37 protein-coding genes and 1 pseudogene are annotated in these 54,704 nt (G+C 44.2%); 18 read left to right on the forward strand and 20 right to left on the reverse strand.

From position 1 onward, the window contains the following. Positions 1 to 146 precede the first annotated feature (146 nt). Positions 147 to 452 (forward strand): hypothetical protein, encoded by a 306-nt coding sequence (locus QL982_RS05790; RefSeq protein ID WP_290190214.1) that lies wholly within the window; start codon positions 147 to 149, stop codon positions 450 to 452. A gap of 45 nt (positions 453 to 497) precedes the next feature. Here QL982_RS05790 and QL982_RS05795 read toward each other — a convergent pair whose 3' ends face one another. Next, complete coding sequence (locus QL982_RS05795; RefSeq protein WP_290162193.1) at positions 498 to 1,355, reverse strand: IclR family transcriptional regulator C-terminal domain-containing protein; 858 nt, start codon at positions 1,353 to 1,355, stop codon at positions 498 to 500. Positions 1,356 to 1,516: 161 nt separating this feature from the next. On the opposite strand from QL982_RS05795, the gene maiA reads away from it, so the two are divergent. Further along, positions 1,517 to 2,161 carry a maleylacetoacetate isomerase gene (maiA, locus tag QL982_RS05800; RefSeq protein WP_290162266.1) on the forward strand — a complete coding sequence of 215 codons (645 nt, stop codon included), beginning with the start codon at positions 1,517 to 1,519 and terminating at the stop codon, positions 2,159 to 2,161. A gap of 207 nt (positions 2,162 to 2,368) precedes the next feature. Here the strand turns inward: maiA and QL982_RS05805 are convergent, their stop codons facing one another. The 3 genes from QL982_RS05805 to QL982_RS05815 form a co-directional block, all read right to left on the reverse strand. Beyond that, complete coding sequence (locus QL982_RS05805; protein WP_290190215.1) at positions 2,369 to 7,129, reverse strand: YadA-like family protein; 4,761 nt, start codon at positions 7,127 to 7,129, stop codon at positions 2,369 to 2,371. A 337-nt stretch (positions 7,130 to 7,466) separates the two neighbouring features. After that, positions 7,467 to 9,158 carry an ATP-binding protein gene (locus QL982_RS05810; protein WP_290162197.1) on the reverse strand — a complete coding sequence of 564 codons (1,692 nt, stop codon included), beginning with the start codon at positions 9,156 to 9,158 and terminating at the stop codon, positions 7,467 to 7,469. Beyond that, the gene (locus tag QL982_RS05815; protein WP_290162199.1) at positions 9,158 to 9,844 is read right to left on the reverse strand and encodes a response regulator transcription factor; all 687 of its coding nucleotides are present in this window, start codon (positions 9,842 to 9,844) and stop codon (positions 9,158 to 9,160) included. The genes QL982_RS05810 and QL982_RS05815 overlap by 1 nt, the downstream gene beginning before the upstream one ends. 225 nt (positions 9,845 to 10,069) lie before the next feature. Here QL982_RS05815 and QL982_RS05820 point away from each other — a divergent pair, with 225 nt between their 5' ends. After that, complete coding sequence (locus QL982_RS05820) at positions 10,070 to 10,582, forward strand: Spy/CpxP family protein refolding chaperone (RefSeq protein WP_290162200.1); 513 nt, start codon at positions 10,070 to 10,072, stop codon at positions 10,580 to 10,582. Positions 10,583 to 10,729: 147 nt separating this feature from the next. On the opposite strand, the gene QL982_RS05825 is transcribed toward QL982_RS05820, so the two are convergent. Further along, a complete protein-coding gene (locus QL982_RS05825) occupies positions 10,730 to 12,310 on the reverse strand; it encodes a hypothetical protein (protein ID WP_290162201.1) in 1,581 nt (526 codons plus the stop codon). Between the two features lie 55 nt (positions 12,311 to 12,365). Beyond that, the gene (locus QL982_RS05830; RefSeq protein WP_290162203.1) at positions 12,366 to 14,351 is read right to left on the reverse strand and encodes a hypothetical protein; all 1,986 of its coding nucleotides are present in this window, start codon (positions 14,349 to 14,351) and stop codon (positions 12,366 to 12,368) included. 454 nt (positions 14,352 to 14,805) lie between these two features. On the opposite strand from QL982_RS05830, the gene ggt reads away from it, so the two are divergent. Beyond that, positions 14,806 to 16,755 carry a gamma-glutamyltransferase gene (gene ggt, locus QL982_RS05835; RefSeq protein ID WP_290162204.1) on the forward strand — a complete coding sequence of 650 codons (1,950 nt, stop codon included), beginning with the start codon at positions 14,806 to 14,808 and terminating at the stop codon, positions 16,753 to 16,755. 9 nt (positions 16,756 to 16,764) lie between these two features. On the opposite strand, the gene QL982_RS05840 is transcribed toward ggt, so the two are convergent. Then, positions 16,765 to 17,568 carry a helix-turn-helix domain-containing protein gene (locus tag QL982_RS05840; protein WP_290162207.1) on the reverse strand — a complete coding sequence of 268 codons (804 nt, stop codon included), beginning with the start codon at positions 17,566 to 17,568 and terminating at the stop codon, positions 16,765 to 16,767. Positions 17,569 to 17,899: 331 nt separating this feature from the next. Here QL982_RS05840 and QL982_RS05845 point away from each other — a divergent pair, with 331 nt between their 5' ends. From QL982_RS05845 to QL982_RS14535, 6 genes and pseudogenes are all read left to right on the forward strand, one after another. Then, positions 17,900 to 18,922, forward strand: a complete 1,023-nt coding sequence (locus tag QL982_RS05845; RefSeq protein WP_290162209.1) for a proline racemase family protein — start codon at positions 17,900 to 17,902, stop codon at positions 18,920 to 18,922. A 240-nt stretch (positions 18,923 to 19,162) separates the two neighbouring features. Continuing rightward, the gene (locus QL982_RS05850) at positions 19,163 to 20,410 is read left to right on the forward strand and encodes an FAD-dependent oxidoreductase (RefSeq protein WP_290162212.1); all 1,248 of its coding nucleotides are present in this window, start codon (positions 19,163 to 19,165) and stop codon (positions 20,408 to 20,410) included. Positions 20,411 to 20,514: 104 nt separating this feature from the next. Continuing rightward, positions 20,515 to 21,396, forward strand: a complete 882-nt coding sequence (gene dapA, locus QL982_RS05855; RefSeq protein ID WP_290162214.1) for a 4-hydroxy-tetrahydrodipicolinate synthase — start codon at positions 20,515 to 20,517, stop codon at positions 21,394 to 21,396. A gap of 264 nt (positions 21,397 to 21,660) precedes the next feature. Further along, a complete protein-coding gene (locus tag QL982_RS05860; RefSeq protein ID WP_290162216.1) occupies positions 21,661 to 23,157 on the forward strand; it encodes an aldehyde dehydrogenase in 1,497 nt (498 codons plus the stop codon). 119 nt (positions 23,158 to 23,276) lie between these two features. Next, positions 23,277 to 24,725: an alanine/glycine:cation symporter family protein gene (locus QL982_RS05865; protein ID WP_290162218.1), complete on the forward strand. Its 1,449-nt coding sequence runs from the start codon at positions 23,277 to 23,279 to the stop codon at positions 24,723 to 24,725. Between the two features lie 257 nt (positions 24,726 to 24,982). After that, positions 24,983 to 25,174, forward strand: a pseudogene (locus tag QL982_RS14535) (IS1 family transposase); the annotation flags it as partial. A 186-nt stretch (positions 25,175 to 25,360) separates the two neighbouring features. Here QL982_RS14535 and QL982_RS05870 read toward each other — a convergent pair. The 3 genes from QL982_RS05870 to lpxB all read right to left on the reverse strand — a co-directional run bounded on the left by QL982_RS05870 (position 25,361) and on the right by lpxB (position 29,103). Then, positions 25,361 to 26,584, reverse strand: a complete 1,224-nt coding sequence (locus tag QL982_RS05870; RefSeq protein WP_290162220.1) for a CAP domain-containing protein — start codon at positions 26,582 to 26,584, stop codon at positions 25,361 to 25,363. A gap of 298 nt (positions 26,585 to 26,882) precedes the next feature. Continuing rightward, the gene (locus tag QL982_RS05875) at positions 26,883 to 27,764 is read right to left on the reverse strand and encodes a ribonuclease HII (protein ID WP_290162223.1); all 882 of its coding nucleotides are present in this window, start codon (positions 27,762 to 27,764) and stop codon (positions 26,883 to 26,885) included. A gap of 22 nt (positions 27,765 to 27,786) precedes the next feature. After that, entirely contained in the window at positions 27,787 to 29,103 is a 1,317-nt protein-coding gene (gene lpxB, locus QL982_RS05880) for a lipid-A-disaccharide synthase (RefSeq protein ID WP_290190216.1), read from the reverse strand. Positions 29,104 to 29,535: 432 nt separating this feature from the next. Here lpxB and QL982_RS05885 point away from each other — a divergent pair, with 432 nt between their 5' ends. Then, a complete protein-coding gene (locus QL982_RS05885; protein ID WP_290162225.1) occupies positions 29,536 to 30,618 on the forward strand; it encodes a 3-deoxy-7-phosphoheptulonate synthase in 1,083 nt (360 codons plus the stop codon). A 117-nt stretch (positions 30,619 to 30,735) separates the two neighbouring features. Here QL982_RS05885 and pepN read toward each other — a convergent pair whose 3' ends face one another. Then, positions 30,736 to 33,336, reverse strand: coding sequence for an aminopeptidase N (gene pepN / locus QL982_RS05890; RefSeq protein ID WP_290162269.1), 2,601 nt, complete (start codon positions 33,334 to 33,336; stop codon positions 30,736 to 30,738). A 394-nt stretch (positions 33,337 to 33,730) separates the two neighbouring features. Here pepN and QL982_RS05895 point away from each other — a divergent pair, with 394 nt between their 5' ends. From QL982_RS05895 to QL982_RS05905, 3 genes are all read left to right on the forward strand, one after another. Beyond that, the gene (locus QL982_RS05895; protein ID WP_290162228.1) at positions 33,731 to 34,369 is read left to right on the forward strand and encodes a DUF6231 family protein; all 639 of its coding nucleotides are present in this window, start codon (positions 33,731 to 33,733) and stop codon (positions 34,367 to 34,369) included. Positions 34,370 to 34,523: 154 nt separating this feature from the next. Next, positions 34,524 to 35,042, forward strand: a complete 519-nt coding sequence (gene pal / locus QL982_RS05900; RefSeq protein WP_290162230.1) for a peptidoglycan-associated lipoprotein Pal — start codon at positions 34,524 to 34,526, stop codon at positions 35,040 to 35,042. A 207-nt stretch (positions 35,043 to 35,249) separates the two neighbouring features. Further along, positions 35,250 to 36,065 carry a 4'-phosphopantetheinyl transferase superfamily protein gene (locus tag QL982_RS05905; protein WP_290162232.1) on the forward strand — a complete coding sequence of 272 codons (816 nt, stop codon included), beginning with the start codon at positions 35,250 to 35,252 and terminating at the stop codon, positions 36,063 to 36,065. A gap of 122 nt (positions 36,066 to 36,187) precedes the next feature. Here the strand turns inward: QL982_RS05905 and QL982_RS05910 are convergent, their stop codons facing one another. Next, the gene (locus QL982_RS05910; RefSeq protein WP_290190217.1) at positions 36,188 to 37,012 is read right to left on the reverse strand and encodes a hypothetical protein; all 825 of its coding nucleotides are present in this window, start codon (positions 37,010 to 37,012) and stop codon (positions 36,188 to 36,190) included. A gap of 604 nt (positions 37,013 to 37,616) precedes the next feature. On the opposite strand from QL982_RS05910, the gene QL982_RS05915 reads away from it, so the two are divergent. Next, a complete protein-coding gene (locus tag QL982_RS05915) occupies positions 37,617 to 38,375 on the forward strand; it encodes an IclR family transcriptional regulator (RefSeq protein WP_290162237.1) in 759 nt (252 codons plus the stop codon). Between the two features lie 266 nt (positions 38,376 to 38,641). Here QL982_RS05915 and mmsB read toward each other — a convergent pair whose 3' ends face one another. From mmsB to QL982_RS05955, 8 genes are all read right to left on the reverse strand, one after another. Beyond that, positions 38,642 to 39,577 carry a 3-hydroxyisobutyrate dehydrogenase gene (gene mmsB / locus QL982_RS05920; protein ID WP_290162239.1) on the reverse strand — a complete coding sequence of 312 codons (936 nt, stop codon included), beginning with the start codon at positions 39,575 to 39,577 and terminating at the stop codon, positions 38,642 to 38,644. Positions 39,578 to 39,708: 131 nt separating this feature from the next. Further along, a complete protein-coding gene (locus QL982_RS05925) occupies positions 39,709 to 40,974 on the reverse strand; it encodes an enoyl-CoA hydratase/isomerase family protein (RefSeq protein ID WP_290162241.1) in 1,266 nt (421 codons plus the stop codon). A 60-nt stretch (positions 40,975 to 41,034) separates the two neighbouring features. Further along, the gene (locus QL982_RS05930; protein WP_290162243.1) at positions 41,035 to 41,817 is read right to left on the reverse strand and encodes an enoyl-CoA hydratase; all 783 of its coding nucleotides are present in this window, start codon (positions 41,815 to 41,817) and stop codon (positions 41,035 to 41,037) included. 32 nt (positions 41,818 to 41,849) lie between these two features. Further along, positions 41,850 to 43,010, reverse strand: a complete 1,161-nt coding sequence (locus QL982_RS05935; RefSeq protein WP_290162245.1) for an acyl-CoA dehydrogenase family protein — start codon at positions 43,008 to 43,010, stop codon at positions 41,850 to 41,852. Between the two features lie 219 nt (positions 43,011 to 43,229). Continuing rightward, positions 43,230 to 44,714, reverse strand: coding sequence for a CoA-acylating methylmalonate-semialdehyde dehydrogenase (locus QL982_RS05940; RefSeq protein WP_290162248.1), 1,485 nt, complete (start codon positions 44,712 to 44,714; stop codon positions 43,230 to 43,232). A gap of 343 nt (positions 44,715 to 45,057) precedes the next feature. Beyond that, positions 45,058 to 47,079 (reverse strand): propionate--CoA ligase, encoded by a 2,022-nt coding sequence (locus tag QL982_RS05945; protein ID WP_290162250.1) that lies wholly within the window; start codon positions 47,077 to 47,079, stop codon positions 45,058 to 45,060. A 284-nt stretch (positions 47,080 to 47,363) separates the two neighbouring features. After that, positions 47,364 to 49,031, reverse strand: a complete 1,668-nt coding sequence (locus QL982_RS05950) for a fatty acid--CoA ligase (RefSeq protein WP_290162252.1) — start codon at positions 49,029 to 49,031, stop codon at positions 47,364 to 47,366. 220 nt (positions 49,032 to 49,251) lie between these two features. After that, positions 49,252 to 50,406, reverse strand: a complete 1,155-nt coding sequence (locus tag QL982_RS05955) for an MFS transporter (protein ID WP_290162271.1) — start codon at positions 50,404 to 50,406, stop codon at positions 49,252 to 49,254. Positions 50,407 to 51,118: 712 nt separating this feature from the next. Between QL982_RS05955 and QL982_RS05960 the strand changes: the two genes are divergently transcribed. The 3 genes from QL982_RS05960 to QL982_RS05970 all read left to right on the forward strand — a co-directional run bounded on the left by QL982_RS05960 (position 51,119) and on the right by QL982_RS05970 (position 54,664). Then, positions 51,119 to 51,865: a hypothetical protein gene (locus QL982_RS05960; protein WP_290190218.1), complete on the forward strand. Its 747-nt coding sequence runs from the start codon at positions 51,119 to 51,121 to the stop codon at positions 51,863 to 51,865. A gap of 476 nt (positions 51,866 to 52,341) precedes the next feature. Continuing rightward, the gene (locus tag QL982_RS05965) at positions 52,342 to 53,172 is read left to right on the forward strand and encodes a carbonic anhydrase family protein (RefSeq protein ID WP_290165875.1); all 831 of its coding nucleotides are present in this window, start codon (positions 52,342 to 52,344) and stop codon (positions 53,170 to 53,172) included. 400 nt (positions 53,173 to 53,572) lie between these two features. After that, on the forward strand, positions 53,573 to 54,664 hold the full coding sequence (locus QL982_RS05970; protein WP_290190219.1) for a glycosyl hydrolase family 28-related protein: 1,092 nt from the start codon (positions 53,573 to 53,575) through the stop codon (positions 54,662 to 54,664). The last annotated feature ends 40 nt before the right edge of the window (positions 54,665 to 54,704 follow it).

Here is a 54,704-nt window from a genome sequence, read left to right on the forward strand (position 1 = left end):
AACACCGTTAGAAAAAGAGAAGCGCTACTTTAATAAAAACCTCTTATCAGGTGTCCTAAATTAGTTGACCACTACAGTTTCGCCTTGACGAGTTAATCAATACGCACACCAACATTCCTTTTTATAACTCCACCTTTGTGATTAGCATGAACAAGGATAAATATAACAGCTTGCCTGATGACCTCAAAAAAGTAATCGATGACAATTCTGGTGCAGATCTGGCAGCGCATATCTCTAAAGTATTTGATGTCAGCAATGCCAAAGCGATGGACGCCGCCAAAGCAAAAGGCGATATTATGATTGATATTCCTGATCCACTCAATGACCCAGATTGGAGAGGCCCATTAATGGAAGGCTCTCAGCATTACCTTGATGAAGTGAATGCAACTGGCCTAGACGCTGACAACGTATACGAAAAAGCAAAAGCGGCCAGTAGCGCCTGTATGGTTTAGAAGATGAATTGAAGGCACGCCCTAGCTTATAGCACCACATACTGGCTAGGCAATTTGATAACGCTGTGCTATCGCTAATATTTGTTCGACCACATTATGTTGCTCACTCATAGGCAATTGCTCTGTTGTTCCAATGATAGTGATAGCATATTCTAGCGGTAAATCTTCACTATCAGTTTTGTCACTACTCGTGGATGGTTTAGTAGCACTACTGGCAAGCGGTGGCAATATGACAGGAATCGTAATGGCGTTAATACCCATGAGCATATCACCCGTCACTGTCGCATAGCCTTGAGTACGAATGTTGGCTTGTAACTGGGTAAAGTGCTGCCACTTCTCGGTCATATCTACGGCGGTATTACTCGTATGCCATTCAGCTGTGACCAATGGCTGAATGACGGCTTCAGGTTGATAACTGGCAAATAACTGCCCTGTGGCCGATGTCGTCAGAGGCATACGTGAGCCAATGCGAGTAATGATGCTAATCGGACTGTCTGGCTCAACGGACTGAATAATAATAGGGCCTTCACTAAACCATTTGGCAATTTGCACACCGCAATTTAAAGTGTTTTTGATTTCATTAGCCACTTGCGTGAGACGTGCCAAAAGATTGTTTTGGTTGAGTTCCGTATGTCCTAGTGATGCCAATGCATTGACTCTATCGCCAAGCCCATAGCGCCCATCATCGAGCTTACGCGCGTAGTTTTTTCGGATAAGGCTGACCAAGTAACGATGGGATTTTGCTGGATGCATTTGCATGGTTTCAGCGATATCCTTTAGCATCATAGGCTCATTGCGGTCGATCAGCACATCTAGAATCGACAGCCCAATCTCAAGCGACTGGACGCCACTTTGGTTTTTACTGGTGATAGAGCTGTCTATAAGGGTTTTGTCTGCTGGCATGATTTGCTCGATTCTGGTGTGCTTGATTATTTTTTAATGATGGTTTGCTTGATAGTGGTTTGTTCAATAATGGCTTGCTCAATCAAATATCAATGAGATACAGATCTTACTCCATAATATTTATTCTTAAAAAATACATCCCCATAAGGACATGAATAATGATGACACTTTATGGCTACTTTCGTAGTAGCACGTCTTACCGCACTCGTATCGCGATGAACCTAAAAGGCTTGGATTACGATGATATCACGATCAATCTGGCTCAGGATGAACAGCTAGCATCTGCTTTTAAAGCGATTAATCCGCAAGGACTGGTGCCTGTCCTAAAGACTGACGATTTACTATTATATCAAAGTCCAGCTATCTTGGAGTGGTTAGAAGAGGTCTACCCTGAACAGCCATTATTGCCTAATAATGCTGCTGGGCGTATGCATGTACGTGCGTTAAGCGCTATGGTTGGTTGCGATATCCACCCCCTTAATAACCGCCGCATCTTACAGTACCTGCGCAATGAGCTGTCGGTAGACGAGGAAGATGTGATTGCATGGTGCAATCGCTGGATTAGCGAAGGATTTGCCGCTTTAGAAACACGTTTGGCAGCGGATAGTCATCGCGGACAATTCTGCTATGGTGACAGCCCTACTTTTGCAGATTGCTATTTGATTCCGCAGGTTTCTTCTGCTCGCCGTTTTAAAGTAGATTTGAGTGCTTATCCCAATATCGTCGCTATTGATACTCATTGCCGTACGCTAAAAGCCTTTGCAGAGGCGGATCCTATGGTTCAGCCTGATGCCCCAAAACATTGATACGTATTTCAATACAAGTTTTTGATACAGGTTTTTGAACAGCCCGCCACTTATGTTCTTAGGGCGTGTCTTCATTTCAAAAATGGTGATAGAAATGAGATAAATTGCCGTCAAAAGTTAAACATCCATTATCAAGCCATAAAAAAGCAAGATATCAAATATCTTGCTTTTTTATGGTTTATTCACACACATAATGGAGAGACCTTTTTAATCAAAATGGAAGCCTGCACCAATTGCACCGCCTACGTTGCCTTGAGTATCTGCCGTACCGTTCACTTTGATGACCCAGCGACCGTTGTTAGACAATTTGGAGAAGCCGATAGCCACAGCGCTTTCTCCATTGTACGTACTGACCCCGCCGCCGATCAGTGACTTACCTACGATGTATGCCTGAGGCAGTGCAGACATTGCCATTGCAGCGGATATACCTGCATTGGCGTTTTCTTCGACTTCACCAATCTTATAGCCAAGATCGCTCATATTTCTATTCAGTCTATTATCAAGCGCACTAAGCTGACTGTAGTTGACGGCATCGGTCGCTTCGACACCATCGGCGACCCCAGTGATACGTTGGTTACCAGCATATAACCCTTGAGTTGTCATACTCGGCCCATCTTGCAAGCTGATACCATTGCTATTGATCACCGTTGTTCCTACTGTGACACTATCGACGTTGATATTGCCGTTCAGATCAAACTTAATGCGACTGTCCTCGGCAGTGGTGGTTATGTTGTTGCCACCCGTGAAGCTTAGGACACTATCTTCGCCAATGGGCTTGTTGATATTGGCACCACTGTCTGCACCAAAGTTGAGACCAGCATCCAGTTTGTTCGTGTTAGTCGTGATATCGGCCGTATTGGTTGTGATATTACGGGTATTGGTCGCAATGTTTGTGGTGTTGGTGGCCACATTGCTGGTATTAGTAGCGATGTTCGTGGTATTGATTTGCACAGTCTCGTTGATTTCAATCGTGCCTTGTCTGATAGAACCAATCGCACCATCAACACTACCCTCACCTGTCCCACCGATATTACTATTGGTAAAGGTGCCGTCTACAGGATTATAGACAGTATCACCACCGATAATGCTGCTGATACCACTGCCTTGTGCATAAAGCTGGTTGCCATTGATAGCGTCTTGACTATCAGCTGTCACCTCACCATTTTGGACATTGGTGATTTTCTTATCAGCGGCATCAATACCACTTTTCGTCACGCTTGGACCACCTACAATGGTCAACCCATTGTCATTCATGGTGGTATCACCAGTGGTGACACTATTCAAGCCTAGGTTGTCGCTTAGCTCAAACGAGACATCATTGCTGCTGACTTTTTTAGAGACAGTGAGGTTGCTGTTTTTGCTATTGAAGTCAACCGCGTCACTAGGCTCTACTGTGCTTGCGGTAGCACTGTTGCCTTGTGCACTGATGTCCCAGCCTCTGTTGGCAATGGCTGTAATGCCATTTAGTTGTCTGACATTAACGGCATCATCTAATGCACTGCCATTCCCTACATTGGTGATTCGATTACCACCATTATCCAGACCGTTGCTGCTCAATCTGACCGTTCTACCCAAGCCATTATCCACGAAGGTAAAGCCTGTATTATTCATGATGCTATTGCCTATTTGCATACTGCCAGCATCCCCGAGGTCTAACTGATTGTTAAGTTTGACCTGAACGCCCGTCGCAGAAGCAACAGTCGTCAGATTGCGATCACCTGTGACATTGACCGTATCACCTAATGCAAGTTGCTGATCATTGTCGCTATTGCCATCACCTATCTTGATACCTTTGGCAATTTCGTCATTGGTCATGGTGAGCTGTGCAAAGTTGACAGCATCACTTGGCGCAAGCCCGTCAGCTACCTTAATAATTCTATTGTTACCATTATCAAGACCTTCGTTACTCAGCGTGATAGTCTGATTAGGACCATCCGTGATGGTGATGCCCGCGTTATTAAGCACCGTACTCTTCGTTCTCACACTACCATTTCGACCAAGCATCACATCTTCAGCCAATCTAATGTTTAGGTTGCCCTCATCATCAGCAATGACACCGATATTATTCTCAGTTAACTCTGTCGCGCCGCCTTGGAGCGTCAACGTTTGGCCTAGCTTGCGATTGACGATGACTGCGGTATCGTCTCCGGTAAAGTTCAGACCCAAGTCAACGGTACTGTTGGTTGCATCCAACTGACCGACATTGACGGCGTCCATAGCGTCTTCACCATTCCCTACATTGGTGATTCGATTACCACCATTATTGAGGCCATTGCTACTCAATCTGACGGTACTGCCATCAAGGAAGCTAACGCCAGCTGTGTTTAGCAATGTATCGCCTGTAGTAACGTTAGTGAAAACAACTTCATCTGCTGTTGCTACTTTAATACCACCGTTTTCGGCGGTTAAGACAATATTATCACCTGTTAGGAAATTGGCGGTATTGTCAGTTTTATTGAGTGTTTTGACATCAGTACTATCTATTTGAGTAATGACATTCTGTATAGCGCTATCTGCCACATTTGATACATCTTCTAATTGACCAAAATTCACTGCATCAAGAGTAGTTGTGCCTGCCTCGACGTTTGTGATTTTCTTATTGGCAGCATCAATACCACCACTCTTAGTGATACTTGGACCACCAATAATATTGACACCATTACTAGATATAAGAGTCGTAGATAAAGGTGAGGATACTGCAATACCTAAACCACTAACGGTAGTATTAAGCAGTGTATTGCCTGTTTTAAGGCCCAGTTTATTAACGGTCGTAACAGGTCCCAGTCCAAAGGGTGAGCTACTACCCATTTTTACGCTACCATAATGACCTAGATCAAGGTTGTCATTGAGTTCAACTTCGATTTTGCCATTATTTACTCGTGTGTCGATGTTGTTATTAGAGCCAACCACCTCGACTGCTTGTCCCAATGGCTTAGATACAGTGTTACCATCAGCAGCTTTTAATGCAAATCCCAAGTCAGAAACGCCAGTAATCGCCTTGTTCAAATCGCCAATATTTGCAGCATTGGATTCTGTTGTGCCACCACTTGCCACACCTTTGATCTGTTGATGATTTGCATTGATGCCCGTTGCCGTGAATTTTGGACCGCCTGCAATAGTGAGCCCATTGGCATTCAGCAAACTAGCACCTGTCGAGACGCTATCTAAACCTGTGACGTCTTTTGCCAGTTTAAGCGTCAAAGTGTCAGATCCATCAGCAACCACACCGATATTGTTGTTATTAGACAGCTTTGCACTATCTGTCTCGCCACCTTTTACAATGAGCTGTTCACCGATTTTACGATTGATAGGAGTACCAGTATCCCCGCCAAAATCCATACCTTTATCAAGTGTGCTATTGATACCATTTTGCAGCCCCGTTAGCTGAGCCACATTGACAGCGTCACTATTATTTGTACCTGCAGCAACGTTGACAATCTGACGATTGCCACCCTCTGATCCAGTACCAACTGATACAGCGCCGAGTGTCACACTTCTTGTTGCCATAATTGCATTTTCATCGATTAACAAAGTCCCTATTGGCACAAACCCAGTGGCTCCGCCTGCGACATTAGCAATAGATTTGGATCCCAGTGCCACGCCATTTTGGGTAGCAGATTGAGCACCTGCCCCAAGTGCTAACGCGCCTTTTTCGGTAGCAGAAGACGCCACACCGAACGCAGATGAAGCGGTTTCAGAAGCACTAGCATGCGTACCCATCGCCGTCGCAAGATGACCCTCTGTACGAGCTTTGACTCCAATTGCTATGGAGGCCGCACCGCCCGATTCGGTATGTCCGGTGTATGGATCGTTTAGATCTAATAAATTTCGACCAGCATACTCATTAAACGCGGTATTCACTGTCCCACTATTTAAAGTGGTATCAGTGATAGTGCCATCTAGATTGTATATCGATGCTAAGTTTAAATCGTCTCCACCAATGGCAATAGAAGAACCACCTCGTGACACGACATTTGCACCGATAGCAATAGACTGTTCACCACTTGCCAGCGTTTGTTGCCCAGATTCCGAGCTACCAATCGCAATGGTTTGACTGCCAGTTGCTTTTGCATTGCCGCCCATGGCCATGGCATTGGTACCCGTCGCGCCATCATTATTGGTATTGCCAATAGCCGTTGAGTTTACGCTGTAGTATTTGGTTTTATTCGCTGCTACTGTGTTACTTAAGCTATGCAGTTGCGAGCCATTAACCGCTTCTTTGCTACTAGCACTAATCAAACCACTATCTACGTTAACGATTTTTTTATGACCAGCATTGATACCAGTAGATGAAATGACAACGCCGCCATTGAAGGTCGCACTGTCTAGATCGGTTAGATTTTTTGCCAGTTTGATGGTTAAGGTATCACTTCCATCAGCCACCACACCGATATTATTGCCGCTAGCAAGCTTGGTGGTATCAGCTTCGCCACCTTTAATATTTAACGTTTTGCCGTGTTTTCGTATGATGGTGCCACCAGTATCACCATCAAATTTCAGGCCATTATTGCCATTATTGCCATTATTGCCATTATTGCCATTATTGCCATTATTGCCATTATTGCCATTATTGCCATTGTTGCCATTGTTGCCATTGTTGCCATTGTTGCCATTGTTGCCATTGTTGCCATTGTTGCCATGTTCATCATGACCATAACCGTTGCCATTTCCATGACTTTCGTGGCCATAACCATTTCCGTTGCCATGGCTTTGGTGACCCGTAATATGAATGATATTGGAGTGATTGACCTCAGCATTTGTCTGCATACCGAAACCAGCCGCCAGCAACCCGATCCCTATCGCGCTTAAGCGTAATGTCTTGATAGACGACAGAGTGGATGTTGTATTGATAGTAGTGTTAGTGCTAACACTAGATTTGGAAGATTTGCCACGCCCTTTTGCATACTCACTGACTGCGGTAAAGCAATTCAAGGCTTCGTTCCAGATGACTTTATAGATGCGATTCATGATATGTACTCCCTTACAGACTTGTCAGATTTAAAAAATCAGAGATAAGATCCATGTCAGAGAGCAGGTATAACAAAATAAAACGGGTTATAAACTTATGGTAATACGCCTTATGTTAAATGGTATCTAAATTAGTGCTTAAGGAATAAGACGTTCTGCTTTGTCAGTTCAGTATCACTCTCTTTATATTAGTATTACCGAATATATATAGAGTGACAATGCAATACATCTGTCATTTGATACCGTTTATCTTTTATATTCACTTATACGAATATAAAGCTTTCTATTGTCGAGTTTTCATATTAAATTATGACTATTTTTAAAAAATTATGCTCAGCTATAGTCGACTCAATATAGGACACGCCCTAGGTAACACTATCTGCACGACCAACCCCTGAACACCATCTTGGCGATTGTAAGCATTAATATGACCTTTATGTGCCATCACGACGGCATGGACAATGGCCAACCCCAATCCGTAGCCACCAGTATCACGATGACGGGCAGAGTCGAGCCGCACGAATGGTTGGAAAATACGCTCTAAATCTTTTTCCGCCACACCGCCACCCTCGTCTGTTATGTTGATTTGGATAGCAGATGCTTTATTGTCCATTTGCATGGCCTTTATTTCCGCAATCACTGTCGAACCTGCTTTTGTGTGCATAAAAGCATTGCGAATGACATTTTCCAGTGCGCTATGCAGCTGTTCTGAATTGCCCTGCACTGTCCAAACGTCGTTCCTATCATTTAGCGTTGAGTTGTGTAGTACTGAATCATCAGGTGGTTGCCATTGCCAATGCACGTCTTTATGTTGAAACTCAAAACAGACGTCCTGTCCGATATTGCTGATCGTCTCAGATAGATCGACGGCCTCACTTTCCAAATTATCAATGGTATATTGCTGCATTTGTAGGGACTGAATATGAATGATCTGCTCAATCAACTCATTCATCCGCGTAGACTCTTTATCAATGCGGTCTAAATAACGATTGGCATTGGGCGCAAAATCTCGAGTCAGCTCAGTGGCTACGTCCAGACGTGCCAGCGGCGAACGCAGCTCATGTGAGATATCACTGAGCATCTGCTTGCGTGCCAGCTCACTGTCAACCAGCCTCGTCGACAGATGGGCGACGTCTTTTGCCAGTAGCCCCAACTCATCATCACCCATTTTGGACAGTTCTGGGTTGGCTTGATAATCGCCATCAATCATACGGTGTACGGTATGTTGTACACGGCCAATGCGCTGGGTTAGCGTACGACTGAGCCATACGCAGACCAGCACACTAAAGAGAATGATCAATAGCAAACGTATGGGGAAGTTACTGTGCTGTAGCTCTACCACATCTGAAAAACGGAGATGCGGACGCAATTGTATAATGACTGACTGACCATCGGGCAATTCCACAGACATATCGGCCAGTTCAGGACGAGTATCGATATCCGCTACTGCGGCGCTATTTACCGTTCTCGGTTTTAAGAATTTTTGCCAAAAAAATGGCGCATTTTTTGGTATCTCATTGTCGTGTTCACGCAGTCTATCGTCAGCATTGCGACCTTCTACACTATAAGTATTATTTTCTATTCTAGGCGATATTGTCTGCAACGGTTGCATCGCACGCGCCATGGCCTGCCGATCATCCTGTCTCCATTCTTTCCCACGATAGTCTTTGTCACGATAGCGCGGGAATATAATAGCGCCTTGCTCATCATAAACCCTGATTTGATTCATCAGCCGTCGGTTTTGACGATACATCTGTCCCACAAACTCTACATCGCCCGCCTGTAGCGCCGCGACCATTTCCTGACGCTTAACCAATAGATTGTCAACTTGTACATCCATACGAGAGGTCAGCTCTTTTTCGGCCAGCCAGCGCTCTACTACGATAGACAATACAGAGGTGATTAAAATCGTCAGCAACAGGCTCAAAAACAACCGCCAAAACAGCGTGAGTCGCACCTTAAATTTAGGGTTTGTTTTAGAGGATTTTTTGAGAGTCTGCTCGGCAGCTTTCATTGATGTATCCGTCATCACAGCACCAGTTGATAACCTTTTCCACGCACCGCTTTTATTGGCTCATCGTGAAAAGGCTGAAGTTTTTTGCGTAAGCGGGATACATGTACATCGAGGCTACGGTCAAAAGGTTGAAGTTCACGTTGCAATACATGCTCTGATAGCCATTCTTTACTGACCACCTCGCCTTTTTGTTTGAGGAGCGCCACCAATAGATCAAACTCTGTACCCGTCACTTGCAGCTCAATACCATCTATTTGACAAATTCGCTGGTTTTGATCGAGATGCAAACGACTCTCTGGCAACGGAGTATGCTCTGATGCGGTCATATTGGTGCGTTTAATCACTGCGTTGATGCGTGCCAGCAGCTCGCGAGGGTTACAAGGCTTGGTGATGTAGTCATCAGCGCCAAGCTCTAAACCGATAATACGGTCAATCTCTTCACCCTTTGCTGTCAGCATAATGACAGGAATATCGCTGATATTTGGCAGTTGGCGCAGGACGCTCAAGCCATCTAATTTTGGCATCATAATATCGAGGACGAGCAAATCATAAATCGTATCTTCGTGTGCCACTGCTTTGAGCCGTTGTATGACTGCTGCGCCATCATGGACACAGTCGCAGCGGATACCATGATTGTTCAAATACTCTTGCAATAACTGGGTCAACTCTTCGTCATCATCGCCTATCAGTATGTTTGGCACACTCATCTCCTTTCACTTTCGATAGCATTAATTGGTTCAATTCGTTTAGTTACCCATATTATCAGGCAAGCGCGTAGCAATTCGCTAAAAACGTTACCTTTCTTAATACTTCATAAATGTTCGTAACCTTTGACTGTCGTAATATAGTTCCTATCAATCGCAAGTATTGCAAGATAAAAATTTAGTGTTTATTCAACCAAACTCAATGTAATCAAGGATATTATGATGAAAAAATTACTATTAGGCTCAGTATTAGCAGCTTCTAGCATATTTACAGTGACCGCATGCACCAGTGTCAACGCGACCACTGATACCTCGCCAACTGCGCAAATGCAAAAGAACCACAAAGAGGGCGCAATGAGAGGCCCAATGTCAAAGCTGGATCTAACAGCGACACAGCAAGCGCAAATCAAAGCCATCATGCAAGACAAACGTGGCGATCGCACTGCTGACCGTGCAAAACATCAAGCAGAACGCGCTCAAATGCATCAACAGATTCAAGCATTGACCAATGCCAGTACGTTGAATAGTGCCGCTTTGAACCGTTTGGCTGATCAACAAGCTGCTAAAACGAAGCAGCGCTTTATCGAACGTGTACAAACACAACATGCCATTGCTCAAGTATTGACTGCTGAGCAACGGGCAAAGATGGAACAGATGAAGTCAGAGAGACAAGAAAAAGGTCGCAAGCATTCAAAAGACCGTAAAGGTCATCACAAGCAACATCAAGGCATGTAAATTGTCATCAATAGGCTGATTGGTAACAAACTTTCTTTATCAAACCTATCGCTGTATCCATAAAAAAAGCGTACCGTTTGCACGATGCGCTTTTTTTGACTTAAACCTATGTGATTTAATAAATATATGACTGAATAAATTGGTCTGTTACTCAACCGAACCAAAACGCTCTCTGGCCATCGGCAACATGTTAAAGACCATTTTACCTACTGCCGTGCCATTACCATCTTGGTAATATTGCAGCAGCTCAGGACCATACTCTCTCAGATCAATGCTATTGCTAGCGTTCGGCGTCTGCACATTACTGGGTAGGTTAGGAAACGCCAAGCTCTTAGTGCTGATAGAAGAGTACTGCTGCAACACATCTATTCTCATACCTTTGTTGTTATTCGCTTCGCTAGTATTATCCAACTGACGACGTAAGTGCTCCCATTTGAGTTGACCGCCTCTATCAAACCCGTACAGTTCCTGTACTGCTGTATTGGCAACCGTCTCAACTGTCGTTTCTTCCTCATTCATTTGGTCTTTTATCATCGCCAGTATTTTTTGCACAATAGACTTACTGGTGAATGCCTTTGGATTTTGAATCGTTTCAAACGCTGTCATAGGTTCGGATTCTTGTACCAGCTCTGGGTATTTCTCACTGATCCGATCATAAAAAATTTGCATATATTTCTGTTGCGACGTTTGATAGTCCTCAAAACTTTGTACTCGGCGAATGATTTGATCGCTTGGTAGCATAGCCGATAAGTGGTGCGCGGGCAGCTTTGGAGACAATGATGCCAGTGTGTTGGGAGCGACATAATCAAACTGGCTAACAGGTGCAGCATCATACGTCATATCCACTGCCGCAAAGTGACTTTTGATTACTTCACCGCCAAACCCTTTAGGCAACGTGCCATCGTCAATCGCTATCTTTAGCCACTTATTTCGCCATTTTGTACCGAGCTTGTCATCTAATAAATCTGAATTGAACATCGCAAAGTTATCTGCCCATAGGTAAATATCACCGTTTTTAAAATCCATATAAATGGGCTGATTGATACTACTGTGATGATTGCGCGCTTGGTACTGCACACTGGCAAGCATGGTAGCCTTGCCAGCCATTGGCTGATAGACACCTTGAGAGTCGATAGACAGGGGCTTTAATAAATACTCATCTAATAACTGGGATTTTTTGATATCTAGCGGTTTTTGTTCATCCTCATAATTATCAAATAGCGCTTGATACGTTGGTGCTACCTCAACGTCGCTATCATATTGCTGCTCCTCCCATGCCTGATAGGCATCTGCACACTCAAAGTACGATTGCTTGAGGGTGTCACGCTTAGCATCATAATCCGCCGCTAGAATATCTGTATTTTGTTTTTTGGTTTGCAAGATTAACGCAGCATACGCTTGATCATGCGTCTCTTCACAGTATTCATCTATGCCGTCTGCTGCCACCAGTTGCTTGGCAGATGTGTCTGCAAACTGCTGGTTGCTGCTAATTTCGAGATTACTATGATAGCTAAAAGACTGGCGACGCTGTTTTTGCAATGCCGTCTCTAAGGTCTTTTTGGCAACGCTAGGCGCTTGTTTTACAGTTACCGTATTGGATTGGCCCAAACTGGTAGACTGGCAACCTGTCAATAACAGCGCCCCTGTTAAAAATGCACTGGTGACTAACAGATTGTTTTTAGTCTTAAATGGCAGACGTTGTGCAATGGTGTGATGTACTGTGTTCATTTTTTGTCCTTAATAAATATGAGCGTAAATGCAATGAGATGATGGCATTTGACTTCTATTTTTCATTTGTATCATCTTGGGCATCGACAAATCGGCTCTCATCGACAGCGTCTGCGCCATTGTCATTATCGTTACCATACTCATCAGTGCCATATTCATCACTGCTGTAAGCGTCCTCTACCCTGCTACCTAGATAATCATAGCGTGCATAACGGGCCGTTTGTAATCTGTCTTTTTTCTCGCGCTGCGTGGCCATCCACGCATTGCCATCGATAGGAGGCGTCGCGTCTGGGCCAAAAGACTCAGCAAGTAGCGGCGTCAAAGCATGACGGTTAAAGCTGGCTTTATCATAACGTACTTGGTTTAGCATGGTGGTGGTCGACCCCATCAAATCACTACCGATATTGACACGTTGCTGCTTGGCAAGCAGACGATCTGAGCTGTCTAAGTAATAGTAGTTGATTTGATTGAACGAGATAGGACCGATAGCTTCGATAAGCTGCAATAGCGACCCTACATCCGCGCTTTGATAGCCTTTATTGTATAACTGTACTTTAGCAAGTGCTGCCTTCAACATAGCACCATCAGGATATTTGTCTGGATTGGCATCCACATAGTCTTGCAGTGATGTCGTCACATATTTGAGGGTCTTGCCAATCATTTCACCGCTTTGCTGGCTACCAAAATAGACTTTGACTGCACGAGTTGCACCGACTTCTTTGGCAAATTCATCCTCACGAATATCTACCGCGCTAAAATGCTCAGGCGCGATCTCAGCCATGCTGCTCTGTATCGCATTGAGTACTGCATCGTAGACCACTGCTGGCGGTAGTTGCTCTGTAATGCCTTCAGGCAAACCAAAGCTCACTGTATGCGAGGTCATCTGTGATGGTAAAGGCGTGTTTTCAGGGGTGGCAATTGCGACGATTGGCATGATGGCCGATGGATCGACTGTGACATGGCTGTTATTAAAGTCAAACGCTAGCGGTATCTGTATCGATGCGCTAATCGTCGGGGTCGCATAGTCGTAGCTATAGACGCTTTGTAGTTGGCGCTGCTTAGGATTGTATTGACTGACACTGCTGAACATGAGGTTTTTATATTGATATTCATTTGATGCGGCTAGTTGCTCAGGTGTACGATGAATCATGCTAAGCATGTTGCCAATCATGCCCGTAGATGTCATGGATGATTGGTCGTTATTTGTCGTCTCTGTCTCAGCTTGCTGTTTTGCCATCTGCATGGCTTCATATTGTTCTGTCATGCTTTTGGGGTTTAATTTTGACAACTTTGAAAAAGCACTGTCCGATTCATAATCATCGGTTTCATAGGATTCTGCAGCATAGTCCTCTGTATCATAGTCACTACGACTATAACCGTTTTCATCATAGCCATCTTGGTCGTAACCTTCATCATCATAGCCGTACTCGTTGTATCCGTCTTCATCGTAGCCATACTCGTCATAGCCATTTTCATCATAATTCGTGGCCGCAGCAGCTTCTAATTCTGCTGAAGCTACATAATCATCGTAGTCGCTAGACTGATTATAAGCATAGGTTTCTATAATAGTCTTAAGCAAACTGCTAGCGCCGGCATCGATACTATCTGCGTCGATAAAGGGTGCTACGTGATAATTGGCTTTTGCGACTGCGACATGCTCTGTGGCTAAGTGCTGACGAATGGCGGCTAGCAAGTGTGATTTGGCTTGGTTATCAGTATTTGGATATTTCTCTTGATCAAACAATTGCTCGTAACGATTCGACTGAGCCGCTTGGCTGGCTGTAAAAGCTCGACCCTGATGTTGGCTCTGTCCGCTATCTGCAACACTAAAATCCATCAGCGTACTAGACGCGCGCGCCTTGCTAGTTGGAGATGACATGGTTTGACTTGATTGACAACCTGCGAGTACAAGCGATGCACTGCCAACCAGCAATGCGATAGAAGTTAATTTACCTGTTTGATATAGAGGGCCAGACGACTGAGCAGGCGTCATCTCAGAAGAGTGCTGTCGATTGCGGTTATCAATATGGGGTGATGACATAGTAATCTCTTTGTATAAATAGACAGTCGAAAATGCGTGTACGTTAGCGCGTGTCCTCATTTCAAAAATGGAGATAAAAATGAGATAAATCACTGTTAAACAAGAAAAATAGTGTCGATAGTATCGAGATATTGACCAACTATTTGACGATGCTTGACAAAACGTAGCCATTGTTAGCCAGTTAGATGACTATCGTTTGAATTGAGGACATGCCCTTGTACCGTTATTTATATCACAAGACGTTACATTTTAGTAATATTCGCGCATATTTTTAAAGAGAACTTTTATCGATAAAAAAATCCGTTGCCTATTTGAGAGGTATCCTTGCTTAAGCCGTGTTTTCATTTGAACAATGGCGATAAACAACTTTCTACCATGCTATATTTTCGTTACTATTTAGGGCGTGTTTATCTCATGGCTTTATTTTTCCCAACCGCGTAAAAAGGACTTTGCGATGTCAAAATTTTTATCTCACCACCACCGAGTGGCTCAGCAAACGCAACCAACCATCAAAACACTACTCAAGTCTAGCGTTGTGCTCATTACTAGCACCCTATTGTTGTCTATATCGGCGCAGGCACTAGAGCCTGTGGTTGCCGCAAGTAGTGACGTGGTTAATAACACCTCAATTAATACCAGTGCAATAAACTTGGCCATCATGGCTGATAACCCAACCGTACTGTCTGAAACCAAGCGCATCACACCAGCGAAAACCAATACACTCAAACCCACATCTAGCCATGCCAATAGCGATCAAGCCATCTACTCTGCGGATGCCATCCATCATCCAGTATGGGCAAAGAACGGCATGGTCGCTACTCAAGAAGCGCTGGCGTCCGACATCGGTCTACAGATTTTGAAAGATGGCGGTAATGCAGTCGATGCTGGCGTTGCGGTAGGCTTTGCCTTAGCAGTGACCTTACCGCGCGCAGGTAACATCGGTGGCGGCGGCTTTATGATGATTTATGATGCCAAACAAGGCAAAACAGTGGCGCTAGATTACCGTGAAAAAGCACCAAGCAGCTCCTCACGCGATATGTACCTTGATGCCGAAGGCAATGCCGTTAGCGACTTGTCCCGCTATCATGGTTTAGCCGTTGGTGTGCCAGGGACAGTCGCAGGACTTCTCAAAGCATTAGACGAACACGGCACGATGAGTCGCGAGCAAGTTATGGCACCAGCGATTGCATTGGCAGAGGACGGTATCGAAGTCACCGCTGGCTTGTCTGAGTCTCTCATCACATTGAGTGAACGCTTGCAGAAATGGCCAAGCACCAAAAAAGTGTTTTTTAAGCCGGATGGCAGTGCCTATCAACCGGGTGAACGTTTAAAGCAACCAGAGCTTGCCCGCTCGCTAAAGCTGATAGCAGCACAAGGCGCTGATGGGTTTTATAAAGGGGAAACGGCCAGTAAAATTGTCAAAGCTGTCAATGAAGCAGGTGGCCGTATGAGCCTACAGGATTTGGCCAACTATAATGCCGTGGCTCGTACGCCTGTAAAAGGCAACTATCGTGGTTATGAGATTGTCTCTATGCCACCGCCCTCTTCTGGTGGCATTCATATCATTCAGATTTTAAACATATTAGAAGGCTATCCACTCAAAGACTACGGACAAAACAGCGCCCAGACCATTCACTTAATGGCAGAGGCCATGCAATTGGCTTATGCCGATCGTGCTGAGTATCTAGGTGATGCTGATTTTATTGATGTCCCTGCCAGCGGTCTAACCTCACAAGCCTATGCAGATAAACTGCGTACGTTAATTGATCCCAATAAAGCCACACCAGCCGCGACCATCAAAGCCAATAACCCGCTACCGTACGAGAGTGATCAAACCACGCATTTCTCTATCGTTGATAAAGACGGCAATGCGATAGCCAATACGTATACGTTGAATTTCTCTTATGGCACGGGTCTCGTCGCGGATGGTACAGGTATCTTATTAAATAATGAGATGGATGATTTTTCTGCCAAACCTGGTGTGCCCAATGGTTATGGCCTATTAGGCGGCGAGGCCAATGCCGTGGAAGCCAATAAGCGCCCACTGTCTTCTATGAGTCCAACGCTCGTGTTCAAAGACAGTAAGCCTTATATCGTAACAGGCAGCCCCGGTGGTAGTCGTATTATTACGACCGTGACGCAGGTTATCTCTAACGTGATTGATCACGATATGAATATTGCAGAAGCCACGCATGCGCCGCGTATTCACGATCAATGGCTACCTGATGAGATACGAGTTGAAAAGGCCCTTAATATCGATACGGTAAAAAAGCTTGAATCAATGGGTCATACCGTCAGTCCAAAATCAGCGATGGGCTCTACGCAGTCGATTATGCTTACCCCAAATGGTATTTATGGATCTTCAGATCCGCGTATTGTCGATGCCGCCGTGGTTGGGTACTGAGTTCATATTTTATGATAAATGTATTTGGCGAAACTGACTGGGCGACAAGCCTGTAAACTGTTTGAACTGGCGGCTAAACGCACTATGATCACTATAGCCACAGTTCAACGATACCTGAGTGACCGACATCTCAGGTATCGCCAACAGCTTAACCGCATATTCTAAGCGCAGCTTTTGCACAAACTGTAATGGCGACATATTGAGCACTGCCTTAAACGTACGCTCTAGCTGCGACACGCTCAAACTGGCCAATTCTGCTAGCTGAGAAACATTGATTTTTTGATCAAGATGCGCTCGGACAAACTGAGCGACTTCAGCCAAACGAGCATGTTTGCGCAAAACACGCTCATTGTCTTCATCGATATCGACCGATATCCCAACCATTGCCACTATTTGTTGAGTGTTATTATAAATAGGCAGTTTGTTGGTAATACACCATCCCAATTGACCAGACGCATAACTGTGCAACTCTAAATTATCAATGATTGACTTGCCATCTCGCAATACTTTCATATCTTGCAAGATATAATCCTTACTCTGCTGGTGAGAAAATACCTGCTCAGTGGTAAAACCGACAATCTCCTCATGCTTACTCAACTGGCAACGTTTTAAGAGCGTTCGGTTTGCCAATTGATAGCGTGCCTGCTCATCCTTCACAAAAAACACCACATTTTTGAGCGTATCAAGCAAAGGTAATAATAAGGAGACATTGCCAATAAATGCCTCGCTACTGTCTGGGCAATACGACGTCATTTGCTGCTGCAATGATGCCGTAAAGGGCGCAATCACGGTCTCTTCTATGACATCCATCATTTTATATCATCCTTATTCTCTCAATTTCATACTCAGCCAAACATCAATCGTTCGCAGAAGTTTATTCCTAACTTTATAGACATTTCTGCATCTCAAGCAATCCTCCTTTAACGGTCATAAAAATGAGGACACTCCCTAGTCTACACCGAGACACTGTGCAGAAATGCGCATTTATCCATGAAAAAACAGCAAGACGCTCCTTGCAAAAACGTCCATTCTATATATAGACCTTAACCACTGAGCATCAGTTGAGGACGACTAATTGTGCAGCATTAGGTCTGTTGCACAATAATGGAATGTAATTTTTCAAGGATGAATAAGGGTGTCCGTCATGTCTTCTACGTTATTCAATTTCAAAATTATCGACTCACATACGGGTGGCGAGCCTACACGGATGGTTTATGCTGGCTTCCCCGATCTCACTGGCGACACGATCCAAGACAAGCTGCAATGCTTCAAACAAAACTTCGACCATTTGCGTCAAAGCATCATATTGGAGCCACGTGGCAATGAGGTCCTTGTCGGCGCGTTACTGCTGCCTGCCACCAACCCTGATGCCACAGCGGGCGTTATCTTTTTTAATAATACGGGTTATTTGGGCATGTGTGGGCATGGCACGATTGGTGTGATTGCCTCACTGGCTTATCAACAAAAAATATCAGCAGGCGAGCATTGGCTAGAGACGTCAGTAGGTTTGGTCAAGGCAACCTTACATGATGATGGCAGTTGTAGCGTGCAAAACGTGCCGTCTTATCGTTATAAAAAACAAGTGGCTGTTCAAGTGCCAAATGTAGGCCTAATCCGTGGGGATATCGCTTGGGGTGGCAATTGGTTCTTTTTAGTCAGCGATCATGGGCAAGATATTCACGCCAGCAATGTCAAACCATTGACCCATATCTGCCTACAAATAAAACAAGCGCTCATCGCCGCCAACATCACAGGCGAAGACGGTGGCGAGATTGATCACATCGAGTTATTTGCCGATAGCGATGACGCCCAAGCGGATAGCAAAAACTTTGTGCTCTGCCCAGGCGGCGCTTATGATCGCTCACCTTGCGGCACAGGCACCAGTGCCAAGCTTGCTTGCCTAGCGGCTGATAATCGTCTAGCACCTGAACAACCATGGCAGCAACAAGGCGTAGTCGGCAGCGTATTTACAGGCAGTTATCAGTATGCAACTGATCGCCATAGCCCATATGAACTCAATAGTTTAAATGACCACAATAATTCAAATGACCTAACTCACCTTGAGCCGAGGATTGTCCCGACGATTTGTGGTTATGCCCATGTTTGTGCTGAGACCCTGCTCATCGTACAAGAAGACGATCCTTTTAAATGGGGCATTCCGTCATAACCGACGCTCAGTATTATTGATTACATAGCAAGTTTATTGATAAACGCATAGTAGCTGAACCGTAAAGCACGCTAGGGCGTGTCCTCATTTAGATTGTGAGGCTTATCGCCGTAAATATGAACCTATTGACAAGATTTCTGACGATGTTTGACAAAATTTAGCCATTTTAAGGCCACTAAATGTATCAATGTGCTCATTGATGACACGCCCTAAATCAGAAGAACATAATCGAGAAAAACCATGACTACCTCAAACGTCGACTTGCATATTATTGGTGGCGGCATCATTGGCCTAGCGGCTGCGGTAACGTTGCAAGCGCGCGGCGTACAGGTCGCACTGCTAGACGCTCATGAAGTCGGTCAAGGCGCATCACTAGGCAATGCTGGACATATCGCAACCGAGCAAGTTTTCCCCATTGCCGATGCCAGTATGCTCCGCCATATCCCCGCCATGTTGTTGAACCCGACAGGGCCGCTGCGCTTAGATTGGCGTTACTTGCCGCAACTGATGCCTTGGGCGATGCAGCTATTACTGAATATGCGTCCCGAGCCATTTGCACGCATTCATCAAGCATTATTAAGCTTAAACCAAAGCAGTCTGCAAGCATGGCAAGACTTTGCCACTCAGTGGCAGCTGAATGAATGGGTGCAAGTCAACGGCTCATTATTAACTGTAGAAAAACCGAGCAGTATTGCGTTATTAAACACACATGCCAAACGCCTAAATGATATCGGTGTGACCAATGAGTTATTGACCCAAGATGCGTTGTTAGCACGCGAACCTGCTTTACAAGACAATCAATTGGCCGCGTTATTTTTTCCAGATACAGGGCATATTACCAACTTAAAAGCCGTCATAAAGCAGCTTACCCATACCTTTAGGCAGTTGGGTGGTCAGGTCTTTGAGCACTGCCGTGTACTGGATGCAACCGTCAATAGCAGCGGTATCCATTTAACCACCAGTCAGGGTGACATGAATGCTGCCAAAGTGATGCTATCGGCAGGCGCACACTCAAAAACCCTTGCCAAACAACTAACTGGCGTCAACGTGCCGTTAGAGACCGAACGTGGCTACCATCTGATGCTACCGCAAGAAAGCACACGCTTGCAGATTCCTGTTTCGAGCATGGATCGGCGCTTTATCATGACGCCTATGGAGGACGGACTACGCTTGGCTGGCACCGTAGAATACGCAGGGCTTGATGCGCCTCCCAATATGCAACAGGCCACTATGCTGTTGCAGCAGGCACAGCCCATGTTAAAAACACCGTTAAATGCGACGGATAGCGTGTCATGGATGGGCTTTCGCCCTTCAACAGCTGACTCTCTACCCATCATCGATAAAGTGGATCGCGTGTTTTTAAATTTCGGTCATCAGCATTTAGGGTTAACACAAGCCGTCGTTAGTGCGCAAATGATTGCCGAGTATTATTTTGATGAAGACCATACGATTGATCCAAAACCGTATCAACTGGCGCGCTTTAAATAAACACCTGATACAACCGTTATAAACAAAGTCAAAACCAACCGATTCATCATTGAATCATCACCCATCAAACCATTAAAGATATCAACACCAATAAGGATAATCTCATGAACATAAATGGAATTTTAGTCCCAATCGTCACCCCTTTTGATAACAACGGCGACGTTGATGCACAAAAACTAACCACACTGGTCGAAGCCTTTATCGAAAAAGGCGTTGCTGGTATCGTCGCTTGCGGTACCACGGGTGAGTACTATACGTTTTCGGCGGCAGAGCGCGAGCTCGTGCTGACGACTATCGCCGAGGCTGCCAAAGACAAAGGGGCTGGAAACAAAGTCACTCTGGTCGCTGGTATCAATAGCTTATCGACGGATCACTCTATTGAACTGGCCGCACAAGCCAAAGCCTTGGGTTATGACGGGCTTATGCTCTCTGCCACGCCTTATAGCTTGCCTGAGCAAGATGGCATCATCGCGCATTTTGAAAAAGTCGCGGATGCCAGTGAACTGCCAATCATTATGTATAACTTCCCTGACCGTGTGGGCGTTGCCATTGAATTCGATACCGTTGCTCATTTAGCCAAGCACCCAAATATCGTTGGTGTAAAAGAAAGCAGTGGCGACTTTAGCCATGCCCTACGCATGCTGCAAGCGAATTTTGATGACTTTGAGGTGGTTTGTGGCTGCGACGATCAACCCGTTGATTTCTTTTTTTGGGGCGCAAAGAGCTGGATTGCAGGCGCAGCGAATGTGTTCCCAGCAGAGCAAGTTGCCCTATTTAATGCGACCCAACAAGGTGACTGGGAAAAAGCCAAACAAATCATGAGCGAGATTTATCCTGCTATCCACTCTATGGAATCTGGCAATTACAATCAAAAAGCCAAAGCGGGCTGCTTGAAAGGCAGCATGGATGTTGGCTCCGTACGTGTGCCGTTGACTAACATGCTGGACGACGAAAAAGCAGCATTTTTAGCGTTACTGTCTAAATAGCACTTAGTTTATAAATGCAATGTTAAGGATAACCCACGCCAAGTTTGACGCCGTATTCAAACCTCCAATCGATGTCATCAAGCTTAGGCCGTGTCTTCATTTCAAAAATGATGATAAAAATGAGGTAAATTGCCGTCAAACCAGAAAAATAGCGCAGATAATATCGCGATATTGACCCGCTATTTGACGATGTTTGGCAAGATTCAGCCTATTTAGATGACTATCGAATGAATTGAAGGCACGCCCATAGATAAGGATTAAAAAATGAGCACTAAACAACACTCTACCAAAGAACAAGTATTTGAAGCCGCAAAACAACAGCAATTATGGGCGGGTCACTTGATAGCAGCGGATGGCTTATCAGAAGCTACCTTAGACAATTACACGCCAATTGATAACAGTGTTATCGGGCAGATTGCCTCGGGCACTAGCGATGATGTCGATACTGCCGTGCAAGTCGCTCGCAATGCTTTTGAAAACGGTGAATGGCGGCGTCTGGCACCTGCTGAGCGCAAGACCATCATGCAGCGCTGGTGTGCATTGATGCATGAGCACTCTGATGAGCTGGCAGCATTAGATTGTGTCGATGCAGGTAAGCCAATTACGGAATGCTTAAATACTGACATGCCAGCGACGATCGAGACTTTTGAATGGTATGCCGAGGCCGCTGACAAGGTGTTTGGTAAGGTCGCACCGACTGGTAGCAGTGCGCTAGGGCTTATTGTTCAAGAACCTATCGGGGTCGTTGGTGCGGTATTGCCTTGGAACTTCCCAGCCCAAATGTACGCTTGGAAAGTCGCCCCTGCTCTTATTATGGGCAACTCTGTGATAGTAAAACCCGCTGAGCTGACCTCTTTATCTGCCTACCGATTAACCGAGCTTGCCTATGAAGCAGGCGTGCCAAAAGAAGCCTTACAGATGGTCTGCGGGCTTGGTGAAAATGTCGGTGCAGCGCTCGGTCAACATAAGGACGTTGACATGGTGTCATTCACTGGCTCCACTGAGGTCGGACGCTTATTCTTACAGTACTCAGCACAAAGCAACCTAAAAGAAATCGTCTTAGAGTGCGGCGGAAAAAGTCCGCAAATCGTTTTTGATGATGCCGTACTCGATGATGCTGCTATCAACGATATCTTATCAGCTGCGTTTTGGAATATGAGTGAAAACTGTAGTTGTGGCTCACGCTTATTGGTTCATAGTAGCCAAAAACAAACACTGCTAAATAAGCTCAAAGAAGGACTCAAAGACTGGAAAGTCGGCTCACCTTACGATCCTGATACCGCCATTGGCCCTATGATAGAAGAAGCGCATTTTGACAAGGTTTGCCATTATCTACGAGTCGCAAAAGAGGAAGGCGCAACGGTTGTGGCAGGTGGCAGCATTCATGACAACATGGGCAGTGGCTGGTATATCGAGCCGACTATTTTTGACAATGTCAGTGCTGACATGACCTTATTTAAAGAAGAAGTCTTTGGCCCGTTGCTGGCGGTGACGAGCTTTGAGACTGAAGAAGACGCCATCCGATTGGCCAACGAAACCAATTATGGGCTTGCGGCATCTTTTTACACACAAAATATCAAGCGCGCTTATCGTGTGGCCTCATCCATCAAAGCAGGCACCGTCTCTATCAATGGTTTTTCAGAGGGCGATATCACCACACCTTTTGGTGGTTATAAACAATCAGGATTCGGCGGTCGTGACAATGGGTTAGAAGCGTTAGCACAGTACGCACAGACCAAGACCATTTGGCTGGTTAATTAACCCGTTTATTCAATAAGTACAGTCATACCACACACAATTGATATGACTGTACTCACCCACTGTAACAACAGCTGCAATCATTTAAGACTTTAATCACATACTTACAAGGAAGTAAGACCATGGAAGCGATTATTAATACCTTGGTTGGTTATATATGGAGCGATGCTTTAGTCTACTTAGCGCTCGGTGTCGGTATCTACTTTACTGTGCTGACACGCGGGGTACAGTTTCGCTACTTCAAAGAGATGATAAAACTATTATTCGATAAGCAAACGTCAACCCAAGGTATCAGCTCCTTCCAAGCGTTCAGTATGGCGCTATCCGGTCGAATCGGTGTCGGCAATATCGCTGGGGTGGCAACAGCCATCGCCGCTGGTGGCCCTGGCGCTGTTTTTTGGATGATCGTCATGGGACTATTAGGTGGTGCCAGTGCGTTCGTTGAATCGACTCTTGCACAAGTCTATAAACACACGGTTGATGATCAATATCGTGGCGGCTCACCTTTTTATATTGAGCGTGGGCTTAAGATGAAGCCGTTTGCTATTTTGGTCGCGGTGGTGACCTGTTTGTCTTATGGCGTGTTGGTGCCTGGCGTCCAAGCCAATACCATTGCTGACTCGTTTAACACCGCCTTTAATATCCCTCCTGTTATGACTGGCGTGATTATCGTTGCCCTATTGGCCTTTATTATCTTTGGTGGCATAAAACGTATTGCCGGCTTTGCTGGTAAAGTCGTGCCCGTGATGGCGGTTGGCTATGTCTTGATGATGATAATTGTTTTGATATTTAATGCCTCAAACCTACCTGCGATGTTTGCCCTTATCTTCAAAAGCGCGTTTGGTATGGATGCCGTTTTTGGTGGTATCGTCGGTCTAGCGATCTCTTGGGGCGTACGCCGTGCGGTATTCTCTAACGTGGCTGGTGCTGGTGAAGCCACCTTTAGCTCAGCCGCTGCCGAAGTCTCCCATCCTGCCAAACAAGGCCTAGTCCAAAGCTTTTCAATCTATATCGACACTGTACTGGTTTGTACGGCCACTGCCCTCATGATTTTATCAACTGGCATGTACAATGTGATTCCTGCAGAAGGTTTGGTGCTGGTAGAAAATATGCCAGGCATCGAAGCAGGCACAGCATTTACCCAAGCCGCTGTTTCCACCGTATTCAGTCAGTACGGCAGCGGTTTTGTGGCGATTGCTATCTTCTTATTTGCGTTTACTTGCCTGATTGCCTATTACTATATCGCTGAAACCACACTGGTCTATCTTGATCAAAAACTGCGTTATCCTGTACTCAAGCCTCTACTAAAAATTATTTTCTTGGCAGTGTGTTTGACTGGCAGTATGCAGTCTGTAGGCGTCATGTGGGCATTGGGTGATATCGGCTTTGGCAGTATGTGCTATCTTAACTTTATCGCTATTTTGCTACTGAGCAAAACCGCCTCAAAAGTCCTGAAAGATTTTGATGAGCAAAAGAAACTGGGGTTAGACCCTGTCTTTGACCCTCGCAAAGTCGGCATTGAAAATGCAGATTTTTGGGTAACATACAGTGATAAATATGATAAGCGTTAAATATAGTCAAACAACGCTAAAACGGGTACAAGGCAGCCGAGTGAAAGTACGACAAGAAGTAGGCTAAGGAGGGTAACGCCGTAGCAAGCTGATATATTTGAGGTTATGAAAACACAAATATATCAGCTGCCCCGACTGTCACAGTACGAATTTCAAGCTCATCGATTTATAGGATTAGGCCTAAGAAGCGTTGCTATGAGCGCTTAGAGGCTGATGGATTTTGGACTTACGTGGGTCAATAAAAGCGTAAAGTTTGGCTCATCTATTCTTATGATCCTGACACCAGTGAACTTGTGACTTACGCTTGGGGCCAACGTGATTCAGCCACACCAAGTAGGCTGCATTCTCGGCTCAAGCATCTTAAAGTAAGCGACAGCTATATTAATATGGACAATTGGGACAGTTTCTTAACCACCTTTAAATCAGATAATAAACGGGTTGGTAAATAGCACACCGTAGGTTTAGAAGGCAATAATTGCTGTCTTATACACCGACTAAAACGAGCCGTTAGAAGAACCTGCTGTTTCCCTAATCATCTTATACAAAGATAACCAAAATCATTTGATTAAAAAGGTCTGAACCAGTTATATGATTCAGACCTTTTTATAACATATGTAAGGTGTGCTGAACGTTTCTTAGTAGTTCACTTTACCAGTAGTAAAAATAAATGACTGCTTTTCTAAGGTTTCATTGTCAATCAATATATCAAAGCTGACCTTGTACTTGCTATTACCATAGAGTCCACAATTTCCACCTTTTTTAGCCCCTGATTCACAGCTTTTGAGTGCATCGGTCAATGGCAAAATGAAGGCTTCATTCGTTGGTAGTGCATAATTAGTACCTTTGTACGGATCGTTGTCAAAATCAAGCAACTGAATGGGCACATCTATATTACGCTGCACATCTCGGAATTTAACGTTACTGACTTTAACTGTATCAGCAGATGGCATGTTGATATAAACAGGCTGCCCGATAGGATCGGTACGCAAATTGCGTCCAGAGCCTTTAACTGGACTTGGGGTCTCGTTGTATAGCGCAGTGACTGTCCCTGTCACATCTTGACATGGGTAAGTAAGAACACCTGCAAGCGTCTTGGTCGCAGTGGTTTTGGTGGCTGAAGCATTACTGACCAAAACATAGCCTTGATTGTTAGCAGGGGTTTTATCTTTGGGCTTATAAACAGCCATCCCTGTGCCTATTACACTTGAGGTAGGCAACATCAAAGAGCGCAAATGGTAGGGCGCTGCTAACAACGACTTTGCCATAGAGCCTGCTACCATCTCCGAGCTCAAAAAACTGCCTGCTGAACTATAATAAACAGACTGTGCAATGTTTTCAGTGACACCATATTGTGAATTAGGATAGCTTGCGCTTACCAATCGATCTGACAGATCCAATCCGCCAAAAAAAGGATTGTTTGTACCCGTAACGCTGCTGATTTCATTTTCAAAATGCACGTTAAAACTGGTTGGTACGCTGTTGGCAAATACATATTTGATATAGTTTGCATGCCGAACAGCAATATCATTTAGCTCAGTATCAACGGATAAACCGTTTAGACCACAACTGGTTCTTGCCAGACTAAACTGATTATTAGCGCTCAATACTGCCTGTACATTGTCATCAGTTGGCTCACCACCTTCATTATCTGGTTCATTGTTTTTGTCAGTAGGTATGATCGGTGCAGAATCTATGGGCTCAGAAGTCGGTGACTCAGTAATCCCATCACCCTGTGGGCTATCGGGTACATTGGCAGAGGTAGAGCTACTATCTGAATCACCACCTCCGCCACAAGCAGTTAAAAATACCGTCAAGAATAATACTGCAACAAGATTTTTTTGAGGGGTATTAGCAGTCATTTCTCGTCCTATAATATAATGTAGTCAATCTCATCTAAATTGGATAGGTATCACGCTCGCTCAGCCTACTATTTGTAGTGTCTTCGCTTGCCTTTCTTGTCTCTAAATTAGCTTGAATCGACTACAATCTGTTAATGAATAATAATAAGAATAAAAGTCATTAACATGAGTGTTAGTGGTTGATTTAACAGTATTTTATGGTGACACAGCACTTATTGTATTACAACCTACGAACTTTTGCGCGTTATTTTTCAAAAAAACTGCCAATTGCTATTTACAAGTGGCAGGTTTTTGGTTGCTAGGGCGTGTCTTCTAGCGCCTTCCTTACTGGTGCAAAACTACGTCTGTGCGCGGACAAAACACCATGTCGCTCAATGGCTTCCATATGAGCTCGCGTCGGATAGCCTTTGTGTTTGGCGATACCGTATTCTGGATATTGAGCATCCAATGCATACATCATTTCGTCACGACTTACTTTTGCCAATATACTGGCCGCTGCAATGCTAGTATGGCGTGCATCCCCTTTTACCCATGCTTGGCAGTCAATTGTGGATGGCACTACGCCTAATTTTTTCACCGCCTCATAGTTCAAGTCAGGACAGCGATTCCCATCAAACAATACTTCGATTTGTAATGCATCAAACGCGGTGCTTTCGACTTTCTCAGTCATCGAAAAATGTTTGAAAATTGCCTCTAATAACGCTTCGGTACATAAGCGCATACCGAGCATCGTTGCTTGCAAGATATTTACTTGATCGATAACCGCGGCTGGTATATCGGCGATGACATAACCAATTGCATGCTGCTGAACCAGCGGGTAAAGGATATCACGCTTTTTTTCACTCAGTTGTTTGGAGTCCGTCAGTATCGACAATGGCGTGTCTTTGAGTGGTTGCGCCTCAATCAATCCTGACCAAGTCGCCGGTAATATCGCCGCGGCAACATTGACGCTACCGAGTAATGGCCCGCGCCCTGCTTCATCGACACCAATCTGTAATATTGATGGTTCCGACTGCTGACTATACTGAGTCAAATACTGAACGAACAACTCAGAGGTATTTAATTGACCATATAAATGTATGGGCGTCGCCAATTGAATATACTGCCCTTTAACATCAATGCTTTCAATATCGATATCAATTGTCTGGAATGGGGTTTCTGTACTGTGTTGAATATGCATAATGTTAGGCAGTCTTTCTCGTTTAGGTAGGGTTGACGGTATTACTATCTTGAATAAACCACTGCTCAATCACACTGTTTGCAGGCTCATGGTTGCTTTGCTGCTGTAGTGACTGCTTTGTCACTAGCAAGTCGTGTAATTGCTCGGCATAGGCACGTGGTTGCAACAGACGCATTACGGTACGGCAAATATTGTCGCCACTCGCCTGCTCTTGAATAAGCTCAGGCACAATCGGCGCATTAGCCAATATGTTAGGCAATGCCACATAAGGCACTTTTACCAAGCGCTTGGCAATCTGATAAGTTAGCTGATTCAATTGATAGACCACCACCATGGGCCGTTCAAGCAGCATCGCTTCTAACGTTGCTGTCCCAGACGCTAGCATCACGATATCTGATGCGGCCATTGCATGCTGGCTAAACTCTGGTTGGGTATCATCATAGACGACCACAATCGCGGCACGCAGCTGCTCTGAGCGTTGATCAATCACATCTTGAACAATGTATTGATGGTTTTGATCGACCGTTGGAATGATAAAGCATAGCTTGAGATCTAACAGGATGAGCTTTTGTATGCCATCAAGCATCAATGGCAAAATAGCCGTGATTTCACCGCGCCTAGAGCCTGGCATCACACAAATAAGCTGACTCACATCATCGAACCGTTCAATGAAAAACTGCTGCAATCCATCATTGTGCCAGACCAACTCGCTGCGACGTTGATTGATTGGCCTGTTGAGTAATGTTTGGTCAATGGTTCGTAGTAGCGGATGACCCACACAAACCGCTGGATGATTATGTCGCTCATACACTGGCAGCTCAAACGGGAACAGACATAATACCAAATTGGTCGCCGCTTTAATATTATGGATACGCGACTCGCGCCACGCCCAGATAGAAGGACTAACATACTGTACACAGAACACGCCTTGGGGTTTAAGTTTTTTGGATACTCGTAAATTAAAATCAGGGGCGTCGATACCGATGAACCAGTCGATATTGGCCGTCTTAAACGCACTCAGTAGCTCGCGGCGCGCCTTGAGCAAATCGGGTAGCTGCGCCACAACTTCAACCAGACCCATCACTGCCAAGCGTTCCAATGGAAAAATACTCTGCAATCCTTGCGCTTGCATTTTTGTACCGCCTACACCTACCCAGACAATATCATCACGCAGGTTATTCATCTGCTGCATAAAATCTGCACCCAAACTGTCACCAGATACTTCACCTGCGACGATGGCTATCACTAACGGCGCAGCGTGTATGTTAGGTATCTGAGTATCCGTCTCTGTTTGATGAATGAGGTCAGTATGGTGATGAGACGTAGCAGAATCTGTCATGACAAGCTCTCAATATTAAAAATATACAAATAAAATAAATCGACCATTATTATAGAATATAACGTGGCAAACCAGCGATGCACTTTATGCTCAATACGCATTGTACGTACTTATTATTTTCACGTCATGATTTTAGCGACTTATCGTTGATGTTGCTATCATACGTGACGATGATACAAATAGCTAAATTCACGCATAAGAGCTGAACGTCTAGCACCCCAAATTTAACTAACTCTTATTAATAGACGGAAAAACGAAATGCTAAACGTGCATTTGGAACGGCAAATATCGCGCTAAGTGTATACAAGTATAACTAAGTTTTGGTTTCTACATTCCAGTTATCAGTCAATTAACTGTCCGACTGCCCTTGTCAACCAACACTTTTGTCCGCATAATGAATATTCCTATAAATCAGCTAGACGATATATAATCATGACAACATCAGTTACCCATAATGCAGATATTGACGACGTGAATATTGAAAAATTTATTCCTTTAATTACTCCTGCCGAGCTAAAAGCCGAGCTGCCTTTGTCAGACGACGCGTATAACACCGTACTAAAAGGTCGTAATACTATCCAAGATATCTTGGACGGTAAAGACAAGCGTTTGTTTGTGGTCATTGGCCCCTGCTCTATTCACGATATCAAAGCCGCTCACGAATATGCCGATCGTTTAGCCGTATTGGCAAAAGAAATCGAAGACAGTGTATTTGTGGTCATGCGTGTTTATTTTGAAAAACCTCGTACGACGGTCGGCTGGAAAGGCATGATCAACGATCCTGATATGAATGACAGCTTTGATATAGAAAAAGGCTTGCGCACGGCTCGTAAATTGCTACTGGATCTGAATGAAAAAGGGCTCCCTTGCGCGACCGAAGCACTTGATCCAAATACGCCGCAGTACATACAGGATCTAATCAGCTGGTCAGCCATTGGCGCACGTACCACTGAGAGCCAAACGCATCGCGAAATGAGCTCAGGCTTGTCCTGCCCAGTTGGCTTCAAAAATGGTACGGATGGCGGTATGACAGTGGCTGTAAATGCCATGCAAGCGGTCAAGGAAGGTCATAGCTTCTTAGGTCTATCCTCAGACGGTAAAGTCTCTATCATCAAATCTAAAGGCAACCCTTACGCGCATGTGGTACTTCGCGGTGGTAATGGCAAACCTAACTATGATGAAACTGCGGTCGCTCAAGTTGAAAATGAGCTGGCAAAAGGCAAAACCAATAGCAAGATCATGATTGATTCAAGCCATGCCAACTCCGGTAAAGACCCTTATTTACAACCGATGGTTATCAAAAACGTTGCCGAACAGATTCAAAATGGCAATAAATCAATTATCGGTATGATGATTGAGAGCCACTTAAAAGGTGGCAATCAAAAACTGACTGCTGATTTGAGTCAGCTTGAGTATGGCAAATCGATCACCGATGGTTGCCTAGATTGGGACAGCACCGTCACAGCATTACATAGCTTACGTGACATGGTAAAAGATATACTACCAAATCGTTAATAGCCATCAGTGATAGTTTGTCGTCGAGCAAATAATAAAAAGCCCCTTTCGCATTAGTGCAAAAGGGGCTTTTTATTTATGAACACTCTGTCTTAACTCACTTCATACTGCTATCAACTAGCTATTTGCAGCACCTAGCACGCTCTCTAAGCTTTCGAGCACATGCTTAGATGAGACATTCTTTTGTAAATCTACCAGCTGCTCATGCGCCATTTGACGACGTGGCTCAGCCAACGTATTCCAGCGTGCCAGTACTTGCAGTAAGCGCGACGCTAATACAGGGTTGGCATCATCTAATTTCTGAATCACGCCTGTATACATCTCTAGACCTTCTGCCGTCCATAATACCGTTGGCTGCGAGCTAAAAGCACTGATGACCGAACGGACACGGTTAGGGGTATTCCAATCAAAATCTGCGTGCGTCAGTAGCGACTTGACCATATCAGGCGTCACGTCGTCAGCCGCAGCTTGTACACTGAACCACAAATCGATAACCAGATCGTTTGCTTGGAAACGCTCATAGAAGTCTGCTAAGTACTTATCTGCACCTGCCAATTGATGATTGACCATGGCCTTCAATGCACCAAAGCGCTCAGTCATACAGCTGGCATTGTCATACTGCTGTTGTGCCCAGTCGGCTGCATCATCCACATTGGCAGTCAACGCCATATCAAGCACGACATTACGCAACGCACGAATGCCTCGTGCTTCAGCGCTGTCCTCATAAGACTGCATTGGCAAGTTGTTGTACAACTCAGCCCATTGGTCCTTTAATTTATCAGCTACTTGCTTGTATAGCCCATCGCGCTGCTCTTTAACCAGCACTGGATCGTAGTCTGCAGGGATGGCAGAAGCCAACTCTTGCGCTGATGGAATATCAAGCAATCGTGCCGCTAGCATCGCATCATCAGCCGCTAAGACGGGCAACGTCTGCGCCAATGCTTCCAAATACACCTCAGGGCTGCTCTTCGCACCTTGTCCTTGCAGTAAAATACGGTTTACCAGCATTTGAGTGACCTGCCAGCGGTTGAACCCATTGGTTTCATGCTTAAGCAGAAATGCCAAGTCTGCATCTTGATAATCATAATTGAGCTGTACGGGCGCACTAAAGTCACGCAGTAAAGATACAACAGGCTCGCTGGCGACATTTTCAAAAACAAACGTTTGTGTCGCTTTGTCAAGCAATAACATACGCTCGGCGACGATAGCGCCTGAGTCGTTGTCAAATAAGGCGGTTGCTACAGGTATCGGCAATGGTTTTGGCGCATCAAAGCCTTTCACATGGCGTGTCTGCTGATTCAAGGTGATGGTTAGCGTCTGCGCTGCGCTATCATAAGTTTGAGAACCCGATACCACTGGCGTACCAGGCTGACGATACCAATCAATAAAATTCTCGATTTTGTCATCAGTAATACTAAGCGCTGATAGAAAGTCCTCAACCGTTACCGCTTGTCCATCATAGCGACGGAAGTACTCATCTGTTCCTTTACGGAAATCATCTGGTCCCAACGTATTGGCAATCATACGCACAATTTCAGCACCTTTCTCGTAGACGGTCGTCGTATAAAAGTTATTAATTTCAACAAAACTCTCTGGACGTACTGGATGTGCTAATGGGCCTGCATCTTCGCTAAACTGATGCGCACGCAAGGTGGCCACGTCATCAATACGCTGTACCGCACTTGACTGCTGATCTGCTGAAAATGATTGATCACGGTAAACGGTAAAGCCTTCTTTTAAACACAGCTGGAACCAATCACGGCAGGTAATACGATTGCCTGTCCAGTTATGAAAATACTCATGAGCGATAATGGCTTTTACGCTAAAACTACGGGCATCAGTGGTCGTCTCAGGGCTAGATAACACGCAAGCGGTGTTAAAAATATTGAGACCTTTATTTTCCATCGCACCCATATTAAATTGACTGACCGCCACAATCATATAGCGATCTAGATCATAGGCTCGGCCATAATTGACCTCATCCCATTTCATGGCGTCTTTTAGCGCTTGCATACCCACATCGCATTTATCGATATCGGCAGACTTTGCGTATATTTCAAGCAGGACATCTCGACCTTCACTCGTCGTATAAGAATCCGTCAGCACATCCAAATCAGCAACGACACAAGCAAATAGATAGCTTGGCTTGTTGGTTGGATCATGCCAAATCGCATAGTGACGGTCTGGTGCATCGGCCACTTCGCCTGCTTCGACTAAGTTACCATTGGCCAATAAGGTCGGATAACGCTTGTCGGCTTCCAGTCGGGTGGTAAATATCGCTAGTACATCAGGGCGATCAGGATAAAAAGTAATCTTGCGGAAACCCTCTGGCTCACATTGAGTGACAAACATAGTATCGTCGCCACTGCCTGCCATATATAAACCTTCAAGCGCGGTGTTGGTCTGTGGGCAGATGCGTACTTGAATATCTAAAGTCACTTGAGCAGGGGCGTTATAAATGGTCAGTTGACCAGCCTCTTGTTGATAATGCTCAGCGGTCAATGACTCACCATTCATGGCAATCGCTAGCAACTCTAACGACTCACCAAATAAAACGATATCCCCTGCGGTCTGACGCACCATCTCAAGCGTGCTATCTACCTGCGCATACGCTTCAAACAGCTTAATATCTAAATGAACGGTATCGACATCGAAACTCGGTTTTTGATAGTCTTTTAAGTTAATCTTACTAGGCGTGTGTGGCGGTACATCTGGCATTTCAGGATTGATGATTTGAGCAGCGGTTTCAGCAGTAGACATATGGCGTCCTATTATTATTGGTGATAATATTCGTTAAATATACTTTCTCGTCAAATTTATAGCTCGGGTGTGTCATTGTTTAGATTGTGAAGTCTAAAATGAGGAAAATTGATGACCCAACCTAGATTGACCTAAATCATTAGATTTCAAGTGTGGATATTGAGATATAGTCGGTTCAAGATAATGTAGAGACAAAGCAGGCAAGTGAGCGTACTATAAATAGCAGACTAGCGTGTTTCCTCCTTTTGAAAACGGTGATAAAAATAAGTGATGCGTTATCCATTGGATAATGTTGCTGAAAATGATTTAATGGTCGTATTGACGACCCATCATTTAACAAACGGCCTATTATATGACAAAGCACACTGCCAGTCGCTCAGACATTACTCTACCACTATTAATAGCATATGTTGATGCCCTTTTGCCCTCATTAACGACTCAAGTACAACTGCCAACTGAGTCTAGCAATGATAGTGCTGAGTTATTATGGGTAGTACATGGCAATCAAGATTTGTCAGCGTTGCAAGTACAGCTTAGAGATAATGAATCTATCAAGAATAGTGTTGAAAAGGATAGTGTTGAAAAGGACAGTGCTGAGATGGCAAGGGATGCATGGCATCTATCGACACTGGCTGAACTTGCTAAGCATAACCTGCCTGAGCGTTATGAGCTTGCTTGCTTTTGGCTACCCACTTTGCCAGCAGAATTATTACAACATTATGTACCGCTACTGATGCGCTACCGTGATTTGTATGCAGCACATTTGCTGATTGCCTTAGACAGCTCGGTAGATTTAAAACCGTATGGCTTTACCCCATTTAATATTTTAAGTGAGCCACTTCTAGACGCCGATAATTTTCACTCTATCACCTCGTCAACCGTCACTGCAACGCTTTGGCAGTTTAATCTATATGACTATAAACAACTACCGAATTGGCTCAATGCAGACTACTGGGCCAATCCTGAGAATTGGGGCAAACATCGATGGTAATATGCCGCATATCTATCTGTAAATTCTAGAATTATTTACAGTAATACTACTTACATAAAGTAACATTTAGTATATGATAGATAGCAATTGCCTAACTTTTTCGTAAGCAGTTTAAAAAAACAATTTTAATTAATTAAAGTTTTAGGAGCTCGTCATGTCAATCAGTTTTTCTAAGATCGCTGTTCTTGCTGTGCTATCAAGCGCGGTTGCACTAACCACTGGTTGTGCTACCAAGCGGTCTACTTCGGAAGTTGTGGTTGCCCCGCTAGGTATCCCAGGTGGATACAGTGGCTATAACAGTGCTGTCAGTGTAGGCAACTCGAATGCGGTTATTGCTAGCGCTGAGAACCTACAAGCAGTGGTCTACTTTGCCTTTGATAGCAGTGAAATTACGGCTCAATCAGCGAGTGTCCTGAATCAACACGTAAGCTTGCTAAATTCAAACCCAGCAGCTGGTGTGGTTATCGCAGGTCATACTGATGAGCGCGGTAGCCGTGAATACAATATGGCACTAGGCGAACGTCGTGCCCAATCGGCTCGTAACTACCTTGCAGCACAAGGTGTTAATGCAAACAACATCCGTGTTATCAGCTATGGTGAAGAGCGCGCTGCTACAGCTGGCAACACTGAAGACGCTTATGCACAAAATCGTCGTGCCGAGTTATCTTACTAAGCATTGTTTATAACGTTCGATGATTAAATAAAGCTCAGTAATAATATATTGCTGGGCTTTTATTATTTTTGACCAGATAATTAAATATAGATTATTTAGACATAGCTATTGAGATATGACTATCTACGTATCAAATAAATAAGGTTCAAACTTGCACATTCTTATATATTCAATTCTATAACAATCGTTTTTGATGACTAGTAATATATGCCGACTTCTAACCTCACCCGGATACAGTACACTCAACTCGACACCACGACATGGTGTGTGACGGCTCAAGTGAGCGAATCAGTGAGTCATTTAGTCACTGGAAGCTTGTGGAACAAGTCATTATGGTTATCATCATGTAATACGTCGTGTAAAGACATCATTAAGTTCAATAGCCTAAATTGGTACTATCAGGTGGCGACAGCAGCACCTAGACACTCAGTACCTGCTCTAGCGCGTAAACAACGTCAGCAGCAGCGGCAAGGCGTCAGGCAACTATTGCAAGAGCTACTTAAAAAACTGTCAGTCAATGACACCTTAGATGAGTCAGGCTTCCCCTATCGGCTCGTCAACAGTCAGTATTATGTGTGTTTTAGTCATACGGGTGCTAATCATTCAAAGCATACTACAAAGTCAAATCAGACAACTGGCCAGAATTTACCTAGCAAAATAGCGGTCGTCATTAGTCGTCAGCGTCCTGCTGGCATCGATATAGAGAGCAATAATATTGCTTGGCATGTGGTCAGGCGTTTTTACTCAGCAAACGAGATTGCTCTCTTAGAACAGCTCTCAACCGAGCAACGTGATAACACGGCCAAATTACTGTGGCAAATAAAAGAAAGTTTTATCAAAATCAACCAATACACATTGGCTCAAGGATTGGGTATGGATTACTCCACCCTTATCCCTAGCTTAATTGAGGATGATAAAAAATCCCTTTCTTTTTCTATATCCAATGAGACAAAAAAAACTCGCCACCGCTCTGCTTACCGTGTTGCCACATTACACGCACAGGAAACTATCGTTGTTTTCTGAGTGAAAGTCAAACCTACGTTTTAAAAATATTTTCAATACTTTATTTTAAGCATAAAAAAACGACCCTAAGAAGGATCGTTTTTTTGTTTTCTGCTAATGACAGTATTTAAACTGTGATTAGATTAGAAACGGTAAGTTGCACCAAGTTTAACAATTGGGAACCACTCTAACCAATCTTTATCTTCTAAATCTTTCTCAGCTTGGTCAGCTACAAGTTCTGCATCTGGATTAGTATTACCAGCTACGCGATTAATTGTTGCAGTGGTTTTACCCATATATGCTGCGCCAATTTCACCAAACAAACCAAAATTGTTAGTAATATTAGGACGGAAACCAACTGTTAGGTAAGGTGCTAACTTGTTACGATGTTCAATAGTCCCTTCTAAAGCACCTACGTCACTTAATAGATACTCTTCACCATTAACGCTATAATACGCGTCGTCACCACTTCCCTCAGGATTTGCACGCACATCAATATCGTTGTCAGGAACGATGATACCAGCACCCATCGTGAACCAGTTACCAGTAGGACGCAATTGCACACCTAGGTAAGGATTGCTAAAATCACTATCAACATCATAATTGATGTCATTTGCGTCAAAATCACCGCCGAAAAGGTCAGCAACATCGCCACCTGCCCAACCAGCTTGTAATTCAGTTTTTTCGTTCAGTGACCAACCGATATTAGCACCATAACCTAAAGTGCCAACTTCCGCGCTTACAGATGCTGGATTCACTACTTTACTAAAGAAACCTTTAGTACCACCAACGACAGCACCCGTCGTGTTACTTACCATACCAGCATCAGCATCATATGCATAAGAAGCAGGTTCTGCTTCATAAACAACCGCATCATTGTCATCAACGACGATAACTGGCTCAGCAGCCAATGCGGCAGTTGATGCTAATACGGCAGCAGTAATTGCTGTTAATTTAATAAGTTTCATAAATACTCTCCTAAAGTGTGAAATAAGTCGCCCATAAAAAATGATAATTTAGCTTTTTTTAAATCGATCATTTTGTTGAGCAGATTAAAACAATTTTGGCTTAAAAAGTCACCCCTATAAGAACGCTTTTTATTTGCCATTATGTAAAGATTGCATAGGTATTGTAATAATTACTACACCAATCCGTAAAACTTCGACTTTCTGTTACACAATGCTCTTAAAGTAACCAAACAGCACAGACACGAATATTGAGTTGCTTAATGTTTATGTAAGGGTATTACAAAATATGTCATCATAATGCCCTTCCTCTTGGTTTTGTTCAATGACAGTTATATAGCTTATTACTACTGTTTGTTGTGTTTTGTGAGTTGATGTAGTAATGATTGCTTTTGGATAAATAATGAGATGAGCACGGCTGTCACAAAAATTTTGTACTATAGTGTGTTCAAAGAGCAATAGTATGGCCAGCTAAGGCAACTATGCCTTGTCTAAGCGTCATATTATGCTAAATTAGAAGGTAGAAAAATATGTCAGAAGATTGTGTATTAAAGACCTTGTCATGTTCCATGCTGTCTCCTTTTTATTCCTATTGAGCCATATATATATGCCTAAAGTATCATCGATTACCCGTGTTTTAGAGATTATTGAAGCGGTGTCTTATGCTTCCAAGCCTCTTTCTCCACTTGAGCTGTCACAAGAGTTAGATATTCCTAAACCAACCATCCATCGTTTGATTCAAAATTTGGTTGATGAAGGGTTTGTGACCATCGATATTGGTGGCGGGATTATTCCTGGTAAGCGGGTACGCAATTTGAGCGTTGAGCTCTGGCAGCAACGGTTATTTTTTAACGAACGGCAGATGATTTTGCAAAAGCTGGTTGACGAGTTAAAGGAAACTTGCGGCATTGGTATTCCTTATCATATGAATATGATCTATACCAACCGTGCTCAAACGACCTTACCACTACAGATTTATCTTCCTGTCGGAGCAAAATCACCCATGTGGTGTACGGCGACAGGCAAGCTATATTTGAGCCAGATATCGACGGCTAGCCGTATGAAAATACTACAAGGGTTGCCATTAGATAAATTCACCAAAAATACCATTACCGATATTGATGCATTGAATGCTGAGCTTGATCGTATCGCTGATACTGGCATTGGTATCGACAATGAGGAATTTATCTCTGAGATGGTAGCGGTGGCTGTACCTATATTAGACAAAAAGTCACGCTATCTGGCTTCACTATATCTGCATGCACCAACCATACGGGTTTCACTTGATGATCTATTGACCCATGTACCACGACTGCAAAAAGCGGCACAGGATATCCAAACCCTCGTGTATGATTTGCAAAGCTAACACAGTAGATTGGTCATCAAAAAAAGGACGACGCTATGATTCTAGCGTCGTCCTTTTTCTTTTTAGCCAGTACATTGTTTTTATTAGCAGGAATTACTAGGCCGTGTCTTCATTTCAAAAATGAGATAAATTGCCGTCAAACGAGGAAAATAGTGCAGATAATATCTGGATATTAACCAGCTATTTGACGATGTTTGGCAAAATTTAGCTGTTTTTAGCCCATTTAGATAACTATCGAGTGAATTGAAGACACGCCCTAGCGATATTTAAGAGTATCGCGTATAAGACAATAGCGAAACGTCATGACGTCCCATAATACTAGAAAAGTCTTTATCACCATTCTCTACAGTATGTGAGGTATATAGCTCGGTCGCTTTTGCCCCCATGGGGGTTTCTACATGAGTGTCTTGAGCCGTCTGCATCGCAAGGTTCAGATCTTTTTGCATCAGTTTACTCATAAAACCACCTTGATAGCCGTTACTGGAGGGAACATTTTCCATGACTTGTGGATAAGGATTATAAACTTCTAAGGTCCAGTTACGGCCTGAGCTTTGTAGCATGATATCTGATAGCACTTTAGGGTCCAAACCGTTCTTGACGCCTAGATTAATCGCCTCTGCCGTCCCTGCCATCAAGATACCTAATAGCATGTTATTACAGATTTTAGCCACTTGTCCTGCGCCGTGCTCGCCCGCATGAAAGATATTTTTGCCCATCACGGCAAGTATCGGTTCAGCCTTGGCAAAAGCATTATCGTCGCCACCAACGATAAAGGTCAAGCTACCAGCAATTGCCCCGCCCGTACCACCAGAGACCGGTGCATCTAAAAAGTCGATGCCAAGTTTATCTGCCGCCTCTGCCACTGTCCTTGCATCAGCAGCCGCTATCGTACTACTGTCAATCACAAGCGTGCCTTTTGGCAGCTCTGCAAGCAAACCATTAGAGCCGCTATCACCCAAGTACACAGAATGTACGTGCTGACCTGCAGGTAACATACTAATCACAACTTGAGCGTTACTCGCAGCATCTTTAGGATTGTCTGCCACCCTAGCACCTGCTTGCTGTAGACGCTGGGTCGCAGCCTTAGACAAATCAAAGACAGATAGCGCGTAACCTGCCTTCAATAAATTCTCTGCCATTGGCGCACCCATGTTACCAAGCCCGATAAAGGCAATATGTGGTTTAGTGGTGTTATTATTCATTGTACTTGTATCCTTTGTACCCATCTCATCACTCCTTGATGATTTATGATGTAACTATTGCTACATACTATTTAACAGTGTTTATTAGTGAATATTGCTTATGTCCTACTTTATAAATCTCTTTTAGGCAACTAGCCGACGTATCGACTACCCAAAGCGTCACTACCTAGCCAATCGCCCAAAGGATGCTCACCTTTTGGATAAGGATTGACAAAGTGCTGATCGATATATGCCTGCCCTTCTACACTCAGACAGTCTGCTAATGAACGCGACCATTTGGGATTTCTATCTTTATCAATTAATAATGCCCGCACGCCTTCTTTGAAATCAGGGTTGGCCGCACAATGTACTGCGACATTGGTTTCTAAATACAGGACTTGTTCAATCGATAAATCGGCGACTTTATGATAAAGCGTATAAGTTAACGCTGCCGTCACTGGGCAGCCATGACGATAGGTTGCAACTGCGCGCTGCGTCCAGCTGTCTTCTGCAAAATCTTTATTTAGCTGTGTCAGCGCTTTATCGCTTTGTAGCAGCGCATCAATATCAGCCAGACCGCCACGGTTCATCAACTGTTGAATAGGTTGCCAATATGTCGCTAGCTTACTATCAGGCAGTTCGGCAATAGGTAGTTCAGCAAGTGCACGGCTAACAATACTATGAGCACTATTGTCATGGCACTTATTCGAACGGCTAGCGCTATCTACCGTTTGCCAATCGCTCTGTTTGAGGCGCTGCATGACAGCGTCATAATCATGGCTAGCAACGGCATACTCTGCCAGATTGGCCAATAGCGCATCGCTGCCATTGCACATCGCTCCCGTTAGTCCTAAGAACAACCCCACTTTGGCAGGCATACGTTGTAAAAACCAACTGCCTGAAGCATCAGGGAACAGTCCAATGGTGACCTCAGGCATGGCAAAACGGGTACGCTCAGTGACCAGACGATGACTACATCCTGCCATCAGCCCCATGCCGCCGCCCATAATGATGCCATCGCCCCAAAGTATCAGTGGTTTCGGATAAAAATGCATTTGACGATAGAGACGGTACTCGTGACTGAAAAACTCAGTAGCATAAGGGTTTGGTATTGGCGCACTGGCAGACATGCTGTCATAGAGCTTACGAATATCACCGCCCGCACAGAACGCTTTATCCCCTGCACCTTTTAACACAAGCGCCACTACTTGATCATCGGCTTGCCACTGCTCTAGCTGTGCTGACAATAATTGACACATATCAACGCTGAGTGCATTAAGCGATTTGGGTGTGTTGAGTGTCATGACTCCAATCAAGTGACCGCAATCTGTCGATTCAGTACTGAACAGTACAGGCGCTTCTGGTTCTATATTAGTTGCCAGCTTTTGGGTATTAGTATTATTCGTCGCTGCTGTCATAAAAGGTACCTGCAAAAATTGAAATGAATAAAGTGACTGTTAGCGCATCCTACCTGCAGTCTATTTATTCTGCCAATTGGGTTTACGCTTTTCTAAAAAGGCTTGTACCCCTTCACGCTGATCGTTGGTATCGAACAACTTAACAAACGCTTCGCGCTCATGGATAAGGTTTTGTGCAGGCGGGGTATTTCTCGCCGCTTGGATAAGCGATTTAGAATAGCTGACAGCAACAGGAGACTGTTTAGCAACTTTTTGCGCTAGTGCTTGTGCCACTTTTAACCCTTCTCCTTTGGCAGCAACTTCTTCAACCAGACCAATACGTAACGCCAACTCTGCATCAACGCGCTCACCGCACAGTATCATGCGTTTGGCCCAACCCTCCCCTACTAACATAGGTAGATTCTGTGTGCCGCCAGCACATGGCAACAATCCTACGCCTGTCTCTGGCAGTGCCATTTGGGCGTGCGCTTCTGCGATACGGATATCACAGGCCAATGCACACTCAAGTCCGCCGCCCATCGCATAGCCGTTGATGACGGCAATACTGACACCGCGATAGGCAGACAATGCTTCAAACGCCTCACCAAATGCAATTGCCATGCTTATGGCGCGGCCTTTGTCTCCATCTGAAAAATTGTTTAAATCCGCACCAGCTGAAAAGAACTTTTCGCCATCACCATGAATAATTAAAGCATAAATATCATCATTGGCATTCAAATCAGTCACTAGTTGTTTGAGTGCTGGCAGACTGTTCATCGTCCACGTATGGGCTGGTGGGTTGTTCAATGTCACGGTAGCAGTATGACCATCAATCGATAACCTAAGATTGGTATAATCCGTCATAAATAATCCTTGTTTCAGTAAATCAAGATAAATTAGCGCAGTTGATTTAACCCTTCATCCTGTAAAACCTGACGTGAAATAATCACTCGCATGATTTCATTGGTGCCTTCCAAGATCTGATGCACACGTAAGTCTCGCACATGGCGCTCAAGTGGGTACTCGTTTAGATAACCATAACCACCGTGTAATTGCAGGGCTTCATTGGCAACATCGAAACAAAGATCCGTAGATAGACGCTTCGCCATTGCGCAGTAGGTAGACGCTTGTCCATCATTGTTATCGACTTTATCAGCTGCTAGATACAGCATTTGGCGCGCGGCGATGGTCTGAGTCAACATATCAGCAAGCTTAAACTGTACCGATTGTAAGCTAGCAATCGGGCTACCAAACTGGCTACGCTCTTGTACGTAACTGGTTGCCGTCTCTAACGCCGCTTGTGCCGTTCCTACCGCACAAATACCGATATTGATACGGCCACCATCGAGTCCTTTCATCGCGATACGAAAGCCTTGGCCTTCCTCACCTATCAAGTTCTCTACTGGAACTTTAACGTCTTTAAAACTGATTGTCCGTGTCGGCTGTGCTTTCCAGCCCATTTTATGCTCGTTTTTACCATATTCGATGCCAGCACTATTGGCATCTACGACAAACGCTGACACACCTTTTGGCCCAGCACCACCAGTACGTGCCATTACTACCAATACATCGGTTGAGCCTGCGCCAGAAATAAAAGTTTTTTCACCGTTTAGTACATAATGCTCGCCTTGCTTATCCGCTTTGGTACGTAGCGAGGCCGCATCTGAACCAGCATTGGGTTCCGTTAGGCAATAACTACCCAACCACTCTCCGCTCACCATATTGGGTAGATATTTTTTGCACAAAGTATCACTGCCATATTCACCAATCATCCATGCGGCCATGTTATGAATACTCATATACGCTGCTACTGCCGTATCACCCCATGCAAGCTCTTCGAACACCATTGCTGAGTCAAGTCTTGGTAAGCCCAAGCCGTCATACTCTGGATTGGCATACAGCCCCAAAAATCCAAGCTCACCAGATTTTTTGATCACATCTATTGGGAAATGCGAGTTACGATCCCATTCAGCAGCATTTGGCTTTAGCTCTTTTTGCGCAAACTGACGGGCGGTTTGGCGAAAGGCGACTTGGTCATCGGTCAATGAAAAATCCATAGGGTCATCCTTGTTCTTATAGATCAAATAGAGGGCTTAAATCTCGGATAAACGTTGATAAAAGCGCTAATAAAAAGGTTGGTCAGAGATTTTATAAGACATTAGGGCGTCTTGATAGCGGCATAACGATAATAAAATTGCGTTTAATAGTACCGCAAGTCGCATTATCGTCATACCGAAAACACAAAATGTCATACTGAAAAAACAATGAGCTGACGATTAAATTGAAATCGTTGTATTGACACCGCGGCTTGCTTCATCATCAAACCAACGTGCGGTCACTGTCTTTGTCTGAGTATAGAACTGGACGGCTTGCTTGCCATAAGGACCTAGGTCACCAAGCTTGCTGCCACGTGAACCTGAGAATGAGAACATAGGTAGTGGCACAGGGATTGGCAAGTTAATACCGATTTGACCAACTTGAATGTCTTGCTGGAATTTGTGTGCGGCTGCGCCTGACTGGGTAAATATCGCCGTGCCATTGCCATGTGGATTGGCATTGAGCATCTCAATCGCTTCGTCCAAGCTGTTAGCACGCATGATACACAATACTGGCCCAAAAATTTCTTGTTGGTAAATTTGCATGTCGCTTGTGACATTATCAAAGATAGTCGGGCCGACAAAGTTACCTTTCTCATACCCTTCAACAGTAATACCGCGACCATCCAAAATTAAACTCGCACCCTCTTCTACCCCAGTACCAATCAAATGCTCGACACGGGCTTTTGCGGCAGGAGAAATCAGTGGTCCCAAATCCTTGTCATTTTTACCTGCTGATACGACCAAGCTTTCTGCTTTGGCTTTAATCTCATCAATCCATTCGCCAGCTGCGCCTACTAGTACGACGACCGACAGTGCCATACAGCGCTGACCAGCGGCGCCAAATGCTGCGCCTGCTAGCTGATTAAGCGTCTGTTCTTTATTAGCATCAGGCAGGATAACGCCATGATTTTTGGCACCCATCATACACTGAGCACGCTTACCTGACTTACTTGCACGCTCATAGACGTGTTTACCAACGTTGGTAGAACCGACGAAAGAAACCGCTTTGATATCTGGATGGTCGCAGATAGCATCGACGGTTGCTTTGCCACCGTGTACCACGTTAAGAACGCCTTCTGGTACGCCTGCTTCAATCGCTAGCTCTACCAAACGCATCGTCACCATCGGATCTTGTTCAGACGGTTTTAGGATGAATGTGTTGCCCGTGGCAATTGCCATTGGGAACATCCATAGCGGAATCATCGCTGGGAAGTTAAATGGTGTGATACCAGCGCAAACGCCGAGTGGCTGCCAAATACTATAAGTATCGACACCTGACGCGACGTTTTCTACAAAGTCACCGATTTGCAGATTGGCAATACCAGCGGCATGTTCGACCACTTCTAGGCCACGGAACACATCACCACGCGCATCAGCAATCGTCTTGCCTTGCTCTGCGGTCAAGATTTCTGCCAGCTCATCCATATGATCACGAATCAGAGACTGGTACTTTAAAAAGATACGCGCACGCGTGGTAATTGGCGTTTTGCGCCATGTCTCAAACGCAGTCTGTGCAGCTGCGACTGCTTGATTAATCTCATCATTGGTGGTTTGCGGAACTTTGGCAATGACTTCTTGCGTCGCTGGATCAGTGATATCAATCCATTCGTCGGTGTTTGATTGTACGAACTGACCATTGATAAGCTGTTGAACGTGGTGCATAAGATATCCTTATCTTTTTTGCGAGACTACCGTGTGACGGCACCTAGATATTTATTAGAAAAGTAAAAGCGATGAGGGTTTGTCTATAAAACATTCATAAAAAATTGAATTTTAAAATGATTTATTTTGTATCGTTATTGACTATAACAATAAATCAATTTTGCGGTCAAGCGCTTTATCGAAATTTTATCTAAGTTTATTTTAATAGCACGTGTTTCTATAAAAATGGTTTAAATAACAAACACAAAAAAGCCCATGATTACTCATGAGCTTTTTAAAGTTAACCTGACTTTCATACCTGATGAATAAAATCACTGGTTTATACGACGTTGATTTCTACCAATCAATAATCTTTCATTGCCTGCTTGATCGCATCGATAGCGGTTGGGTTATCAAGCGTTGACATATCTCCTGTCGGTTGGTTTTCTGCCAGAGCACGAATTGAGCGACGTAAGATTTTACCAGAGCGTGTCTTGGGCAGTGCCTGAGGGAAGTAAATAGCGGCTGGTCGCGCGATGCCGCCCAAAGATTTGACGACTGCGCCTATCACTTGCTGCTCAATACGAAAACGGTTTTCAGTGGTTTCGATTTTTGTTTGATCCTTTAGGACGCAGAAGGCAATAGGTAGCTCGCCTTTTAGCTCGTCTTGAATGCCCACCACGGCACACTCTGCCATCTCTGGATGTGTACTGATGGCCTCCTCAATCTCTTGCGTGCCTATTCGATGTCCTGCGACGTTAATCACATCATCGGTACGCCCTAAGATGTAGAAATACCCTTCTTCATCTGTTACTGCATAGTCTGAGGTTGAGTACTGCTGACCATCAAACAAGCCAAAATAACTACTGATAAAGCGCTCGTCATTACGCCATACCGTAGTGAGACAGCCAGGCGGTAGTGGTGCTTTAATTGCAAGCAACCCTTTTTCGCCAGCTTGACAAGGATCGCCTGTTTCCTCATTGATGACGTGCGCTTCATAGCCATACATCGGGTAACCAGGTGACCCCTGCTTGTGAGGCTTATGATTGAACTTTGGCGTATGGCTGAGGATTGGCCAACCAGATTCTGTCTGCCAATAATGATCTAAAATCGGTACGCCTAGATGTTGGGTTAACCAATTGGCCGTTGACTCATCAAGCGGCTCGCCTGCCAAAAAGAACGACTTAACACTAGAGACATCGTAGCGCGTCATCCAGCTTTCGTCTTGCTTTTTGAGCATACGCACGCCTGTGGGTGCAGTGAACAAAATATTGACTTTGTTGGCCTCAACGATGCGCCACCAGATGCCAGGGTTTGGCATATGCGGTAAGCCCTCATACATGATACTGGTCATACCCGCCAGTAACGGCGCATAGATTGTATAAGAGTGCCCAACGGCCCAACCAATGTCAGATATTGCCCAAAACGTCTCGCCCGCCTTGCCATCATAGACATAATCCATTGACGTCGTCAGCGCAACTGCATGACCGCCTGTATCCCGCTGCACCCCTTTTGGTGTGCCAGTAGTACCAGAAGTATAAAGCAGATAAGACGGGGTGTTTGACTCAAGCCAAACTGGATCTACGACTGCATTGGCCTCACAACTATGACGACGCTCGGTCGCATAATCAACATCGATCGCTTTGGTTTCGAATGGCAATATACCGCGATTGACCACCAGCACATGCTCTGGCTTGACAGTCGCTTGTTCGACGCCTTGGTTGACTAGGTTTTTATAATTGACGACCTTACCGCCGCGTAGCCCTGCATCTACCGTAATGACCATTTTCGCTTCGGCATCATCCATACGGATAGCCAAGTTATGGGCAGCAAATCCACCAAACACGACTGAATGGACAGCACCAATACGCGCACAAGCCAGCATGGCATAAGCCGCTTCCAATATCATCGGCATATAGATAATGACACGGTCACCCTTGCCAATACCGTGACGCTGTAGCACATCGGCAAAGTAATTAACTTCTTTATACAAGTCATTATAAGTCAGGCGACGCTTGGTATAGTCTGTATAAAACTCGACGTTATTGCCCAAATCTTTAAACGAATCAACGACCGCTGGAAAGGTTTCTATCAATTCTTGATTAATCTCTGATGACACCCACACAAAAGCATCTTGCTCTGCACGGTCTGCCAGATGACGATCGACACAGTTGTAACAAAGGTTGGTCTCACCACCGACAAACCATCTGGCAAAAGGCAGATTACTGTCATCTAGAATTTGCTCAGGCTCTTTATGCCAATATATACGCTTCGCCTGCTCAGCCCAAAACTGCTCTCGATCCGTAATAGACTCGTGATAAATATCAGCGAAGTTTGGCGTGTCTGTTATTTGGGTAGAAACTGGGGATTGGGAATGGTCGCTCATAGTAGCTGTCCTTAGCATAAACGAGAAATGAGGCAATGATATTTTATCGTTAAAGCACTTAGCAAGTAGGGTATTCAGCTATAGTTTGCTTCGAATATAAAAAATCATGTCTTAAAAAATACTGGTCATCCTTGCCAGAATTAAAAACTGATACAATATGTATCGGTTTAAAATGTAGCAGAGCCTATCATAAAGGTCAACTATTAAGCGTGTGATACGCACTACATTTTGCCGAATACAAATATTTGAACATCTAACTAGGGTCGGTTGAACAGCCCCTAATACTAAATCTCAGTTTGATTGGCATACATCTCACGCATGACTTTTTTGTCATGTTTACCAACGGAGGTTTTTGGCAGCTCATCAACGAACTTAAACTGGCTTGGGACGCCATATTTAGGAATGATACCGCGCTCTACCGCTTGTTCTGCAATCGCTTTGATATCATCAGCACTGGTATCCTTAGCATCAGGCTTTAATACCACCAAAGCCAATGGACGCTCGCCCCATTGCTTATCACGTACGCCAATCACTGACACATCAGCCACTGACGGATGTAACGATAAAATCGTCTCAATTTCCAGCGACGATATCCACTCACCCCCTGATTTAATCACGTCTTTTAATCGATCGGTGATTTTGATATAGCCATCAGGACGTATGTACGCGATATCTTGGGTGTGCATATAGCCGTTTTCCCACAGCTCCTTGCCAGCGTCGTCGTTTTTGAGGTAACTTTGGGTCAGCCAAGGTGCGCGTAATACCAACTCTCCTGTATTATCCTGTCCTTTCACTGACTTATTGCCTTCACCCCATACCTGAGCATCGACCATGAGCACCGGCTTACCTGTCATGCAGCGACGAGCAATGTCTTCTTCTTCGGTCATTTCAGGCTCATCAAGACTAAAACCCGTTAAGCTAATAAGTGGAGCCGTCTCTGACATGCCATAGCCTGTATAAACCTCAATACCTTGGGCCATGGCCGTTTTTGCCAGACCTTCAGTCAACCTTGAACCACCAATAATCATTTTTAGCCCATTAAAACTGACATCGCGATCTTGTGCTTCTTTGAGTACCATTTGCAAAATTGTTGGTACACAATGGGTGATACTGACCTTTTCATTGACAATTAAGTCCATCAACGTATCAGGCGCATAGCGACCTGGATAGACTTGCTTTAGACCTACCATGGTCGCTGTAAACGGAAAACCCCATGCATGTACATGGAACATTGGCGTCATAGGCATATAAACATCACCATAGCTTACGCCTTGCTTATCAGGCAGCATACCCAAGGTTGCCGCTTCTGCTAGTGTATGTAGCACTAGCTGACGATGGCTAAAGAAGACCCCTTTTGGATCACCTGTCGTGCCTGACGTATAAAAAGTCGTCGCAATAGTGTTTTCATCAAAATCCGGAAAATCAAATTCGCTATTGGCAGCTTCTAATAGCGCTTCATATTCGCCTGTGACACGGCTTTGATTGCTACCAAAGATACCTTCAGCAGTGACGCCGTTGTCATCAAGCCAGATAATATGCTCAATACTTGAGTTTTCAAACTGATAGTCTTTAACCAATGGCGCAAACTCAGAATTGAGCATCAGCACTTTAGGCTTGGCATGGTTGATGGTATAAAGGATTTTCTCAGGCGATAGACGGATATTGACAGTCTGTAAAACGTACTCTGACATTGGTACGGCAAAATAAGACTCAAGATAGCGATGACTGTCCCAATCCATTACGGCAACCACATCACCTGCGTCGAGTTGCAAGCCTGCCAGTACATTGGCCAAGCGATTGATACGCTCAAACAGTTCTTTATAAGTCAGGCGCTTCTTATCCGCATAAACAATCTCTTGGTCTTGCGATACCGTTTTGGCACGGTTTAATAACTGCTTGACCAATAATGGATAATCGTAGGCAGATGGTGCACTGTGGTAAATGTTTGACATAGATCTGACTTCCTTGTTTGTCGTACTGATAAGGGATAAATAGCAATAATAATAACAATCAAGTTAATAGCAGCATAAAACCTACTACGCTAACCATTTTAATTTTTATAATGTAATAACATCGTTATTGATAGTAAGAAAAAAGCGGCGCTGTGTAAAGCGGTCTTACATTAAGTATCACAAGATGGCTGGCTATACACATACTACATAAGACAGCCAATCACTTTGCCCGTACTGTGGTTTTAATCATGCCAAAACTGGCGACCAATAATGCCAATACCTGTACAAATAATAATAGGCCGACCGTGAGAGGCCATTGCCCGCGCGCATACGCCATACCACACAGCCACGCGCCTAGCGTACCGCCTGTATAGTAGCCCATATAATATAGGCCCGATGCCAATGAGCGACCCTTTTTCACATTGACCGCGATATAGCTGATGGTCGCTGACTGTGTGATAAATACGCCCGAGGACATGATGGCCAACCCGATGACCACGCCCCATAATGGCGTGACCAGAGTCAATAACACCCCAACCATAGATACGACGATAGCCACTCGTACGGTACGTGCTGAGCCAAATCGGCGTAGCAACGATGTAGACAGAGGTGTGATGATGACACCCAGCAAATACACCGCAAAGATATTGGCAAGCGCGCCCGTCGTCAGCTTATACGGCTCACCTGTCAGATGTAAATTGATAAAGGTAAAACAGCCCACGAGTGAAAACAGAACGCAAGCACCAAGCAGACAAGACGTGACGACATAGCGATTGGTCAGGTGCTCCCCTAACGTCTGTATCGCTGAGCGAAAATTAGGATTGGCCACAAAATGACGAGACGATGGTAGCATCTTGCCAACCCATATCGCGCCTAATAATGTCATCGCTGTCATGACATAATATCCATGACGCCAACCGATCAGCTCATGTAAATGCCCCAGCAAAAACCGACCCATGAAGCCGCCAAATACTGATCCTGAGACATAGAAGGACATCAGCTCGGTCACTGCTCGCCCTTCAAACTCCTCACCGATATAGGCAATCGTCACCACCGTAATACCTGGTACAGACAGCCCTTGCATAAAACGCCACAATCCCAACCACTCAATGCTGGAGCTTTGAGCAATCAGCGCTGTCGGTATGGCTAAGAACAATAAAGCGCCAACGATGAATGACTTGCGCCCGACCGCATCTGAGAGCATGCCCAAAAACGGCGACATGATGGCAATTGCCAACACAGTAGCCCCAACGATCATACCAGCCTGCACTTCGGTCGCGGCAAAGTCCACCATCATGACTGGCAGTACCGCCTGAATAGAATACACCTGTAAAAAAGCAAACATGCCTATCAGACCAATCGTGAGCTTCAAAATCCATGAAGTCGAATGATTGGAAGAAACTGGTGGCGTTGGCACAATATTTTGGATTTGATCTGTAGAATGAGTCACAAGGGAGCTGGCTATATTGGTGATGCCATGACCGAAAATAGTCACAGTCGTTGGCGTGGATGACAGAGGCGGATAACCAATACTTATGCTTAATTTAGAATGAAAAAGCACAGTATTAGGAGATTAATGCCCATCATAATGACAAGAAAATCATGTTAGCACATCTACCAATAGACTCAGGTTTAAAAGTGTTATTACCACTTGATAGATTCTTTATTTAGGCTAGGGCGTGTCCTCATTTTAAAAATGGTGATAAAAATGAGATAAATGGCAGTCAAACGAGGAAAATAGTGCAGATAATATCGAGATATTGACCAACTATTTGACGATGTTTGGCAAAATTTAGCTGTTTTTAGCCCATTTAGAGGACACTCGTTTGAATTGAGGACACGCCCTAGGGCTTATCGCAGAAAAACTTGGTTAAAAATTGCGGGTCGATTTAGGACGTGTCATCATTTAGATTGTGGGGCTTAAAATGAGAAAAATTGCCGCCAAACAAGAAAGAACTCGCCGTAAATAGCATGTCTTTTTTATTTTTACATTTTTACATTGCTTCTATCTTTTTTATTACAGACTTTACTCGCTTAAAAATCAATAATTGTAGGTAGAAAAAACGAACCATTAAGGAGTAATATTGATGACTGATCACATTCATGATTTAGGCGCAGGATTTTGGAACATACGCGGATCATTCCGTATCGGTGGCGTACTAAATATCGGCACACAATGCTCACTAATAAAGCTAGCATCAGGACGCTTTATCTTTTTAGACAGTTACGCTTTGACAGGTGATGTTCGAGAGGAAGTGATGGCGCTTACCAATAATGGTCAAGATGTCGAAGCCGTCCTGAATGTACATCCATTTCATACGGTACATTGCGCCCAAATGGCCAAAGACTTTCCGCAAGCGACATTTTATGGCAGCAGCCGTCATCATAAAAAAGTACCAGAGATCAATTGGGCAGATGATTTGGTTGAAAGTGAGGCCGTCGCTGCACGCTATCCCGAGCTTCAGTTTTCAATGTCAGAAGGTATCTACTATATCTCGCCCAATGAGATGATTCATGCAGGCTCTCTATTGGCCTATCATCCTGCCAGCCAAAGCTTACACGTGGATGATACGTTTATGAGTCCACCAACCAAGTTATTAGAAGCTGTATTGCCTGAGCTAATACTGCATCCTACGACCAAAAAAGCTCTGAAAAACGAGCCAAGTGCTGGCAAGGATTATTGCGATTGGGCGACCCATTTGGCACATGAATGGCGTGATGTTCGAAACTTCTGTGCAGCACACTCTTATCTCGTTCAGTTTAAAGAAGGCGAGTTCGAAAAAGCGTTGTTAAAAGCGATTCGCAAAGCGCGTCCAAAGCTTGAAAATGCTTAATTTCTAAAAATTAAAAACAAGCCTAAGCCGTGTCCTCATTTTAAAAATGGTGATAAAAATGAGATAAATTGCCGTCAAACAAGGAAAATAGTGCAGATAATATCGAGATATTGACCAACTATTTGACGATGTTTGGCAAAATTTAGCTGTTTTTAGCCCATTTAGAGGACACTCGTTTGAATTGATTACACGCCCTAGGCATGTAATCAATTCAAACGACAACGATTCAAATGGATGAAAACAAGAACATATCCTAAAAAAGAAGCTGCCATTTTGGTGGCTTTTTTTAGGAATTAATTTCTGATCTAAAGTCGTGAGTTGCTAAGTAGATATAATCCTGTTATAAAAATTAACAAAAGTATCCTTAAATAATACATAATAAGACCAACTGTAAACTTTATATGATGATGGTGTACAAGGTTTATGCCGTGTCTATTCGATTTTTAAGGGACTATAACTTTATCAAGGACTATAATATGAATCGTCACTATTTAGCGGTTGCTACCATAGCAGTAAGCACCCTCGGGTTTTCTGGCTGTACCTCTCATCATCAAGCGTCAAAAGAACAGCTTTCTGACACTGGTGCGACTGTAATGGCATCGCAAGATAGCCATAGCGTCCATCAGCCTAAGTGGTCATACAAAGGTAGTACAGGTACTGAATATTGGGGTGACGTCGAAGGTGCTAGTACCTGCAAAACAGGGAAACAGCAATCGCCTATCAATATTACAAAAGTGACGGCCAGTAGTGCAGCCTCGCCCATTATTGATTATGCTCAATCTACTGACATTCGAATCAATGACAATGGCCATACTGTCGTTTATACACCAACGACCGAAAACAACACTATTATGTTAGACAATGAACGCTATGTACTGAAGCAGTTTCATTACCATACGCCAAGCGAACATCAATTCGGTAGTCAGAACTATCCAGGCGAGATTCATTTTGTTCATGCCAATAGCAAAGGCAATCTTGCGGTAGTAGGTGTCATGCTGAAAATTGGTGAGGCCAATGACATGCTGCGCGTATTGCTAAACGGTACTGAAATCATCACCCAAAATGATGACGAATTTACGGCCAATGACGTTGATTTATCCACCTTAGCACCTGTCATGGCTACTTTCTATCATTATAGCGGCTCGCTAACAACACCACCTTGTTCAGAAAAAGTCCAATGGTATGTAAGTAAGCAACCTTTAACACTGACTAGCGATCAATTTAAGATTATGTCTAATCTATACGAAGGCAATAACCGCCCTATTCAGCCACAAGGCTCGCGTAAGGTAGAACAGCTTAGCAACTAAACCAACCATCATTAATATGATTAGATCAATGTCAAAGAGATACCGTTAGGGCTGCTAATTGCTAAAATTTCACCAAACTAGGCGCAAGCCGACGATAATATCGAGACCTTAGCTAGGCTTGCAACAACGTTTGAGGGGATTTTAGCATCAGCCTGACAGGGCAGTGCCTTGCTTGATCCTCGCTCATATCCATCATAAGCCCACATTTGGTCTTATGATGGATATGAGCATGTATTTACACCAGTCATAGAATATTCAGTGCCATGATCGAATATCAGACACGGCCTAGTTCGATTGAAGCCTCATTCGAAATTATAAAACTATATTTCACACCAAAAATATGATATATAAATCAAGTTTAAAATTGTGTACTTTGCCCTATCACCTTGACGGAAACAGAATGAACTTAATATTATCTTTTAAAAAGCAATATTTTATCGGGTTATTAGCGATAGGATTAGCTGCTTGTCAATCGGATTCCAAAAATGAATCAGTAGCAGAAACGCCAGCAGTAGAAACATCAGTAATAGAGCCTCCTATAGTAGAAACACCAGCAGTAGAAACGCCAGTAATAGAGCCTCCTGTAGTAGAAACACCAGCAGTAGAAACGCCAGTAGTAGAGCCTCCTGTAGTAGAAACACCAGCAGTAGAAACGCCAGTAATAGAGCCTCCTGTAGTAGAAACACCAGCAGTAGAAACATCAGTAGTAGAGACTCCTGTAGAACATGCTTTATGGACAGAGTTTAAACAGCAACAGTCGCATAGATTACTAGATTGGTCTAAGGCAGGTTATAAGAGTGGCTATGCTGATATCCCTACCAACCCAGTTACTCATAATGTTGTTGAGTATGGCGCTATTGCTAATGATGGGAAAGATGACCGAGTAGCGGTACAAAGCGCTATTGATGCAGCAAGTGTGAATGGCGGTGTTGTGTTTTTTCCTGAAGGAAATTTTGACTTTTGGACAGGGCCTAATGGTCATTCTTTAGAACTTTCTGCATCAAACGTTGTTATTCGAGGCAGTGGTATAGGAAAAACCACATTAAAACAGCAAAACTTTCATGAGGGAAATATACATTTTGAGCGTTTTTTTCTTATTAATGTAGATAGCAAAAATAAGATAAAAGGCAGCGCGGTTTCACTGATCGAAGATGCAAAAGCACATGATAAAAGAATTAAGGTCAGCGATACCTCAAAAGTAAAAGCCGGTGATGTTATTTTGGTACAAATGGTAAGTGAAGAAAATAGCGCTGGCTTTACATCAGATAAAATAGCCAAGAAATTATTCTCTCCTTTAACAATAGAGCCAGAATGGACAGGTATTGCTCGTTTTATTCCTTTTGAACTCATGGTTACAGTGAAAGAAGTAAGCCCAGAGGAAAAAACAATATATTTAGAGCAACCATTAACCCAAGATTTTTTACTCGCCGACCGCGCTAGAATTTCACTTATTGAACCCCACTCTCAACTTGAAATAAGCAAATCAAACTGAAGTGGCGGATTACCTAGTTTTTTATTGAGTACAAAGCACA

Origin of the sequence: Psychrobacter sp. 5A.1, from assembly GCF_030407455.1 — a bacterium.
Classification (GTDB): domain Bacteria; phylum Pseudomonadota; class Gammaproteobacteria; order Pseudomonadales; family Moraxellaceae; genus Psychrobacter.

What these genes read in the sequence shown, in the direction of transcription:
- maiA (WP_290162266.1), top strand. Translation starts at nt 1,517, where the DNA reads ATGACACTTTATGGCTACTTTCGTAGTAGCACGTCTTACCGCACTCGT.
- QL982_RS05805 (WP_290190215.1), bottom strand. Translation starts at nt 7,129, where the DNA reads ATGAATCGCATCTATAAAGTCATCTGGAACGAAGCCTTGAATTGCTTT.
- pepN (WP_290162269.1), bottom strand. Translation starts at nt 33,336, where the DNA reads ATGCCAGATGTACCGCCACACACGCCTAGTAAGATTAACTTAAAAGAC.
- QL982_RS05930 (WP_290162243.1), bottom strand. Translation starts at nt 41,817, where the DNA reads ATGACGGATTATACCAATCTTAGGTTATCGATTGATGGTCATACTGCT.
- pal (WP_290162230.1), top strand. Translation starts at nt 34,524, where the DNA reads ATGTCAATCAGTTTTTCTAAGATCGCTGTTCTTGCTGTGCTATCAAGC.
- mmsB (WP_290162239.1), bottom strand. Translation starts at nt 39,577, where the DNA reads ATGAATAATAACACCACTAAACCACATATTGCCTTTATCGGGCTTGGT.
- QL982_RS05865 (WP_290162218.1), top strand. Translation starts at nt 23,277, where the DNA reads ATGGAAGCGATTATTAATACCTTGGTTGGTTATATATGGAGCGATGCT.
- QL982_RS05810 (WP_290162197.1), bottom strand. Translation starts at nt 9,158, where the DNA reads ATGACGGATACATCAATGAAAGCTGCCGAGCAGACTCTCAAAAAATCC.
- QL982_RS05895 (WP_290162228.1), top strand. Translation starts at nt 33,731, where the DNA reads ATGACAAAGCACACTGCCAGTCGCTCAGACATTACTCTACCACTATTA.
- QL982_RS05830 (WP_290162203.1), bottom strand. Translation starts at nt 14,351, where the DNA reads ATGTCATCACCCCATATTGATAACCGCAATCGACAGCACTCTTCTGAG.
- QL982_RS05795 (WP_290162193.1), bottom strand. Translation starts at nt 1,355, where the DNA reads ATGCCAGCAGACAAAACCCTTATAGACAGCTCTATCACCAGTAAAAAC.
- QL982_RS05885 (WP_290162225.1), top strand. Translation starts at nt 29,536, where the DNA reads ATGACAACATCAGTTACCCATAATGCAGATATTGACGACGTGAATATT.
- QL982_RS05870 (WP_290162220.1), bottom strand. Translation starts at nt 26,584, where the DNA reads ATGACTGCTAATACCCCTCAAAAAAATCTTGTTGCAGTATTATTCTTG.
- dapA (WP_290162214.1), top strand. Translation starts at nt 20,515, where the DNA reads ATGAACATAAATGGAATTTTAGTCCCAATCGTCACCCCTTTTGATAAC.
- QL982_RS05840 (WP_290162207.1), bottom strand. Translation starts at nt 17,568, where the DNA reads ATGATGGATGTCATAGAAGAGACCGTGATTGCGCCCTTTACGGCATCA.
- QL982_RS05820 (WP_290162200.1), top strand. Translation starts at nt 10,070, where the DNA reads ATGAAAAAATTACTATTAGGCTCAGTATTAGCAGCTTCTAGCATATTT.
- QL982_RS05845 (WP_290162209.1), top strand. Translation starts at nt 17,900, where the DNA reads ATGTCTTCTACGTTATTCAATTTCAAAATTATCGACTCACATACGGGT.
- QL982_RS05905 (WP_290162232.1), top strand. Translation starts at nt 35,250, where the DNA reads ATGCCGACTTCTAACCTCACCCGGATACAGTACACTCAACTCGACACC.
- QL982_RS05970 (WP_290190219.1), top strand. Translation starts at nt 53,573, where the DNA reads ATGAACTTAATATTATCTTTTAAAAAGCAATATTTTATCGGGTTATTA.
- ggt (WP_290162204.1), top strand. Translation starts at nt 14,806, where the DNA reads ATGTCAAAATTTTTATCTCACCACCACCGAGTGGCTCAGCAAACGCAA.
- QL982_RS05935 (WP_290162245.1), bottom strand. Translation starts at nt 43,010, where the DNA reads ATGGATTTTTCATTGACCGATGACCAAGTCGCCTTTCGCCAAACCGCC.
- QL982_RS05950 (WP_290162252.1), bottom strand. Translation starts at nt 49,031, where the DNA reads ATGTCAAACATTTACCACAGTGCACCATCTGCCTACGATTATCCATTA.
- QL982_RS05790 (WP_290190214.1), top strand. Translation starts at nt 147, where the DNA reads ATGAACAAGGATAAATATAACAGCTTGCCTGATGACCTCAAAAAAGTA.
- lpxB (WP_290190216.1), bottom strand. Translation starts at nt 29,103, where the DNA reads ATGACAGATTCTGCTACGTCTCATCACCATACTGACCTCATTCATCAA.
- QL982_RS05875 (WP_290162223.1), bottom strand. Translation starts at nt 27,764, where the DNA reads ATGCATATTCAACACAGTACAGAAACCCCATTCCAGACAATTGATATC.
- QL982_RS05825 (WP_290162201.1), bottom strand. Translation starts at nt 12,310, where the DNA reads ATGAACACAGTACATCACACCATTGCACAACGTCTGCCATTTAAGACT.
- QL982_RS05960 (WP_290190218.1), top strand. Translation starts at nt 51,119, where the DNA reads ATGACTGATCACATTCATGATTTAGGCGCAGGATTTTGGAACATACGC.
- QL982_RS05915 (WP_290162237.1), top strand. Translation starts at nt 37,617, where the DNA reads ATGCCTAAAGTATCATCGATTACCCGTGTTTTAGAGATTATTGAAGCG.
- QL982_RS05925 (WP_290162241.1), bottom strand. Translation starts at nt 40,974, where the DNA reads ATGACAGCAGCGACGAATAATACTAATACCCAAAAGCTGGCAACTAAT.
- QL982_RS05945 (WP_290162250.1), bottom strand. Translation starts at nt 47,079, where the DNA reads ATGAGCGACCATTCCCAATCCCCAGTTTCTACCCAAATAACAGACACG.
- QL982_RS05940 (WP_290162248.1), bottom strand. Translation starts at nt 44,714, where the DNA reads ATGCACCACGTTCAACAGCTTATCAATGGTCAGTTCGTACAATCAAAC.
- QL982_RS05910 (WP_290190217.1), bottom strand. Translation starts at nt 37,012, where the DNA reads ATGAAACTTATTAAATTAACAGCAATTACTGCTGCCGTATTAGCATCA.
- QL982_RS05965 (WP_290165875.1), top strand. Translation starts at nt 52,342, where the DNA reads ATGAATCGTCACTATTTAGCGGTTGCTACCATAGCAGTAAGCACCCTC.
- QL982_RS05850 (WP_290162212.1), top strand. Translation starts at nt 19,163, where the DNA reads ATGACTACCTCAAACGTCGACTTGCATATTATTGGTGGCGGCATCATT.
- QL982_RS05860 (WP_290162216.1), top strand. Translation starts at nt 21,661, where the DNA reads ATGAGCACTAAACAACACTCTACCAAAGAACAAGTATTTGAAGCCGCA.